Below are 57,671 nucleotides of genomic sequence, written 5' to 3'. Positions count from 1 at the left end.
ATCTAACTCAAGCACGTGAGTATTTATTTAATATCGATAGTTTTACTTTATCCAATCAGCGGCTAAACCATAACGCTCGTGGTGAGGCAACACCCTTTTTCGAAGAGCTAAAGCAGACCTTGGGGCTTAGCGAAGCAAGCACTAATTCAGCAAGGTAGGTTGCCTTTAGCGGCAACTACCTGCCCGTGCTCAAAGCCAAGCAATATAGCCGGCAAACTTGATCTAAAACAAAGTCACCGTTTTATTGCGCGATATAGTTATTTTACATTTTGTTAACTTTTCGCGGTAACTACGATGGCCATTGTTTATTTTTGGGGAGCGGCGCAAGAAGTGACTGGCTCTTGTCATTTAGTCGAGTCAGCAAGTTTTGGAAAGCTATTACTTGATTGTGGTATGCATCAAGGCGGAAATTCAATTGCGCGTATAGGCGATGGTCATTTTGCTTTTAACTCTGCCTCTATTGATGCGGTGATACTGTCTCATGCTCATCTTGATCACAGTGGCATGTTGCCCAAATTAGTACACGACGGTTTTACCGGACCGATTTATTGCTCTTTAGAAACCGCTGACTTGTTAGTGGTCATGTTGCGTGATTCAGTCAGTATTTATATGAGCGATCTGGAGCGGGAAAATCGCCGCCTCGCCCGAAAAGGCAAGCCCTTGCTCGAACCTGAATATAGCGAGCAAGATGTACTGCAAGCACTGAGTCAATGTGTCGCGCATCCTTATAAAAAACCATTTCACGTAGCCGATGATGCCTCAGTTTGTTTCCACGATGCAGGGCATATTCTAGGCTCAGCTATAGTCGAGTTAAAGTTTACTGAACGCGAAGAACAAAAAACCTTGGTTTTTTCCGGTGACTTAGGTAACAAAAGCGCGGTATTAATGAAAGATCCTAGCATTCTCACGCAGGCTGACGTAGTCCTGATGGAGGGAACTTATGGCGATCGCAACCACAAGTCAATCGATGATACCGTTAATCAATTAAAAACGATTTTGCGCGACACTGAGGCTAGGGGCGGCAATATTATGATCCCCGCATTTGCCGTAGGGCGCACTCAAGAGATCTTGTTTTACTTGGGTTGTTTACATCAAGAGGGCTTACTAGATAACTGGCAAGTGGTGTTAGATAGCCCCATGGCGATTGAAGTTACTCGTGTATATGACAAATGGTTTCATGCCCTTGATCGCAGCGAAATTGAACAAGCCAGCCCTCATGCTCACTCTATTTTAAGCGATTTTATTCCCCGTTTGTTTTTATCGGTTTCACCGGATGAATCCATGCTGGTGAATAAAATAAAAAAAGGCGCAATCATTATTGCGGGCAGTGGAATGTGCACAGGTGGCCGCATACGGCATCATTTTAAACAACGAATATGGGATGCCCGTAACACTGTTATTTTTTGTGGCTACCAAGCAAATGGTACGCTAGGGCGCTTATTAGTGGATGGGCTATCGCGCTTAAAACTGTTTGGCGATGATTACGTCGTTAAGGCTCAGATTGAAACACTGGGTGGTTTTTCTGCACATGCCGGTCAAAGCGAATTAATTGAATGGCTCAGTCATTTCGACACCTCACCTAAAGTAGTGTTAGTGCATGGCGAGCCACAGGCACTAGAAACACTGGCGCAAAAATTATGGACTGATAAAGGCATCAGAGCGCTCGTTCCAAGCCTCGGGCAAAGTATGGTCTTTTAGTTGGTTTGATCCAATCTTGTTGAGCTGGGGCTCAGTCACAGAGTTTCAGCTCTTTCTATGCAACTTATTATTTACGCTTCCCCCTTATTGCATCATTCAATTAAGTAAAATCGACTTAGCTGATTGAATTGGACGCAAGGCGCTGTCACTTTATCTTTTTTCGGCAGTAAAGCGACACTGGCAATGCTAAAGTCTTGGCGATCATCCAGCTTGTGTGTTTTGTGCTAGGGGGCCAAAAACGCAGAGCGGATAAACACCATTACAATAAAAACGATGAAAGGGCTTTTAAAATGAAAAAGATCAATACTTTGTTTCCCATGACCTTACTCGCACTATCTATGCTCGGTTGCAGTGAAAATAGCACATCAAATCAAAGCCATACAGCCAACGCTACCAGCGCAGTGAGCACCGTAGCTGAAAGCGAATCCACCCGTTTAGCGACGTATTTTGCAGATATGTTTGAACAAGATCTCAAACGCTCACCCCAGTCTCAAAGTTATCTCGGCTATAAGTGGAACTACGATAGTTGGGATCAAATCGATGAAGCAGCTAATGATCAAACCCAGAAAATTAGAATACAGCGTTTAGCCGAGTTACAAGGCTTTGATGAGACCAAACTCACAGAGTTAGAACAACTGAGTTTATCCATTGCTAAAATCGATTTAGAGCGCAAACTGGCAAACGATAAATTTCGTCATCACACCTATATTATGCATCAGTTCAGTGCTGTGCATACCATGGTACCCAGCTTCTTGATAAACATACATAAAGTCGAAACCCCAAAAGATGCACAAGACTATGTATCGCGTTTACGAGGCACAGAGCAGCTTTTTAAACAAACGATCGACCAATTAAAAATTCGTGAAGAGTTGGGCGTATTTCCGCCTCGCTGGTCTTATGATCAAATGATCCAAGCCTCACAAAATGTGATCAGTGGTAGCCCGTTTGATGATTCAGATAATACGTCAACCATTTGGCAAGATTTTCAAAGCAAAGTAGCTAAGCTTGATATCGCGCCAGCGCAAAAAGAGCAATTTTTACAACAAGCGAAAAGCGCCTTACTGGAGACAGTGCAACCGGCCTACTTATCTTTGATTGAAGCACTAAACACTCAAAGAGCACTCACGCCAGAAGGTGACGGCGTATGGCGATTACCCGATGGCGATAGTTGGTACGCTAATCGATTAGCATGGTTTACCACGACAGATTTAACCGCTGATGAGGTGCACAACATCGGTTTGCAAAATGTAGAGCGTATTCACAATGCCATGCGAGATATTATGCAAACCGTGAAGTTTGAAGGCAGCTTAACTGAATTCTTCGAATTCATGCGTAGTAGTGAGCAGTTTTACTATCCCAATACCGATGAGGGTAAGCAGGCCTATTTACTTGAAGCCAAAGCCTTGATTGATACCATGGAGTCTATGCTACCGGATTACTTTGGTTTGTTGCCAAAAGCCCGCATGGTCGTTAAACAAGTTGAACCCTTTAGAGAAAAATCCGCTGGTAAAGCCTTTTATCAAAGCCCCTCAAAAGACGGCTCTCGACCAGGCACCTATTACGCAAATTTGTACAATACTAAGGACATGCCAACCTACCAGATGGAAGCGCTGGCCTACCATGAAGGTATTCCCGGTCACCACATGCAACGAGCGATTGCGCAAGAGCTAGATGGGATCCCTGAATTCCAAAAATACGCTTCGTTCACTGCTTACACTGAAGGCTGGGGTTTGTATTCAGAAGAATTAGCCAAAGATATGGGCTTTTATAAAGACCCCTACTCTGACTTTGGTCGCTTAGCGATGGAGTTATGGCGCGCATGTCGCTTAGTGGTCGACACAGGTATCCATGCTAAAAAATGGAGTCGAGAACAAGCCATTGAATATTTGGTGGCCAATACCCCTAATCCAGAAAATGACTCGGTGAAAGCAATCGAAAGATATATTGCCATGCCCGGCCAAGCTACTGCCTATATGATCGGTAAGCTGAAAATCATGGAATTACGTGAATACGCCAAAAACAAATTGGGCGATAAATTCAATATCCGAGATTTTCATGACCAAGTGCTTAAAGATGGCCCAGTACCACTGAATTTACTTCAAACAAAAATAGAGTCATGGGTCGCTAAACAATTATAAAGCTAGCTTAAGTCAGTTTTAAAAATCCGGCATATGCCGGATTTTTTGTACTCAACATTTCACTCAACTTGACCCAGTTAAATTTGTTCAGGTTCCTGTTTGAGTTTGGCAATATGCTGATGAGCTGCTTGCAGCTGACGTTCAATATCACGCCGAGCGTCAATCATTTCATTAGCAATAGTCGCTAAATATTTAAACTCTGCAAAGCCCAGTTTGTTGCTGTCCATGTGCTGATACTCCCGTTTACAGCGATAAAAAAACATGACGAAGTTTAGAAACGCGCGCTGAAAAGTAAGATAACTTCTGAGTAATACCACCATGAGTATCAACGATGTCACAGCCATGATCAGCAAACTGTTTCGCTCAACTTGATACTCAGCTTCACTGATCAAAATTTCAAATTGATGGCTTACCTCATTCAGTTGAGCTTCTAGTTCATGCGCCTGCTGACGAAACTGACCTTGTAAACCCGAATTATGGTCTAAGCCCATTTCTTGATAAGCGGCAACTAATTGCATAAAGCCTTGCTGATAGGTATCTAAGTGACCTTGTAATAGGGCTTCGTCATTTGGCTCAAGTGAGTGCATTGCGGCTTGAAGTTGCTGATAAAGACGCTGTTCTTGCTCAACATATTGCCTATTTTTACGCAGTAAAAAGTCTTTTTCACTGCGGCGAATTTGCAGTAAGACGATGTGCATATTTACGCGCTTTTGCGCAATCAATTCTTGTTCCAGCGCATGGGTGGCCTGCCTAAATTGCCCTTGATAACCTTTATTTTCATCAAGTCCAATTTGCTGTTGCAATCTCGACAACGCGAGAAATTGACTGTGATACAACACAAAACTGGAGTGTAACTCGTTGAACGCCCTTTCACTTTGGGTAAATTCATCAAAGTATGATTTTATCTGCTCAATCTGCTCACTAAACTGCTCTGCTCGTTGTCGAAACATCTCGATGTAATGAGGATCTAATCTCAGCATAAAGTCTTTTTCGTGACGACGAAGTTGCAATAAACCCTGACTCAATTTTAGTAACTGTTTGTTTTGATTGTTTAATTTAACTAAGCGCTGTGTGTTATAAATTTGGTTTACAACCAAGATCAGCATGCCAAATAAACAGATTGAAATAATCAGAACTAAGCGAGTTTTAATGGAATTAAGTTTCATAGTGGTTGTTTGCCTTGGGCTAATTTTTCAACCATTAAGCATCGCATCTTTGTATGAACGTTTTATTTAAGCTTGAGCCTTCTCAATACATTCTGCTGCAATGAACTAAAACTGAGTTAAATTCGACAAACACGCGGTGATACTCTAGAAATACCTTTTTACCCTAAGAGAAAATAGAATATGGCGTCTAATCCACTGATCAGAAATCCCGTCTCATGGTTTGAAATATACGTACAAGACATGTCTAGAGCGAAACAGTTCTATGAAACTGTATTAGAAACTGAACTCAAGCCCATGGGGCCTGCAGAAATCAACATGTACGGCTTTGCCTCTAATATGGATATCTACGGTGCCAGTGGTGCTCTGGTATACATGCCGGGGTTCCCATCAGGCGGCAACAGCACCTTGGTGTATTTTAACGTTGATGATTGTGCCACTAATGCTGCACGGGTTGAAAAAGCCGGCGGTAAAATCCAGCGTGATAAGATGTCGATTGGTGAATACGGGTTTATTGTCTTAGCTGTCGACACCGAAGGAAATATGTTTGGCTTGCACTCACTAAGTTGAGCTTACTTACTGTGCGATACCAGTGAAAAAGTATCTGGGTTAGCATTGAATGCCTGCACACACGAGGCGCAGATACAGTGCGTATTTTGATGTTCTGCGGGCAACAGAGATATCATAGCAGCCGGAATGGTTTGTACCACACACCAACATTGTTCAATTTTATCAATGCCACATGCATTATGTAGTTGGCAGAATGGGCAAACTTGCACGCTACTCATAGGAAATTTGGGACACTCTAGTTACGACGATTTTGGCCCTCATCTGGTCTTAAATTGAAATATTATTCAGAATTTTACTACAGGTTTTTACTGTCCATGCAAAAAATGGCAGGGTTAAGGCCAACCCTAAACTCATCATAATTAGCCCAGAGTAGTGAATATTCATCACGTCAGGGAGTACGTTTCCCTTACCAAATTGCTGAGCTAAACCGAGAAATATCATTAACACACCCAAAATATCTAACAGAATATACAAAATGGGTTTCGCTGGCTCAAACCCATTTTTAGGTGCTGTGGAGTGGAGAGTTGAATTACTTAACGTTGCCATGACTTAGTTTCTTCAGTTAAAAGGGAAAGTTGCAAAGGCTTATTAACCTTATAGTTACATTTGATGCAAATGCACATAACTAGTTCAATAAAGAGAGAAAAAACTAAGCTTAAAACAAAAATATTAATGAATTGTACGAAACTAAAATCTGAACTAGAACCAAGGAGAGGCAAGGAAAAGGTGCACACAGACTAACGAAAACACCCCGGCCAATACATCATCAACCATGATACCAAAGCCCCCGTGTACATGTTTATCTAGGTAACTTATTGGCCACGGTTTGGCGATATCAAATAGTCTGAATAAGATAAAACCAAGCACGACATTTTGCCAAGTAAGCGGCACCGCAATCATGGTGATCATCATGCCAGCAACTTCATCCCATACGATAGACGAATCGTCATGCACTTGCATATCTTCGGCAGTGCGGCCACACAACCAAATTCCCGCAAGGCTAAACAACACACAAAGCGCGATATAAATAGGTAAGCTGGTAAATAAACCGAGCACTAGCACCAAGGGTAAGGCCGCGAGAGTACCAAAGGTACCAGGCGCCTTAGGCGCTAAACCACTACCAAACCCAAGTGCTAAAAAATGCACAGGATTTTTCAATGAGACTCTTTGACGCAGTTCAGCCTGCATATGCAGGCCAATTTGTTGTAAGAAAAACTGAAATACGACTAGAAGTGTTGATAGCCACTGGGCTGCTCTTCTAGTAAGGCATTGTTAAGACGCAGTTCAAGTTTATTAGCTAAACCATTCATTTGCCCAATACAAGTAATACCCACGTTAGTGCTTGCCATAGCCAGCTCTAACTTTCCTTTTTGTTCTTCACTTACGGTAAACAACAACTCGTAGTCATCACCCGCACTTAAGGCGTATTGTCTGGCTTTTTGCGGGTCAATACTCTCGCGCATTGCTTTAGACAAGGGCAGTTTATCAACGTGGATAGTGGCGCCACAATTTGAGGCTTTTAGGATATGGCGGATGTCAGAATTCAAACCGTCTGATAAATCGATACACGCGTTGGCTAATCTACGCAAACTTGTTCCGGCTAATAATCGCGGCGTTGGGTAATGCAAACGTGACAGTAAATAATCCGCGTTGTCTGGGTCATTCAGGGTCACTTTATCCAGCAAGATATCTAAGCCCGCTCCGGCATCACCTAAACAGCCGGTCACGTAAATAAAATCGCCCGGTTTTGCTTTACTGCGCAACAGAGCTTGCTCTGGTGGAACAAAACCCTGAGCAGTGATAGTAATGGCCAAAGGCCCTTGTACCGTATCGCCACCGATTAACTGAATGGAATAAAATTGCGTCATTTCAGCAATACCCTGCGAAAATGCTTTAAGCCACTCTTCGTTAGCAATGGGTAAACTGAGAGATAAACTGATCCACGCAGGCTCTGCTCCCATGGCGGCGAGATCACTTAAATTAACCGCAATGGCTTTTTGCGCAATAGCGTGGGGGTTGGCATTCGCTAAAAAATGCACACCCGCAATCAGGGTATCAGTGGTTGTCACCAATGCCTGGCCTTGAGGTATCGTAGTCAGAGCGGCGTCATCGCCAATACCCAAAATAACATCTTTGCGTTGGTGACTTTGCGCTTTGAAGAAGGAGTCTATGATCGAAAATTCTTTCACTTTTACAACTTTTTAGTGAGGAAATAAAACAAGAATGCGATGAGCCGCATTCTTGAGTTTGATGTTAGGCCAGCTCATCTTTACGTAAGGTTTTGATGGCTTTGTCTAACACACCATTAATGAACTTATGGCTTTCTTCGGCACCAAAGGTCTTCGCAAGTTCAATTGCTTCGTTAATAACCACTTTGTATGGCACATCAATACGGGCTACTAACTCGTAGGTTGATAAACGCAAAATAGCTTTTTCAACTGGATCAAGCTCTTCGGGAAGGCGCCCTAAAAAGGGCTTAATTTTTTTATCAAGTTCAGCGCAGTCTTTCACCACCGAACGTAATAATTCCAGAAAGTATTCCATATCGACTTTTTTCATGTCGTTACTCGTGACGATGCTCAATTCGATTTGCTCAACCGGATTATTCGACATCTGCCAAGAGTAAATGGCTTGCGTGGCAAGCTCTCTGGCGAGTTTACGGGCTTTAGGTTTCACCTAGTTGATCCCTTCGATATTCGCAAGCACATTGACCATTTCTAAGGCAGTGACAGCGGCTTCAGCGCCCTTATTACCTGCTTTAGTACCAGAACGTTCAATAGCTTGTTCAATGCTGTCAGTGGTAATCACACCAAAGGCTACGGGTATACCATACTGCAAAGATACTTGAGCCAAGCCTTTGTTACACTCACCAGCAACAAAATCAAAGTGCGGCGTACCACCACGAATTACTGCACCTAAGGCGATAATGGCGTCGTATTTTTTAGACTGAGCGAGCTTTTGTGCAGCGAGGGGTAATTCATATGCACCGGGTACACGCACCAAGGTGATATCTTGTTCGTTGACCTCGCCATGGCGCTCTAACGCATCCAATGCACCATCAACCAAACTTTCTACAACAAAGCTGTTAAAACGAGCAACAACTAGCGCAAATTTTTTGCCTGTTGCGCGGATATTACCTTCAATGATATTCATGTACTGTGCCTTACTTGAAAAAACGGCGCGCAGTTTAGCACAACCGTATTAAGATTTAATCGATTTTTTGCTCATTAATTGAGTTGCAAGCCACATTTGACACTTTTAGCGTGAAATTGTTACTCAACATATTCAACTACTTCTAAGCCATATCCTGATAATGCATGGTATTTTTTAGGTCGACTCAGTAAACGCATCTTTTTAACCCCTAAACTAGCCAGTATTTGACTGCCCACACCAACAGTACGCGATGTGCCTTGGCGAGGTGCGGCGGTGGGCAATTCACCTTTATCTTCAGCTTCAAACTGCTTGAGTTGCCCCAATACATCCTGCTCTTTGCCCAATAATACGAGCACACCACCTTGTTCACCAATTTGCTTAAGGGCCTGTGGCAAACTCATGCTGCGTTCTATGCCTCGGTTTGAACCGAGCAAATCGCTAAGATTGTTCTGTAAATGCACACGCACTAAGGTAGGCTTGTCGCCGTTAATTTCACCTTTGCACATCGCAAAATGTACTTGATTATCAATCACATCTTTAAAGGTGATTAAATCAAAATCACCGTATTCAGTGGGCAGTTTACATTTAGCCACTTGCTCAATGGTGGTTTCGTATAAGTTACGATACTCGATCAAGTCGGCAATTGTACCAATTTTGAGTTGGTGTTTTTTGGCAAACACCTCTAACTCTGGCCCGCGGGCCATACTGCCATCATCGTTTAAGATCTCAACAATAACAGATGCAGGTTCGCAACCCGCCAAACGGGGTAGATCAATGCCGGCTTCAGTATGACCAGCGCGATTTAGTACCCCCCCCTCTTTTGCAATAAGTGGAAAAATATGACCCGGTTGGACGATATCACTGGCTTTAGCATCCGCTGCTACCGCTGCTAATACTGTTCTAGCGCGGTCAGCGGCTGAAATACCCGTAGTGACACCTTCGGCCGCTTCAATAGACACGGTAAAATTAGTGGAAAACTGCGCACCATTATTATCAACCATTAGCGGTAAATTTAAACGCTTGGCACGTTCTGCGGTTATAGGCATACACACGAGGCCACGTGCGTGAGTCACCATAAAATTGATTGCCTCGGGCGTGACATGCTCAGCAGCCATGATCAGGTCGCCTTCGTTTTCTCGGTCTTCATCGTCCATCAAGATGACCATTTTGCCTTGACGGATATCTTCAATAATGTCTGCGGTGGTATTTAAGGGCATAGGATATTTTCTTATTGTGTTTCAATTAATGGTTGCGGTACTTAACGCAAATAACCGTTTTCAGCTAAAAACGCCATGCTGATGTCTTTTTTCTGATCGGGTTTACTGTGTTCGGCCGCTTTATCACCCAGCATCAGGCGTTCGAGATAGCGTGCAATAACGTCAACTTCTAAGTTGATTTTAGTACCCACTTTATACAAACCGATGATGGTTTCTTGCAAACTGTGGGGGATCAAGGTGATCAAAAAATGACTACCGTCTACTTTGTTGACCGTTAAACTCACGCCGTCCACGGTGATTGAGCCTTTTTCAGCCAAATATTTAGCTAATGATGCAGGGGCTTTTAACCAAATTTCGACATAGCGGCCCACATTATTAATCGATAATACTTCACCCACACCATCAACGTGACCACTGACAATGTGTCCGCCTAAACGGCCATTAGCTTGCAAGGCTTTTTCTAGGTTAACCTTGCTACCGGCTTGGTAGTGAGCAAAGCCCGTGCGTTTAATTGTTTCGTGAGACACATCAGCACTAAAGGTTGCATCGGTTAGGGCTGTCACTGTTAGGCACACGCCATTATTTGCAATACTGTCACCTAAGGCCACATCGCTTAAATCAAGTTTATGTGGCTTAATGGTGAGCCTTATATCTTCACCACTTGGCTGTAAACTTTGGATCACGCCTATATCTTCAATAATACCCGTAAACATAGTTTCTCTTTCTATAATGTTTTGCCACTATTCGTAAGCTATCGTTGCTGTTAACTTCAGATCAGTACCAATCTGACGAACATCTGACCACGACAAAGAATACGCTTGCTGCATGCTAGTTAAAGGCGCAATGTCAAATAAATCTTGCCCTTTGCTACCCATAAGTTTGGGCGCTTGATATAAAATCAACTCATCAATCAATTTACTTTGCAATAATGCCCCTGCTAACTTGCCGCCTGCTTCAACCCACAGGTTATTGATTTGCTGTGACCCCAAGTAATTAAAAACAGCATGTAAATCCAATTGATTGTTTACCGCAGGTGCTTGGTATTGCGTCACATTGGCAAAGAATGGCAAGGGATTAGGTCGACTATTTATCAGTAAGGTCGGGCTAGTAGACTGTAAACAGGTTAAATCCGGTGTAAGTTGATTGCGCCCATCTAATATTACTTTACGGGGCTGAATTAAGTTTGCTTCTGTTAGAACAGTTTCGTCTAAACCCAGTTCTGCATAACGAACATTGAGTGCAGGATTGTCAGCCAGTACCGTGCCCGAGCCCGACAAAATAGCGCAACTGCGAGCGCGATGTCGTTGAACATCTTGCCGCGCCATAGGCCCCGTTATCCATTTACTTTGGCCGTTTGCCAAGGCAGTTTTACCATCTAAGCTTGCCGCAAGTTTTACGGTTACCCAAGGTCGCCCAGTACGCATGCGTTTGATAAAGCCACGGTTTAATGATTCAGCTTGTGTTTGCATCAAGCCATGAGCCGTACTGATACCCGCTTGCGTTAATTTGGCCAAACCGCTGCCTGCCACTAAGGGATTAGGATCCACCATGGCCGCGACAACTCGACTCACTCCCGCTTCTATTAAAGCGTTAGCACAGGGTGGCGTTCGCCCAAAATGACTGCAAGGTTCCAATGTTACATAGGCTGTAGCCCCTTTTGCCCTGCTTCCTGCTTCTTTTAAGGCATGGACTTCAGCATGAGGAGTGCCGGCTTTTTGATGCCAGCCTTGCCCAACAATATTACCCTGAGAATTGACTAACACGCACCCAACATTTGGGTTTGGCGTGGTAGTATATTGACCCCGTTTGGCCAATTGAATAGCCAAGGCCATCATTCGGGCATCGACTGAATTAAATTGATTTAACATGTTGAGTCCAAAATGAACGGCTGGTACGCCTTCTTAGCCAACGTTAATCGCCTAAGCGCGCAATCTCTTCGCCAAATTCGCGAATATCTTCAAAGGAGCGATAGACAGAAGCGAAGCGTACGTAGGCCACTTTATCGATTTCTTTAAGCGCATCCATAATCAAGTTACCCAAAAACTGACTATCGACTTCACGTTCGCCAGTGGCGCGAAGTGAGGATTTCAAACGGCTGATGCACTCTTCAATTTGTTCGGTGCTCACAGGGCGTTTTTCAAGCGCCCGCTGTAAACCAGCTCGCAGCTTGTCTTCATTAAAGGGCTCTCTGGAACCACCCCGTTTTACAATGCGCGGCATCACCAGTTCAGCCATTTCAAATGTAGTAAAACGCTCTTTGCAAATCGTGCATTCACGACGACGACGGACTTGCGTTCCATCCGCGACTAATCGTGAGTCAATCACTTTGGTTTCTTGCACTGCGCAAAATGGACAAAACATAGCAATCTCTGAGGGCCTTAAAAAGTGAGGATAAACTAGCAAAAAAACGCTCAAAGTGACAGACCCCAAGTAATAAGTGGGCATTTTAATCGTGAAATTCAATTACGCTTCTCCACTTTGGCCTCCCTGTCAGGCCTCAAGCCAAATTTTAAGTGCTAAAAAGTGTGATAGCGCAGGGTCTATTGGAAGAATAATTTGCCAAATAACGACATGTATAAAAATTATAAATAGTGCCAAAAGATTACAATCTCAGTGCCTTCGAGTATGATTCGCGCCCCAAATATTTTAGTTTTTAACGCAGTATTTATCACACTCCTCAACTATTGGTATTCTAAAATGAAACACGTTAATAAAGCATTAGCCGCCATTTGTGTGCAAGCCGCCCTCTTTGGCCACGCTGCTCAAGCGCAAGAAACAAGCAAAAAAAATAATGATAATGCCCTTGAGCAAATTACGGTTACCGCACAAAAACGCACTCAAAGCATTCAAGAGGTGCCCATTTCAATCGCCACACTAAACGGTGAAAAGTTTGAGAGCATGTTCTCCGGCGGTGACGATATCTTAGCCTTAGCGGTACGCGTTCCAGGTTTGTATGCTGAAACATCGAATGGCCGCGTCGCCCCGCGTTTTTATATTCGTGGTTTGGGTAACACCGATTTCGATCTTGCGGCATCACAACCGGTTTCGATTGTGATGGACGATGTAGTAAAAGAAAACGTCATTTTAAAAAGTTTCCCGCTGTTTGATGTTGAACAAGTTGAAGTGATCCGTGGCCCACAGGGCACACTTTTTGGACGTAACACCACCGCTGGTATTATTAAATTTGACTCAGTCAAACCCACTGAAGATTTTGATGCATACGCAAAATTGGGCTTAGGTAATCTAGGTACAGTTAATTTTGAAGGGGCGGTAGGCGGTGGTTTAGCTGATAACCTATCTGGCCGAGTATCAGTATTGTCGCAAAACCGTGATGATTGGATTAACAACGCCTACACCGGTGAAAAAGACGCCTTTGGTGGCTTTGACGAAAAAGCGTGGCGGGCACAGTTGTTGTTCTCACCTTCTAGCGATTTTTCTGCTTTGTTGAATGTTCATGGTCGTGAACTCGATGGCACAGCATCCGTATTTCGTGCCAACGTTTTCACGAAAGGCAGTAACGACTTAAACGAAAACTACGTTAGAGACGTGGTGTATTATGATGCGGATATCGACGGTAATGGCCCAGACAATAATCCACAAAAATACGAAAATTATGGCGCATCGCTGAAGCTAGAATTTGGCCTTGAAAACATGACGTTGACTTCTATCACCGCGTATGAAGAAGCAGAAGGCTTGAGTCTTGGAGACATCGATGGTGGCGTGTCGTTATTTGCGCCTGCTGATATCAATGGTGATGGCACTGAAGAACTCACTTATCCTGGCTTTATCGCCTTTGGTGCGGTCACCCAAGATAACTTAGATGACTTAGAGCAGTTCACCCAAGAAATACGTTTTGCTAGCGATACTGATGATGCATTGAGCTGGCAAGCAGGCGCGTTTTACTATGACTCATCCTTCAATGTCACCAGTATCGACGGCTACTATGGCGCTACCACCGTGTTTCATGAAAACACTACATGGGCAGTATTTTCACAACTTTCTTACGCCGTAAATGAAAAATTAAATCTCACCGGTGGCCTTCGTTATACCTATGATGAAAAATCATTGCGTGTGGGCCAGCAAAACGTTAACGGCTTTGCTTTGGTCACCGGCGATGCCAGCATTCAAGACTACGCTGACATTAATGTTGATGACGACCAAATCAATTGGGAGCTCAGCGCAAACTATCGCGTAGATGATAAAACGTCGGTATTTGCCCGTGTAGCTAATGGTTTTAGAGCACAAACAATTCAGGGCCGTGACGTGGCTTTTGAGGGCGCACCTTCAGTGGCTGCACCTGAAACCATTAACTCAATCGAAGTGGGTTTTAAATCAGACTTGTTAGACAATTCACTGCGCTTAAACGTCGCTACTTTTTATTATGTGATTGATGATGTGCAGTTTTCAGCCATTGGTGGTGACGGCAACAATACCGCTTTGATTAACGCTGACAAGGGTACCGGCTACGGTTTTGAAATTGACTCTCAATATGTAGTCAGTGACAACCTAGTATTAACAGCGGGTTACAGTTACAACCACACTGAAATTCAAGATGATACATTAACGGTACTACCTTGCGGTGCGAACCCGGCATTTAACTCTACCGGTAATTGTACTGTGCTTGATCCGCGTCCTGACGGGTTTAAAGCCTCGATTGATGGTAATCCCTTCCCGCAAGCACCAGAAATGATTGTTAACGTTACAGCCCGTTACGCTATGCCTATGGGTGACGACGGTGAGGTTTACGTTTATACCGATTGGGCATACCAAGGTGAAACCAGTCTGTTCTTATATGATTCCGTTGAATTTAAAACAAATGGTAACGTAGAAGGCGGCTTACGTATCGGCTACGAAAACTTTACCAACAACTACAGTGTTGCTCTTTTTGGTCGAAATATTACCAACGAGCATAACGTGAAAGGCGCAATTGATTTCAACAACCTAACCGGTATTGTTAACTCTCCGCGCATTTTTGGTATTGAAGGTAAGATTAATTTTTATTAATCACTGGCACGTCACTCGTCCTTTGCAGGGCTGAGTGATAGTGCTACAAAAAAGCCCCGATAACGGGGCTTTCTACTATTAGCACATTGACTACGTCATGCTTAGCCGTATACAGGGAACGCTTCACATAAGGTAACCACTTCGGCTTTAACACGTTCAACAACCGAATCATCACCTAGGTTGTCAAGCACGTCAGCAATCCAATTTGCCACTTGTTTGGCTTGTTCTTCTTTAAAACCACGACGAGTAATAGCTGGCGAGCCTATACGTAAACCACTGGTGACAAAAGGAGAACGAGGATCATTAGGTACGGAGTTCTTGTTAACGGTGATGTGTGCACGACCTAAGGCCGCATCAGCGTCTTTACCAGTAATGTCTTTATCGATTAAATCTAATAAAAACAAATGGTTGTCAGTACCATCAGATACCACTTTGTAACCGCGTTCCTGCATTACCGCCACCATTGCTTTGGCGTTAAGCAACACTTGTTGTTGATACACTTTAAACTCTGGCTCTAAGGCTTCTTTAAAAGCGACCGCTTTCGCCGCGATAACATGACATAAAGGACCACCTTGGTTACCTGGGAATACTGAGCTATTTAATTTTTTATAGATGGTTTCGTCACCACAAGAAGACAAAATCAAACCACCACGGGGACCCGCAAGGGTTTTATGGGTTGTGGTAGCAACAACGTGGGCGTGAGGTAGTGGGTTAGGATATAAACCAGCCGCTACTAAACCTGCAACGTGAGCCATATCAACAAATAAATAGGCGCCTACTTTGTCTGCTATTACGCGGAAGTCTTGCCAATTGATAATGCCCGAATAAGCCGAGAAACCGGCAATAATCATCTTAGGTTTGTGTTCAAGGGCTAAAGCCTCAACTTGAGCCATATCGATTTCGCCCGTTACAGGGTGTAATCCATACTGTACTGCGTTGTAGGTTTTACCTGAAAAACTTACCGAAGCACCATGAGTTAAATGGCCGCCGTGGGCTAAGCTCATCCCTAAAACCGTATCCCCCGCATTTAACAGAGCCATAAAAATCGCAGAGTTGGCCTGTGAGCCAGAGTGAGGTTGAACGTTTGCATAGTCAGCCCCAAACAATAATTTTGCACGTTCGATGGCTAAGTCTTCAGCGATATCAACATACTCACAACCGCCATAATAACGTTTATGAGGATAACCTTCAGCGTACTTATTGGTTAACTGAGAGCCTTGGGCTTCAAGTACACGTGGGCTACAGTAGTTTTCTGAAGCAATCAACTCAATATGATGCTCTTGGCGTTGGTTTTCGTTTTGAATCGCTTGATATAATTCGGGATCGAAATCAGCAATATTCATGTTACGTGTCAGCATCGGCTATCCTCTAACTCATTTTGGCAAAAAAGACGGGGCGAAAAAAGAAGCGCATATTCTAGTCATTTTCATGGCTTTGTATAGTTGCAAAGCGCCATGAACCATAACCAAATGTTGTAACGCATTGTTGGCGCTTCTATCTAAGCGCGTAAACAGTTAACTTCACCAATAATAATTACTCGAAAACCGAGCCTTTGGTTTAATCGTTAAGCACTTTATTCATAAAATCTCCAACACCTTCCTCCGTCCGCTTAACTTCTTGGATCGTGCCATCTTCATTAAAGTATAAATACTCTGCCGCGCTGTGACGCTGTTTCTGCCTGTTTGCACATTGGGTATTGCGGCTTAACCATCGATGGTAAAACAAAACCCATTGACCTTGGTATTCAACGATAGAGTGATGATTGTTACCCCCCTCACTTTGCATGAATACCCCTTTGTACTGCCATGGGCCTGTGGGTGACGTAGCCGTATAATAGGCAAGCTCTCGGTTATTCTCAGGCATCGTAAAATAGTAGAGTCCTTGACGCTTAAATACCCAAGGCCCTTCCATTTTAGGCTCGTAGCCACCCATGTCCATTTTCACTAGATCACCTTCAACACTGCGCATATCATCGGCCATCTTAGCCACCTGATAATCGGCATTCTTACCGTGAAAATACAAATAGGCTTGGCCATCATCATCAATAAATAAACTAGGATCATTGGCATAAGGCTCTGTCCAAAGCGGTGCACCAATGGCATCTTTGAAAGGCCCAGTAGGTGAATCACTGACCGCGATGCCTATCCCCATCCACTTAGTACTGCGTTCAGGATTTACGCGATCTTTGTGGCCTGTCCCTGCAGGAAAAATTAAATAATATTTGCCATTTTTGTAGGCCGCATCGGGTGCCCAAGCATAGTTGTCAGCCCAGCTAAGATCATCCACTGTTAGTATAGGGCCGTGGTCAGTCCAATTAACCAAATCAGTGGACGAAAACGCGTACCAATCTTTCATCCAGAAATCTGCTTGGCATTCTTGATCGTGAGAGGTGTACAGATACATTCTGCCGTCTTGCCATACGTGGCCAGAGGGATCAGCGGTTTTAATACTACTGCCAAAATCTAATGGATTTTGCGCTAAAACCTGAGCGCATAAAAAAGCCATGGTGGTCACAAGCAACGGTTTGAGCGTTGCTCTACATAATGTGCTAATTGACATAAAAGACTATCGGTAGAGGATGAATAGCCCGACTTTACACCCAAGCAATGGTGACACACGCAGAAAAAGCATCCCTTGTTTCATATTTGAATGCTTCTTTTGCACGCTGGTTCTACGCAAGAAACCTTAGTCGATGACTTCAATAGCTGCATCAGATGAAATCAATAATGCCGCGGCTTTTTCAACAAACAAGGGTTTATAAAATAAATAGCCCTGAAATACGTCACAATTCATGCTTTTAAGCTGCTCAAGTTGGCCTTGTGTTTCCACACCTTCCGCTACAATATTTAGATCTAAGCTAGTGGCCAGACTAATAATCGTGGCACAAATTTTTCTGTCTTCCTCGGTGACGTCACATTCCTGCACAAAAGTTTGATCTATTTTAAGGACATCTAAAGGCAAGCGTTTTAAATAACTGAGTGATGAGTAGCCTGTGCCAAAATCATCAACGGAAATCCGAATATCCAATGATTTAATCTCTGCCATAACCTGGATACATCGTTCAATATCATGCACTAAAACGCCTTCGGTTATTTCTATTTCAAGGTAATGCCCTGCGATATCGAAATGTTCAAGCTGCTCGCGAATAAAGGGCACAAGCACTTCAGAAATCAGATGCTTACCCGATAAGTTGACTGATATTGGCACGATAATTAGGCCTTGGGCGCGCCACTGCGATAACTGCCTGAGCGTTTCACGGATAACTTTCTCACCTAGTTGAATAATTAAATTCGAATCTTCTGCAATTGAAATAAATTCGTTGGGTGGAATAAAGCCTTCCTCAGGATGCGCCCAGCGAATCAGCGCTTCAAAGCCCACAACGTTATCTTTTGTGTGAAAAATTTTCGGTTGGTACACCAAGTAGAATTGCTCAGAATCTAAATTTTCACGCATTTCACGTTCATAATTAAACTGCTTGCTGGCCAACTGCGCCATTTCAGGCTCGAATACTTGATAATTGTCGCGCCCTTTTTGCTTGGCGTGATACATCGCGATATCAGCATGTTGAATCATTTTATCTGCGGTAATTTCGGTCCCGACCGCCAAGGTGACGCCAATACTAGTAGGAATATTAAAGGACTTATTTTGCACGCTAACACTCTCGCGAAGTACCTCTAAAATACTAGCGGCTCTGGCATTAACGAGTGCTTGATCAATCGTACCACTCATCAGCACCACAAATTCATCACCGCCCCATCTGGCGATAATATCTGCCTCACGACAAACAAGATTGAGGCGCCGCGCCACCTCGCACAACAATTCATCTCCCGCCTTGTGGCCCATGGTATCGTTTATCTTTTTAAACTTATCTAAATCTAAAAAAAGTAAGGCAACGGATAATCCATTGAGCTGGGCTGTGTTCAGGGCCTCGTTTAATTTTTCCATCAAAAAAGTGCGGTTGTACAAACTGGTTAACGGGTCACGATAAGCTAAAAACTTCAGCCGAGACTGCAATTTTGTTTGCCGTGTAATATCCCTAATGTGCAGGGTATATTCCGTTATCAACCCATTATTAAGGGGGGTAGTTGTTATGGTGATTTCAGCAGGAAAACTATGCTCTGAAGAACGTTGCAACTGCATTGTATTCCGCCGATTTAACAGCAAACCTTGAGATAAGGTAAACATTTGCTCAAGGCTATCTAAGGCTTGCTGTTGATCTTTCTCAAGCAAGAACATAATAAAAAAATTACGTCCTTGCACATGATGTTTTAAACAGCCAAAAGTACGTTCTGCCGCAGGGTTAAATTCAAGAATATGCCCTTGATGATCAATAGACACAATGCAGTCCATTGATGAATCAAGAATGGCGCTTTTGCGTTTTTCACTCGATTGAAATTGATTAATTGCACTATCTCGTTCACCAATTTCAAGTTTAACGCGGTTGATTACTTGATTGTAGCGGCGGGCGATTTGCCCGACTTCAGTAAACGGCTCTTCCGGTACGGGCGTTGTAAAGTTGCCCTCTTTTTCCTGTTGATGCATGGAACTGAGCAAATCAATGAGTTCAGTATTAGCATTATGTTCACTGACATTTAACCCTCGCTCTTCGTCTTCATTAGAAACGCGCAGGGGCACATAATAATTGAGTAGCCGCATCAACAAGTAACTGATAACAAAACTATAAAAACCAATAACTCCGATGCCCAGTAATTGTGCCCCAATTTGCTGCCATACGCTTAGGTCAGTGCCCAACATACTTGGCGCACCGAAAAATGCCACGGCTAACGTTCCCCATACTCCCGTCATTAAATGAGCAGGAACCACACCTAAGGCATCATCTAATCCCAAACGCACCATCATCTCAGAGCCGTATATAACGATAATGCCTGAAATCATGCCGATTAGCGCGGCCTCAGCAGGGCTCACTGCGTGGCACGATGCCGTAATACCAACGAGCCCACCAATTATGCCGTTTAGCATCTCAGCCACATCGAAATAGCGGTGTTTTACATAATAAAATAATCCTGCAATTAAGCCGCCAAAAAGGGCAGATACCGTGGTATTCAATAATATAATGGGCACTTGCTCGTTCAGATCTAAGGTACTTCCACCATTAAAACCAAACCATCCGAGCCAAATAAGCAGAGTGCCCAACGCAGACATCGGTAGATTGCTCCCTTGTGGCAACCGCAACCCCCTTTGAAAGCGCCCTACTCTTGGGCCAATCACAATAATCGCCGCTAACGCCACCCAGCCCCCAACCGAATGCACGACTGTAGAACCGGCAAAATCGATAAAACCAATAGTTTGCAACCAGCCTGGTTGCCCCATATAGGCAGATGCCCAGGCCCAGTGGCCGGTCACAGGATAAATAACTAAACTTAAAATGAGAGTAATACCAAGATAACCATTGAAGGTCATTCGTTCAGCAACAGCCCCTGAGGCAAGAGTAGCTGCCGTGCCACAAAACATCATTTGAAATAAGAAAAAACAAATTTGCCTGACATTTTGTGTGTCACCAAAAAATAGCTCACTACTACCAACTAGCCCCAGCACGCTATCACCAAACATAAGACCAAAGCCCACGGCCCAAAAAACGGCGGCAGAGACTAAGAAATCGGCGATGTTTTTTGCAGCAACATTGATACTATTTTTACTGCGAGTGCGCCCTGTTTCTAAGCACAAAAAGCCCGCTTGCATTAAGAAAACCAGCATAGTCGACAGCAAAAGCCATAAATTTTGTTCCATATAACCTCTCAAAAACCAAGCGGGAGATGGTATGCACCAGAACAAACCAAGCTTTGGTAAAACAGCAGATATCCGCACTTTAGGAGTGCAGATTACGCAGAAATAGCGCTCACTATTGAATAATTAGGCTCTTATTCAATAGTTAGGCCACAAACGGCATAATCAATTAAGCGTTTGTTATTAAGAGGAAATTCGCTGACTAAATAGGCTTATTGGCGCCTTTTTTTATATATTTTCAATATCGTCGTGGTAGCGTAAATTAATTTGTTTACGTACTTCATCCATCACGCGCATAACATCTAAACTGTCGGCGTGAGGCATCAAGTCACTGCATACCTTACCCTGAAAGATGCACTGCATGGCCGCTTCAATCTGATATTCAAAGCCGTTAACAGGGTGAGTGAAGCGCGCACACTCAACTAATTCACCGTCTTGAAATAATTGCGCTTCTTGTCCTACCCAAAAGTGCTCAGGTAAATGAATTCGGCCTTGCTCTCCCACAAGGGTCATGGTGTTAGTGCATTTTGCCGTAATTGAGCAGCTAAATTGTGACAACTGACCTTGAGCAAAACGCATATTAACTTGGGTGGTTTTATCGATCCCGTTGGCCGCAAGTTGACTGGTGGCTTGCACTTGAATAGGGGTTTGTTCTAATAAAAACTGACTAATACTGATGCTATAGACGCCAAGATCTAACAGAGCACCACCAGCTAATAGCGGGTCATTTAATCGATGTTGGGGTTTGTCAGCAAAGGCAAAACCGATATCGGATTGAATATATTGTAAGGCCCCAATTTTACCTGCTTTCAGCCAGTCTTTTACTTTGGCAAAACAAGGCATAAAACGGCTCCACAAGGCCTCTTGAAATACGAGGCCTTTGGACTGTGACAACTCAATTAAAACCTGAGTTTGGCTTGCATTTATCGTTAGCGGTTTTTCTAACAGTATATGTTTACCGGCTTCAAGACAGGCTTTGGCAATCTGATAATGATGACTATGAGGTGTGGCGATGTAGAGTATATCGACCTCAGGATCAGTAATTAAGTCACTGTATTGATGGTAAATTTTAGAAACCGCAAAACGTTGAGAAAAGGCGGTTGCGCGCTCAGCTGAGCGGCTAGCAATGCCATAGAGCTGTCCTTGTTTCGATTGCTCAAGTGCAGTAGCAAAGGTAGTAGCGATACTACCGGGGCCAATGATGCCCCATTTAATACGTGTCATTGAGGTGCCTTAGTTATTGTTGTTGTGTACTTAAACGATATAACAGCACAGTGGTCTTTTGAATATTCTGTGCAAAGCTTGTCATATCGGCCGTTTCATCTTTTGTGTGACCACCGGTGCCCATTAAACCCAAACCATCAATGGCCATGGTGACATGATCAGACACAAAAGAAATATCGGCAGCGCCAGCATTGCGCGGATTAACCGCAGTCACTTTTGCAAAACCAAGATCAGTGCTTACCTGACTGTACATCTCTAACAAATCCACATTGCCTTGGGTTTGCTGCATCGGAGGATAACCATCATCGAATACCAAGCTGGCATCAGTTTGGGGTAAATGCTCTGCCACAATGGCTTGCATTTTTTCTTTTGTTTCAGTTAATTGGTTTGGAGAAACGGCGCGCAATCCCCCTTTGACCATAGCAGTTTGGGCAACCACATTACTTTTGCCAAAGCTTTCAAATGTAGAGGCAGCCGTTTCTTTAAGGCGGGTTCCCCCTGCCATCACGCCAGGATTAAAACTCAGTAAGGGAATGTCTGACAACTGTTCACGAAAAGCATTCAGAATTCTAGCTAATTCAAAATTGGCACCAAAACCAACCTTTTCGGTAAAAATTTGTGACGAGTGTGCTGCTTGGCCTGTTGTCGTTAAGGTCCAAGCTACCGAACCTCTTCTCGCGGTAACAGCAGTATTAATATCACCGTCAGCATCTTCAAACCCCAGCGCAATATCAGCCCATATTCCCGCGTCAATTAATGCCTGTTTAGATTGAGCCAAAGGCTGGCCACTGGCTTCTTCATCACCGGTTAAGACCACTTTAATATTCATCGCTGACAGCAAGCCATGTTGTTGCAAAACTTGTAACGCAGCCAACATAATGACATTACCGCCTTTCATGTCGGTAATACCGGGGCCAGCAATCGTATTTTGATTGATAATGGTGGCTTGCTGAAAGCTATCGTCCTTGGCAAAGACCGTATCCAAATGCCCTATTAACATTATTTTGGCTGCTGAAGGATGCGTCGCCGATTCGTAGGTAGCCACTAAGTGTCCGGCGCGCTCAAACTCGCTACCGTCAAGCCATTCAGTGGTAAAGCCTAGGGCATCATATTGCTGTTTAAACAGCATGCCAACCTGTTTAACCCCGGCAAAATTTTGTGTACCGCTATTAATATTAACCGCTTCGATTAATAGCGCTTGCGATTGACTAAGCTGCTGGTTTACCGACTCAACTAATTGTTTTTCTACACTGGATTGTGCGTGCGCAATACAGCAAGTAAAGCAACAGTAAAGCATTGCCAAGGAGGCTTTTTTTATCATTATAGGGCGCTCTTATCGGGGACTAAACCTAAATACTACGCTAGCCCTTACCAAGATGCATCCCCACTATTTGGCTAAATTTAATCTGCTAGATGCAAAACAACCGGACAATGATCCGATCCAAAAACATCGTTATAGATTTCTGCATCTTGAATTTTATTGGCCAAACTGGATGAGGTAAGAAAGTAGTCTATGCGCCACCCAACGTTTTTCTCGCGGGCACCCGCACGGTAACTCCACCAACTGAATTTTTGTTGCTCAGGGTAGACGTGGCGGAAGCTATCGATAAATCCAGCCTTCACCAGATTATCTAACCCATCGATTTCTTGTTGAGTAAAACCCGCACTTTTATTGTAATTGGCTTTGGGCCGCGCTAAATCAATGGCTTTATGCGCTACGTTTAAATCACCGCATACTACCACCGGCTTTTGACTCTCTAGCGCTTGCAAATAGCTTAAAAAATCTGCGTCCCATTGTTGGCGATATGCCAAACGTTTTAACTCACTGCCTGAATTAGGGGTGTACACCGTGACCAAGTAAAAATCACTGAACTCGGCACACAGAACTCGGCCCTCTTGGTCGTGCTCTTCAATGCCCATATCCATAGTGACACTCAAAGGTGCCACGCGGGTAATAATACTGGTGCCAGAGTAACCTTTTTTTACCGCAGAATTAGTGAATATTTGATACCCATCGATTTCGGCAAGTGCCACTTGTACCTGCTCGTCTTGCGCTTTTGTTTCCTGTAAACACAACACATCGCAATTCATGTTGGCAAAAGACTCAGCAAACTCCTTGTTCATTGCGGCTCTAATACCATTTACGTTCCACGAAACCAACTTCATTCAAATCTCCAACCAGCTCATCATAATTTAGGCAGGCATTGTAGCGGCAAGAAAATTAAAACCAAGTTGATTAGCTCAAACTCACACTATCGACATGCATTTTTGTGGGGTGATAAATACCAAGGGAGACCTTATCCGGCTTCAACATAGGCCGCTTTAATTAGGGCAAATAACTCTGAGTCAACTTGCGTGATGTCGGTGAGCTGAACTCGGTGGCTGCACATTGTACCAAACGGACCTGAACCTTCTAAGCGCCCAGATATCGCTCTATCATTAAATTTAAGCCCTAAGTCGATCCGTGTTTTGGTGCTTGGCTGAACAAGCGCGAACTGGCGTTTGCGCCTAAAAGACACCGCCGACTTTTTAGCTGAAACATCAACATCATCGGCAAGTTGACTGATGTATTGATGCAATTTTTGATAAATAGGCATCAACGTTTCTTTGCCTTGGTATTGCTGAGCAATTAATTCATCAGCATTCGTACTGGCGGCATCGGCACCTCTAAATTTAAGGGCAATAAAATTTGCATAGCCGTGAGTTAAACCGCACTCACCTTTTAAAAAAGCCATTATCTCACCGTGTTTGCTAACAGGCTGAGCAGCTAATATGGTTTTCCATTGCTGCAGCGTTTTTCCGGTTTTTTCTAATAAACCTTGCTCCATTAATTACTCCTCAATCAATTTATGTAAAAAATATGCGTAATGCTGAACACGCCTTCTGACACATCAGTAAAAATTCACTGTTCGCTTGTCGACCTTGCTTAAGAAAATCGCATAAAACATGCTTTGTTACGTAAAATTAGCGTAAAAACAGCATAAAAACACTACTAATAATTTTAATTTTCGGTAGGATGCCGCGCTATTTTTTCATCCCCATATTCAACTAAAATCAGTAAGAGAGTGAGTTAATGTTTCGTTATTCTTTAATCGCAGTGGCTTTATCGGCCTTTGCTACGCAGTCATATTCTGCCGCATTCCAATTAGCAGAACACAGTGCCTCTGGTCTTGGTCGCGCATTTGCAGGTGAAGCAGCCATTGCTGAAAATGCATCAGTCATCGCTCGCAATCCTGCTTTGATGTCGCAATTTAGCACAAAGCAAGTTTCTATTGCCGCCACTTACGTTATTCCAGATGTCAGCTTAACAGGCGAAAGCGCCCCCGCTTATTCAACGCCAAGCGCCATGAACGATGACAGCATTGCCCCTTCTGCACTTGTGCCTGCGGCTTATTTTGTGATGCCCATTGATAACCAATTCGCCTTTGGCTTGGGTTTGTTTTCTAATTTTGGTTTGGCCACTGAATTTGAAAATGACTACGCGGCTGGCCAGCTCGCCGGTAAAACAGAAATTACCACGGTAAATTTAAATGCAGCACTTTCTTATAAAGTTACTGAACAATTCACTGTCGCCGCTGGCGTGAGCTACGTATATGCTGATGCTCAGATTACTCGTCATGCCGGAGCCGGGTTGCCTGCTTATTTGCAATCGGCTTATGGTTCGACCTTAGGTGTATCAACCAGTGACGAAGCGGTAAATCTAGAAGGTGATGATTATGGTTATGGCTGGAACATTGGCTTTGCCTATGAGCTTGCTCCTGGCCATCGCTTAGGATTGCACTACCGCGCAGCAACCGATATCACCTTCGAGGGGAACTATTCAAATGAATTGCCCAGCGTCATCGGTGGTTTAGCTGGAAGCAGTATTCCAGGTACAGTTGATATTGAACTACCAGCAAGCGCTGAATTCTCAGGTTCACACCAACTAAATGAAGAATTAGCGCTTCACTACAGTGTGTTATGGACGCAGTGGAGCAGCTTTGAATCGCTTGAGGCTTATTCAAACGGTACGCAAGTTTTTGCCAAAGAAGAAGGCTTTAAAAACGCCATGCGTTATGCCCTTGGTGCTGACTATCGCCTAAACAAAGACGTCACCTTACGTGCGGGTATCGCCTATGACAAAAGCCCTGCTGATAAACACATGTCTATCTCTATACCCGACACGAACCGTTTATGGCTCAGTACTGGTGCAAACTACGCGCTAGCTAACGACGCATCGATTGATGTAGGCATTGCGTATTTAAAGGGTGAAAAACAACACTTTACCGAAATGGACAATTTAGGCGGTCAGTGGCAGTTTAAATCTGAAGGCAATGCTGTTCTACTAAGTGCTCAGTACAATATGTCGTTTTAATCGTTAGCATTAAACATTACTACGCCCCGCAAGGTCTTACCTTGCGGGGCTTTTTTATGGCCATAGCCTGATGTTGAACTAAAAATTTGTTTACCCTGCCAATGTCATTGCCCCATCCCCCCTTCGCTTGCAGCGCGTAAGGTAGACGAATTAGTCTACTCAGCCGATTTATTGGTTCTGAAGAAACCTTATAAAAGCTGACACTCGCAACATTTAGTGAATTTTACACCCTAAGTGTTTAAAATTAGTGGATTTTTAAAAGCGACTCGCGCTACTATTTCAGAGCAAAAACCGCTCTCATTGTAACAACAGGAGCCCCAAGGCTCGCAAAATAACGTGGCCTGCAAAGGCTCGATACACGAACACTTATAAAAATAAACATGGAGAGTAAACTGTGACCAAACTCACATCTAGCATAGTACCTTTAACCACCAAAACCCTACTCAGTGTCAGTATAATTATGGCACTCAACGGTAATGCTTTTGCGCAAGAAACCCCAAATCAAGAAGCAGATAACGCAATAGAAGCGATTACCGTTACAGCAACCAAGCGAGCACAAGTCATTTATGAAGTCCCCATCGCTATTAGCGCCTTTAGTGGCGACGCATTGGCAGCTCAGGGTATTACCGACCTAACTGACGTAGGTAAATTCGTTCCTAATCTTAACGTCACTGGTTTTTCTGCTGGCCACACGTCTTCAGCCAACCCCTTTATTCGGGGTATTGGTTTACAAGATCATTTGATTACCACCGATCCTGGCGTAAGCGTTTATGTGGATGGTGTGTATCTGGGACGTCAAGTGGGACAGAACTGGAACCTAAACAATATCGAGCGTATTGAGGTGTTACGTGGGCCACAGGGTACACTCTACGGTCGTAACTCTATCGGTGGTGCCATTAATATCATCACCAAACAACCCGATGCCAAGCCTGTGGCAAAAGTAGTGACCCAACTTGGCACGCGCGGTCGCATGAAAGCCGATGTATTTGTAAATCGTGCCATGAATGATGACTTCTCATTCAATCTGAACGCAGGCTACAACGCGCGAGATGGATTAGGCGAATTCATCAATGTACCTGATGCCGAATATGACGTAGGTGAAACTAAAGACCTCTATGGTCGCCTGTCGGTCAAATACGCGCCAAGCAGCGATTTTAGTTTAGTGTTTACCGCTGATGCCAATGATGGTGAAGGTGGCTTAAGGCCCTACACTACATTAATAGATGAAGTCCCCACTGGGGCCTATTATACAGGTGTTCGATTTGGCGCACCTTTGCCCTCTGGACCTTTACGTAATACCGATGTGGCGGCAGATCCCTACGACAACGCCACCGGCACCAAAGCCATTACAACCGTGAGCAACAAGGCCAGTGGCTTATCACTTACGGCAGATTGGAATTGGTCTGATACGCTAGCGTCAAAAGTTGTGGTCAGTAGCAGAAGCTCTGAGTACAAAGCAGGTCTGGATGATGACGGCACTATCTATGCTCTTGATCATTACCCTGAGCAGGGTGAAGCTGATCAAACCTCTATCGAATTTCAGCTCAATGGTTACGTAGGTGATGTGGACTTTGTTTCTGGTTTGTATTGGTTTAACGAAGAAGGTAGCAACTTACAGGGTGAGGATTCGAGTTTCAATGCCGGTGGCAACTTATTGGATATGAGACAAGAAACCACCAGCAAAGCGGTATTTGTCAACGTGGGATACGATGCAACGGATAGCCTACGAGTATCAGCAGGTTTGCGGTATACCCAAGATGAAAAAGAAGCCAGTGCCAATGTCGGTATTGGCCCCACGTTGGCTAAAGATGATTGGAATGAAGTGAGTTACGATCTTTCGGCTAACTATACCTTAGAAAACGGATTAAACGTTTACGGCACCGTACAAAGTGGTTATCAGTCTGGTCAATTCCCTGCCCGTCCTTATTGTTTATTTGGTGATCCCGCTTGCTTTATCGCCTCTGAAAACATCACGGCGGTAAACTATGAAATGGGTCTAAAGGGCAACGTAACAGAATCTTTTAGCATGAGTATTGCGGTATTTAACACTGAGTTTGACGATTTACCTTATCAAGTCAGCACGACTTCAGAAGGCGGTTTTAATACGACTAACTTAGTGGTTGAACAAACCTCTCGTGGTATTGAATTTGAAAGCACCGCGTATTTCACTGACAACTTCAAACTGCATACCAGTGTTGGCTATATCGACGTGGATGTGAAAGAACAAGACGGTATTAAGCCCGTTGCGCCGCTTTCACCTAAATACACGGCCTCAATTAGCCCCTCTTACGAGTTTGAACTCAGTAACGGTGCCAGCGTAAATATGCGCTTAGACTATTCTTTTCGCGACAAAATGTACGGTGAGCCAAGTTCAGACCCCGGCCGTTTAACGCAAATCGATAGCCGTGAATTAGTCAACGTTGATATTTCATATACCCCTGCAGAGGGTGATTGGAAAGCGTCATTGTATGGAGCTAACATTTTTGACGAACGCTATGACAATGCTCGTTTAAATACAGGCGACTACATCTTAGTGGTGATGAGTAATGACGCCAGCGAGTTTGGTGCACGATTTACCTATAACTTCTAAATATTCCTCTATTAAGGCGACAATCAGTCGCCTTTTTTATTCCACGTTACTTTCGCCCCTGACGATTTTATGTGTTTAGCATTGCCATAAATACGACGCTCGCCCCGTGTTTAAATACGCATTTTGCCCTATACTAGCGCTCCTCAAATTGCCTTTGTTTCTATGGTAATGACTCGTCATTTGAGGTGATTTGAGTATACAATGGCGAAAAATCTACGGAGTTGTTTTAAACATGGCGCAATACGTCTATAGCATGCACCGTGTGGGTAAAGTTGTCCCACCCGGCAAACATATTCTTAAAAATATTTCTTTGAGCTTTTTCCACGGTGCCAAAATTGGTGTCTTGGGTTTAAACGGTTCAGGTAAATCTACCCTGCTGCGCATCATGGCGGGCATCGATAAAGACATTGAAGGCGAGGCGAATCCTCAAGCGGGTTTAAAAATTGGTTACTTACCGCAAGAGCCCAAGCTTGACGAAACAAAAACGGTACGTGGCAACATTGAAGAAGCCGTCGCTGATGTAGCCCATGCCTTAAAACGCATAGACGAAGTGTACGCCGCTTATGCCGAGGAAAATGCTGACTTTGATGCCCTTGCCAAAGAACAAGGTGAATTAGAAGCGATCATTCAATCCAAAGATGGCCATAACTTAGAAAATGCCTTAGAACGTGCCGCCGATGCCCTGCGTTTACCCCCTTGGGATGCAGACGTTAGCAAATTATCAGGTGGTGAACGCCGCCGTGTTGCCTTGTGCCGCTTGTTACTTGAAAAGCCCGACATGTTGCTACTTGACGAGCCCACCAACCACTTGGATGCTGAATCCGTAGCTTGGTTGGAGCGTTTCTTACATGATTACGAAGGTACTGTGGTAGCCATTACTCACGACCGTTATTTCTTAGATAATGTAGCCGGATGGATACTCGAACTTGACCGTGGACAAGGTATTCCGTGGGAAGGTAACTATTCTTCTTGGTTAGAACAAAAAGATGCCCGTTTACAGCAAGAAGAAAAAACCGAAAGCGCCCGTCAAAAATCAATCAAAACCGAATTAGAGTGGGTACGCTCTAATGCTAAAGGTCGTCAATCAAAAAGCAAGGCTCGTATGGCGCGCTTTGAAGAGCTTAACACTGGCGATTACCAAAAACGTAATGAAACCAACGAGTTATTCATTCCACCCGGTGAGCGATTAGGTGAAAAAGTGTTTGAAGTCACAGGTCTTAAAAAATCTTATGGCGACAGACTATTAATTGATGACTTAAATTTCAAAATGCCCAAAGGCGCTATTGTGGGTATTATTGGTCCTAACGGTGCGGGTAAATCAACGCTATTTAGAATGCTCACTGGCATTGAAAAACCTGATGCAGGCACTATCGATGTGGGTAGCACTGTGCAGCTCGCCAGTGTGGATCAGTTCCGCGATCATATGGACGGCAACAACACCGTTTATAAAGAAATATCAGACGATTCCGATATTATCCGCATTGGTAATTTTGAGTTAAATAGCCGTGCTTACTGTGGCCGATTTAACTTCAAAGGGGTGGACCAACAAAAGTTTGTGAAAGACTTATCCGGTGGTGAGCGTAACCGTGTTCACTTAGCCAAGCTACTAAAAGCCGGTGGCAACGTATTGCTTCTGGATGAGCCTACCAATGACTTAGACGTTGAAACCTTGCGTGCGTTGGAAAACGCGATATTAGAATTTCCTGGCTGTGCCATGGTTATCTCGCACGATCGTTGGTTTTTAGATCGTATCGCCACCCATATAATGGACTACCGCGACGAAGGCAAAATTAACTTCTATGAAGGTAATTACACCGAATATGCGGCGTGGTTGAAAGAGACGTACGGTAAAGACGTGGTTGAACCGCACCGTTTGAAATACAAGAAAATCAGCAAATAAGCGGCAGCTACTATGCCAAACAAAAAACGCAAGCTTAGGCTTGCGTTTTTTTTTATATAGGCTCTACACTGAGGGTGAGCGCTACTAAAATTTTCTTTGCTAGGATGAAATGATGTTTTTTAAACGTAAGAAAAATACCGAACAATCAAATGCTAAAGTCACAAATTCCGCGTCATTAATCATTTCGAGTAAAGAAATAAGCCCCGAAAAACTAAGCAGCCTTAGTTTCGCCGAAGGCACAAGTTTGGTTCTTGCATATGTCTCGCCTCATTGTAATTTTGAGCAGGTCTCACGAAGTCTCAAACAAGCGATGCCGTTTGCTAAACACCTAATTAGTATTATGACGGCCGGTGAATTAGGTGGCAAAACGAGTCTTTATCACGATACCCCTGATCGTTGGGATACCATTTTACTGCAAAGTTTTTCAAAAGGGATGTTGTCTCAGGTTTCAGTTCATTCGGTAGATTTGCATAGCGCCGATATTAAAGCGGGTCATCCCACATTTAGCGTCAAACAACGAATTGAAAAAATCCAACAGCAACTTAGGCAAATACGCTTGCCATTTGATATTCACAGTGACGATACACTTGCGCTTACTTATTTTGATGGCGTAACGGCCAGCGAAGATTTTTTTACTCAAGCCCTGTATCAAAGCAAAAGCTTCCCCTGTTTTTTTGTTGGTGGTAGCGCCGGCGGAAAATTAGATTTTAAAGTGGCCGATTTAAGCTTAGACGGCCAATTACAAACCAACAAAGTGGTTTTGTGTTTTTGTAAATTATCAGCAGAGTACCGTTTTGGCTTAATGAAAAGCCATAACTTCGAGCCGACCGGCCTGAGTTATACCGTGGTTGATTTTGACCCCTTGACTCGAACCTTGCATTCTGTGCTTGACCACAACATGGAAATTAAACCGCCCGCTGAATTTCTCAGTCAGCATTTCAAATGCTCCATCGGCCAACTCGAAGAAAAATTAGTCAACTACTCCTTCGGTATTGATATTGAAAAAAGTATTTACATACGCTCTGTTTCAAAAGTGAATGAAGACGGTAGCATTCATTTTTTCAGTGATCTTAGCTTTGGTGAAAACCTGCTGTTGGTTAAAGCAAAAGACTTTGCTGAGTCAACCCAGCGAGATTACAAAAAATTCATGGAAGGAAAACCGTCGCAAGCCGAAACCATCATTGCCAACGATTGTATTTTACGACGGGTAAACAATCCTAATGCACTGAATAAAGTGAAAACGTTCGATGGCGTTGGCGTGTGTGGTTTTTCTACCTTTGGAGAATTCCTCGGCACTCACCAAAATCAAACGTTAACTGCCGTCGCCTTTTTTAAAGTCAAACCTAATGAAACGTTTTATGACAACTACGTCACCAACTTTCCATTTCATTTGGCATCGTTCTCCAGTTATCACCTGAGCACTCAACTGGTCAGTAGCCAAAAAATTGGTGAACTGCAATCCAAACTTATTCACCAAAGTGAAAAATTTCGTCCCTTATTAGAACAATCCACAGAAGAGCTGAGATTCGTTGCATCACAAGCAAGTATTTCAGGCAGTAAACAATTAGAAATCGGTAAACAGTTTGTCGACTTTATGACTCGTATCAGCCAACAAGAGGGACAACGTGCCTCTTTAACAGCAGGTATGGAGCAGCTCAAACTCAGCGCAGAAAAAATTGTTAACATTATTCAATCAATTGGCGGCATCGCTGAACAAACTAATTTACTGGCACTTAACGCGGCAATTGAAGCCGCTCGAGCAGGTGAAGCGGGCCGGGGGTTTGCAGTGGTTGCTGACGAAGTAAGGGCCTTGTCGAAGCGTACCCAGTCAAGCCTTAAAGAAACCGGAGAAACCATTGATGGCGTATCGGTCTCCATCAAAGGGATCTCACAGGCTATCGATAACATTAACAATTTATTGGTTGAAATTGAAACCAGTTCAAAATCCCTAAACCAAGATCTCAATGACTTGTCTGTTTTATCTAAAGAATCAACACAAAGAGCCAACCAAGGAATAACCAGAGCCGACGATGCCAATGTGCAAATGAACACCATTGAGCATGAGATCCAAGTTATTCAAAGTTTGAACAAAATTGCCAATAAACGAAAAGAATAAAACACACCGCTATGCAGCAAATTTAATGATTCACGCGGCGCTGAATTTGCTGTGCCATCCCCCTTTTTTAACTACAGCCCTGCAGCAGCCAGCCACCGTACTAATTTGTGTAAAGCCTACGTAATTTTGCTGTAAAGTTTACACTCAAACATCCAATCTCAACGCACCATGGCTCTGCAAGCCTTTAAAAATAAGCCTCTACCTCTGGTCTACTATTTGCAATCAAATAGGTGTGATTAAAGACTACCGTAAACAGTAGAGTAAAAACACTTAAACAAGAGGCACACTTATCATGAAATTATTAAATGCAAACTTTTTAAAAACCCTAGCACTTGGTCTGGTTATGCTTGTTGGCTTGGCAGGCTGCGCAACAATGGAAGGTGCAGGTGAAGATATCGAAAGTGCGGGTGAAGCAGTGCAAGATGCCGCTAACTAAGTTTCAGTTCGTATTGATTTAAGGCCAATTATTGGCCTTTTTTTATGTCCCTTTGGAAAAAGGAAGTCAACCAACATGTTGTAAGGTTTAGGTCTGACATACTGTGTTACAAAGCTTGTGGGTCTTTGGTTGCCCCCAATTCAGGCCCGCCTGCTGCTGGTAAATCTATCCTTTTCTCCAATAATCAATAGTTTAATTAACAGCTAATGAGGCGTTGTCTGCACTGCGGCTTGTAAACCTTTGCGCTTTTAAGGGGGCGTGCTAGCTCGGGCTATTTTCGGTAATTGAGCACTTCACCAACGCGTGCTAGAGTGCCGCTCCGTAAAAATAATTAAACCGTAAACGAAATAAAACGGTGCTTATGCGATGGAGTAACTATGCGTAAAGCTCTTCTAACCACGGCGATCAGTGCCGCTTTGACAATCTCAGCCTGTTCCCCTTCAGCTTCCACCGATGCTGTTAATCAGCCACAACAAGCAGGCGCTATGCAAAACAAAAACACGAATATTTTTATGAGCCCAAGTCCGCTATTTGACCAAGCTCCTCAGTTTGACAAAATTACGATGGCGGATTATTTGCCGGCTTTCACTGAAGGCATGGCACAACAACAATCTGAAATAACCCGCATCGCGAATAATCCCGAAGCCGCGACGTTTGACAATACCCTAGTAGCGATGGAGCGTTCTGATACCTTGCTTAAGCGTGTTTCTCAGGTATTTTTTCCTTTATCAGGTGTCATCTCTACCCCTGAATATCAAAAAATTGAAGCAGAATTAGCCCCCAAGTTATCGGCGCATTCAGATAATATTTATTTAAACCCGAATCTGTTTGAGCGAGTTGCAGCGATTTACGCCGAAAAAGCCGCCTTAAATGCAGAAGATCAACACTTGGTTGAATTTTATTACAATGAATTTTTGCGGGCTGGCGCTAAATTAACTGACGCAGAAAAAAACCAAATGCGCGCCATTAACGAACAGATTTCTACGCTGCAAACGGAATTTTCACAAAACCTCATGGCCTCTTTTAAAAATGATGTGATCATCGTTGAAGACAGAGCCTTGCTCGCAGGTTTATCAGACGCTGATATCAATGGTTTAGCCGAAGCGGCCCAAGCCGTTGGTAAAGAGGGCTATTTGATCACTCTGGTTAATACGACTCGCCAACCCATTTTATCCAGTTTATCTAATCGTGAAATGCGTCAAAAAGTTTGGCAAACCTCAGCTAATCGCGCCATGGACAGTAATGGTCCGGTATTATTAGCGTTAGTTAAATTACGCGCGCAAAAAGCCAGTTTATTGGGTTATCCCAATTGGGCGAGCTATGCCACGGCCGATCAAATGGCCAAAGAGCCAAACGCTATTTTCGCTATTCTTGACGACCTCGCCCCTCAAGCACTCGCAAAAGCTAAAATTGAAGCGGCTGATATTGAAGTACAGATGAAAGCGGATGGAATTGATGGGCCAGTGCAAGCGTGGGATTGGGCTTACTATGCGGAAAAAGTCAGAAAGGCCAAGTTTGACCTGGATGATAGCCAAGTCAAACCATACTTCGAGCTCAATTCCGTACTAGAAAATGGTTTGTTTTTCGCGATGGAAAAGTTTTACGGCATTCACTTTAAAGAACGCACGGACTTACCGGTTTACCATGAAGATGTGCGCCTTTTTGAAGTCTTCAATGAAGATAACAGCAGCATAGGTTTATTTTATTTTGACCCCTATGCTCGTGAAGGAAAGGGCGGTGGTGCATGGATGGATGCCTTTGTGAGTCAGAGTTATTTACTTGATGAAAAACCAGTGGTGTTCAATGTACTCAATATTGTTAAACCGACCAGTGGTCAACCTACTCTGCTGTCTTTTGATGAGGCCACCACACTGTTTCATGAGTTTGGTCATGCTGCCCATGGTTTGTTTTCAGAGGTGAAATACCCCAGCTTAGCGGGTACTTCGACTGCCCGTGACTTTGTTGAGTTTCCTTCACAATTCAATGAAGATTGGGATATCGAGCCAAGCGTTATTGCTAACTATGCCCTACACGATAAAACGGGCGAAACCATTCCACCAGAGTTGCTCGAGCGGGTGCTCGACTCAGTAAAATTTGGCCAAGGTTACGACACAGTTGAATATTTAGCCGCCGCTCTACTTGATATGGAATGGCACATGCTCAGCGCTGATACAAACATAAGTGATGTCGCTAGTTTTGAGCATCAAGCCCTTGCCAAACATGGCTTAGATTACGCCCCTATCCCGCCACGCTATAAATCGGCTTATTTTAGTCATACTTTTGCAGGGGGCTACTCTGCTGGCTACTACGCCTATTTATGGACTGAAGTATTTGCCGCAGATGCGTTTGCCCACATTCAAAACAAAGGTGGTATGACACGAGAGAACGGCGATGATTTCCGTCAGAAAATTTTGTCTATCGGTAACAGTAAAGACTTAATGCAAAGCTATACCGAATTCAGAGGTAAACAACCCAGTACCGATGCTTTATTAAAACGCCGTGGTTTGATTCATTAAGCCCTGTTCGCGCTAAGTTTTACAAAATACAGCCCCACATCATTGGGGCTTTTTTCTGCCGTTTATGACTCGGATGCAAGCCTGTCAGACGAGCCACAATATATCATCGACACACTTTCAAATTATCGGCACTATAGGTGTTTTAATCAGTAATATCAGATCGATAATGACAGATCACCTTTCACGATTAACCGAAGTCTTCAACGATGAAGAAGACGCACGAGTCTGTAAAGACATTAGCGAAGATGCCTGCAAGGTAGTTCGCGGTAATTTTACCTTGATTTTGTGTAGTCAGTTTTTTAGTAAATTAGCGGATGCCTTGGCGAGTGCTAAGGTTGTTTTGCCGTGGTTGATGACCAGTATCGGTGCGCCGGTGTTTCTGAGTGGCTTGTTGGTTCCGATACGAGAGTCAGGCTCACTTATTCCACAACTGTTTATCGGTGGTGTTATCCGTCGTTTCGCTCAACGCAAGACCTTTTATGTGTTAGGTGCCTGTATTCAAGCTCTTAGTATCGCGGGAATGGCGTGGGTAGTATTGAACCTACGGGACTTAACCGGTGGTTTAGCTATTATTGCATTGTTGTCTGTTTTCAGTCTGGCCAGGGGCCTATGCTCAATTGCGTCTAAAGATGTATTAGGCAAAACCATTGCTAAACAAAAACGAGGTAGCCTGTCAGGGTATGCAGCCACAGCGGCGGGCGCTATTGGCATGGTCGTAGGTTTTGTCTTGCTTTTTGATCTTAATATGCAAGAAAATTTACCGTGGTTATTGGTAGGCGCCGCAGCCTGTTGGTTTATATCCGCTGCGCTTTATCAGCTGGTTAGGGAATTTGATGGTGAAACCGAAGGCAGTGACAACGGTTTTTTACATGCCCTAAAAAGCCTTAATATAGTCAAAGACGATAAGGAATTTAGGCAATTTGTCATTACCCGCTGTTTACTAATGAGTTCTGGCTTAAGTGCTCCCTATTTCATTATTTTAGCGCAGTCCAATCAGCAAGATAACCACTACACAAATTTGGGCTTATTTATCGTAATCAGCGGCTTAGCCAGTTTTGTTAGTGCATCTGTGTGGGGTAAGTTAGCCGACAATTCTAGTCGCTGCGTTATTGTGATTACTGCACTACTTGTCACTTTATTGTGCCTAAGTGGTGGTGTTATAGATGCATTAGGTCTATCAAATAATAGCTGGTTGGTGATGTCTTTATTTTTTCTATTGTCCGTGACTCATCAAGGCGTCAGATTAGGCCGCAAAACCTATTTGGTTAATATGGCTAACGGTAATCAACGTACCCGCTATGTGGCGGTGAGCAATACCATCATCGGATTTTTACTTCTGCTCCTGGGTTTACTCAGTGCGCTATTGGCGCAATTTTCACTGACGGCAGTGTTTGCAATATTTGCATTATCTAGTGCTTCAGCGTTGTGTATTAGTTTGCAAATGAAAGACGTTTAAGCGACAACAATGTGAAGGCATAAAACAATACAAAACGGTCAAAAACCGTTATGCTCATAGTATTCAATTTGATAGGTGCTCACAAAATGGAACGTAGACATTTTAACAGAGTCCCCTTTTGTACTGAGGCAACTCTCTTCACTGCAGGTATACAATGGCAGACGGAGATCATTGATCTTTCATTTAAAGGCGCCCTACTTAACGTGCCTGCGGGTGCCCAATTAAAACCGGGTGACGAAATGACATTATCCTTTACCTTGCAAGATTCAAGTACATCTATCGTTATGCAGGGTCACATTAGCCACATCGATAAAGAACAAATAGGCTTTCACTGCACCTTGTTAGATATCGATAGTGCCACTACCCTGCGCAGCCTTATCGCGCTTAATCTCAGTGACGAGCATCTGTTGCAACGGGATCTTGCCGCTTTACTCCGGGGCTAAAAACTGATTTAGCCTCTCTGCAATTCTTATTGTCGACAAATAAGGGGGTAAAACGGTAGATATGCTAACGCTTGGATTTGCCTATTTTCCTATCCTTTTGCTGATTTATTTAATGAGCAAAAAGAATAACTTACCCGCCAATTACGCTTTGCCACTATGCGCGGTGGTTGCCTATTTTGTTGTATTGCTGATGTTTGGCCAAGACTTCACTTTGGTGAACGCCAACGTAGTCGCTGGATTATTAAAAGCATGGACACCCATTCTTATCATCGCGGGGGCGATTTTTCTGTTTCGCTGTATGGAAGAGACGGGTGCCTTAGATATTATTCGGCAATGGCTAAATCAAATTAGTAGCAACCCTGTTGCGCAATTGATGATCGTTGCTTGGGCCTTTGCATTTTTAATTGAAGGGGCCAGTGGTTTTGGCACCCCCGCGGCCATTGCCGCACCAATATTAGTTAGTCTAGGCTTTCCAGCCTTACGGGTAGCAATATGCTGCCTTATTTTGAATTCTATTCCGGTGACATTCGGCGCCGTTGGAACCCCGATTTGGTTTGGTCTTTCTCTTGTCGACCTCCTTCCACAACAACTTGCTGATGTTGGCTGGAAGTCAGCACTTATCAACACCAGCGTTGCCCCGTTTATTGTGCTGATTGCCTTATCGTTGGTACTGAAGCAAAAACGTCTCCTATGGCAAAACGTAGGTTTTATTTTACTTTCAACCTTTGCTTGTACCTTACCCTACTTAGCATTGAGCCGAATAAGCGTTGAATTTCCTTCCTTGCTCGGCGGCTTACTTGGCTTAGTAATCACCTTACTATTAGCAAAGTATAAAATCGGCTTGTCTAAAGGGCCTGAAGCCATTGAGGTGCAACCACAAAGTAACATATCGTTTTACGTATTGTTCAAGGCTAGCTTTCCTCTATGGGGAACGATATTGGTTTTGGTGCTGACCCGCATTCCCCAGTTAGGGCTAAAACCTTTGTTACAACTTACCGAACCGGCCTGGCATATTAATTTAGGCATTATGGGAGATTTCAGTATTAGCGCGGCCTTAGTGCTTAATCTGCAACATATTTTAGGCACTGCAGTCACATGGCAGCATAGCGTTTTGTACGTACCATCCTTTATTCCTTTTTTAGTTGTCGGCACGCTGAGCCTTGTGTGGTTTAGAAAAAAGGCTTTTCTTAGGGTTATTCAACAAACCCAAACAAGTATGTTAAAACCGGTCATTGCCTTGATGGGCGCTCTGGTGTTTGTCAATTTAATGATGCTGGGTGAGCAAGCGTCTGCGGTTAATCAAATTGGTCGACACTTGGCGAGTTTGGGTGGACAACATTGGCCTTGGTTCGCTCCATTTTTAGGCGCCTTAGGGTCCTTTTTTTCAGGCTCAGCCACCGTTTCTAACCTGACATTTGCTACAGTGCAACAAATCATTGCTACCGAGCAAGGCCTTGATGTCAGCACTATTTTAGCAATGCAATCGGTAGGGGCAGCAATGGGCAACATGATTTGCATAAACAACATTGTAGCGGTCGCCTCTGTTTTATCCCTCACTCATCAAGAAGGATATATCTTAAAACGGACTGCTTTGGTGGTGCTCATCTATGGCCTATTCGCTGGTGTGGTAGGACTTTTTTTAACTTGCCCGGTGCTTTAACCCCCATCATATAAGCGTTGCAACACAACTGGCTTCGCAGACAATCACCTTATAGAGCTTCTAAGGCCTCACTTAAACGTGATACACCGACTATTTCAATCCCAGCTATTTTTTGTTTTGGCACATTGGCTTTAGGCACAATAGCACGTTTAAAACCGTGCTTGGCCGCCTCACTTATGCGTTCTGAGCCGTTCGGAACAGGGCGAATTTCCCCTGCCAACCCCACTTCGCCAAAGGCGATTAACTCTTTATCTAGGGGTTTATTCCGAAAACTCGATACAATAGATAATAGAAGCGCCAAATCTGCACTGGTTTCTGCCACTTTAACGCCACCTACCACATTGGCAAATACATCTTGATCATTCATTTGGACGTTGCCATGACGATGCAAGACAGCGAGTAACATGGCCAAGCGATTTTGCTCCAAACCCACCGCGACTCTTCGAGGATTTGCCATCTGTGAATAATCCACCAGCGCCTGAATTTCCACTAATAATGGACGCGTCCCTTCCCACACCACCATCACGATGCTTCCGGGAGACTGCTCTTCGCCGCGACTCAGAAATATCGCCGAAGGGTTGCTGACTTCCCGTAAACCGCGCTCCGTCATGGCAAAAACGCCTAACTCATTCACCGCACCAAAGCGATTTTTTTGACTGCGTAAAGTGCGATAGCGACTATCACTCTCTCCTTCGAGCATCATTGAACAGTCAATACAATGCTCCAAAACTTTCGGACCGGCTAAGCTACCGTCTTTGGTTACATGCCCTACCAAAAACATCGCAATATGATGTTGTTTGGCAAAACGGGTTAAATAAGCGGCACTTTCACGCACTTGCGACACACTGCCCGGCGCTGATTGGACCTCAGCCACTTGCATGACTTGAATTGAGTCAATCACCATGATGTCAGGTTTGTGCTGCAGCGCTAATTCGCAAATAGTGTCGATATTCGTTTCGGCCAGTAGCTTTAACTTATCTTTTGCTAAGCCCAATCGCTCTGCCCGCATCGCAACTTGTTGCAAAGATTCTTCACCTGTTACGTATAGTGCGCTTCGCCCTGCCGCCATTAAACACATGACTTGCAGCAAGAGGGTACTTTTGCCCGCACCCGGCGAACCGCCTATCAACATGGCAGAGCCAGGCACAATGCCCCCCCCTAGAACCCGATCAAGCTCTTTAAAACCAGAAGAAATCCGTGGCAACGCTTGTAAATCAATGTCTTGTAAATTTTCGACTTGCGCCAGAGTTTGCCCCGAATAACCGCCACCTTGCCTCACGGCAGAACTTTTAGCGGATGAGACCACAAACTCAGTGATAGTATTCCATGCCTGACAATCATTGCATTGCCCCTGCCAGCGGGGAAATTCTGCTCCGCAGTCAGAACATACAAAGGAAGTCTTACGTTTTGCCATGATAATAAGTACTCAATACAGGTTGATTATCATCTATAGGTTGGCGTATTTTAGATTGCTAAAGGACGCAAATTAAATGGACGATTTACAAGGTTTTTCAACTATTTAGTTTACTGGCCGATAAACACATTTAAAGCACATTCTAATGCATTAACCCTACGTCAAGATGATATGAGCCAAGACCTAGAAGAATATCACGAAATTATTGAAGCACTGAAGCCAATGATCAATGAACCTGAATTTAATCAGGTGTTGTTGCAAGTTGCAGCGAATGTGCCACCACAAAAGCGTTTTTTACTCAAGATGGAGCTAAAACGTTTAGCCAGACCGTGTATTCGATTAATTGACTTACGGGGTTTAGTTGACGGGAAGTGCCAGTTGTACACGCATGAAGGTCGAGACCATTACCTCGATGAAATCGCCATAGAAACCTTAGAGAGGCAGGTGAGAATATTTGGCGAATACACCATTGGGGTATACGAAGCGGTCACCAATACTGAAAATAACTTCAGGGTGATGCATAGAAAAGAACAACAATTAGCCAAGCAAAAAAAAGCGCAAACTGCGCCTCAGGCCATCAAAAAAGAGTTTTATTTAGCGCCACTCATTGAATTTGGCAATATTCCTCAACGTGCTGAAGAGCGCATGAATTTTTCTGTCAATATCGAAATATTTAATGATGCCAACAAAAGCATGCAGGCAACCACGATTGATATTTCAGTCAGTGGCTTAAAAGTAAAAGTAGGGAAAGAGCATTTAGTTAAAGTAGGTGAAAAACTCACTGTGCAATTCAGAGGGCTTGAAAAAGAGTACTCCCTTGATAAGCGCCAAGGCATTGCGTATACCGTTGGCAGTATTGAACGAGCCAAAGATGATCAACGCTTAAACTTACAAAGGGTACAAGATGCACCTAACCCCACATTTGATAAGTTTTTTGAGAGTTTTATTCACGGCAATAAACGCCGTTATAAGGTGAATTTAGACAACACCTTTCAGGCAATTCAAAACAAAACCTACGAGCAATATTATATTCCTAACTTTACCTCTATTCCGGTATTTATCGAAAAGAGTGAAAAGGGCTATCATCCCAAATACGCCTTAGCCAATGACTGTAATCGCGAAGAAATTCAATATTGGGCAAACGAAATTCAAGATCTTAAGATTGGCTACTTATTATCAGATGCGCGTATCAAACACTGCTTATCTTTACCCAAAGGTCAACAAGAGACCTTTATTTATGTGTTTAATCATGTCAAAGGCGACAAAATTTATTTCTATTCGGCCACAATACAAGAGCTTGATGCTGCCCCCCATCTTAAACATCTCTTTTTTGCCTATGGTTCGCGTAAAGTCAGTTGGCGTATTTATAAATTACAACTGACCGATATTTCGCCCGAGCAAAGCTATCAACCTTTGTCTATTGCCAATACCATTAACGAGTCAGTAAAAAGGCAAAATCAAAAACCCGCACCGCGTTTGATGTCACGTTTAAAAAATATAAGTCATGTCGCCTTATTAACGAATATCACTGACGACACCAGCACCGAATATTATCAACGTTTAAAAATAAGTCGTGACCAACTTCCTCAGTTAAAAATGTTTGGCCACCCTCGCAATCGCTTACCCGACACAGTGACGGTGTATCGTTTTAAATATTTTAACCAACGACGAGAAACGCGATTTTTGTTGCGCACTCCCATCACAGTGAATATTGATGGACATAATTACGAAGGAAACACCGAAGATTTTTCTACCCAGGGCCTGCGTATCGAGTTAGATACTCCCTTTAAATCCAAAGAAAATAGCTTAATCAAAATCACGTTTCCAAACTTACAGAAAGTCACCACAAAATATGCATTAGCAGATTTGCCTTACTATGTTCGTCAGCTGTCTAGAGATAACAGCGTGCTGCACCTACAGGCCTTAGTGAACGAACACAACACTACCGCTAAACACTTTTTTGATGCGCTTATAAAAGCTAACCGCTCTAAATTACGGGCTTATCGTGACGAAGAAGAAGTACCTGGCATTGGTGAAGCGCTGCGCAACATTTACGCCCGAAATGTGATGAACGTAGCGTATTTTTTACGTAAAGAAGATATAGATTTTGTGCCCGACGCTACCGCAACTTGGGCCACTACCAATCGCCTAACGAATTTGTTGCACTATAAGTCAGAAAGCGGTTTTTTAAATCTTTATCCCTTATATCGCAACACCATGAGTAAACACGATTTTATTCCCAGCGCCATGCATAACTTAAAGCCCAACGAAAAACCCATTATGCGTGAGGTGTTTGTCGCCTTTGATCCAAGTAAAGAGCAGTTAAGTGATGCCATAAAAAGCTTGGTATCAGAGCAATTTATTAAACATGAAAAACGCCGCGAATTTATTTCCCAAGCCTTGTTACACGGGCAATTTATCGCCTTAAAAGTATTTGTTGCAAAAACGGGGCGCCCAGATATTGAAAAAATGCAGTCAGAATTAAATTACGTCGGCGTTTATGCCCTGCATAAAGCCAAACAACTGGAAGAAAAGCTGTGGAGTGTGACCGGTGTTGGCGATTTAGTCGATGTAACGGATGAAGTAATGCGACGTTACGAATTTAGCGAAGAAAAAATTGCCGATAATCATAAATTTCCAGTCACCCACAAAATTCAGAAAGTCGGCATTGAGCAATTGTTAAGAAGTTAAAAAACAGGCTTTACAACCTACTCGCGCCAAACCAGTTTGACGTAATTAGGCTTAGAGAGATGTAGGCCTTAAAACGTATCGCTGACTGAAAGTGCGGCGCTACCCAAGAGTTCTCTAGCCCGTTTGTTTTGGTCATCATTTTTGGTTTGTACTATAACCGTCCATTGATGATTGTTGGTCGCTTGGCGGGTTTTATTGATAACACCATCATGGTCAGGGCGTAAGGTCATTAAACCCGCAAGCATTAAGCCAAGAAATGTGCCTCCCATCGCCAGGGCAATAAAAACCATCACTGGACTGGAGGTGGTGAGCGCTGGACCATATTGACTCAAAATAGCCGCGACAATCAATCCAAGTGCTAAGCCAACCGCGCCGAATCTTAAATGAGATGTTATGAGCGTACGACCAATACCTTTGTCGTCGGGTTCAACCTTTTGCGCAAAACTCTCATCCTTGGGTACGACTAAAGCGACTTCTTCTGCAGTAAAATCCCCCTTACTTTTAAGCAGGTTGACTGCCGCCTGAGCACTCGACTCTTGTTCAAATACCCCAGCCACTTTACCTGGGTGTTTTTCATCATTTACCGTTAATACCATGACTGTTCTCCTTAAATTAGATTTATTTGATGGCATTTAGCCACACATTCAAATCTGTTGAACAAGACAGTTTGCAAGGTAGATGCCAGAGTACTACCACACGCCTAGTTAACCTTATAGGCTGGATAAGCGATAACAGTTGGTGCTATTAGCCCTAGGTTAAGGTCCGGTTTACAACGAGTAAAGGGTCAAGGTGATTGATCATCAAAGTTGAAATTTCGACAAAAGATAGGATGAAAAAGTGAAAAGTTTGCTGCGATAGGTAAAAATTACACTGCACATTTAGCAGCCCACTGCCTTTTACATTTATAAGGCAGTCGCTGCTAAAGCTAAAACAGGATTACGCCCCGAGAATCCACAGAAGCGTATCTAAACCACCACGGCGAATCGCTATGTCTGCTTTTTCTCTTACAATAGGTTTGGCGTGCAAAGCAACACCTAAGGCAGCGGCATCCATCATGACTAAATCATTTGCGCCATCGCCCATTGCAATGGTTTGACTGTGGGGAATTGACCATTTGTCTGCTAACGCGAGTAAGGTGTGCGCTTTTACTTGGGCATCAACGATATCGCCGTCCACTTTCCCCGTTAATTTACCGTCGATGATTTCAAGCTTGTTGGCCATTGCGGCGTCAAGCTCTAGGCGCTCTGCCAAATAATCAGCAAAATAAGTAAAGCCACCGGATGCAATAGCAACCTTCCAATTATAGTGTTTTAGCACCTTAACTAAATTAGCAACGCCAGGCATTAAAGGCAGGGCATCACGCACTGTTTGTAAGATGCTTTCATCGGCATCGGTTAAACACGCTACACGGGTACGCAAACTTTGGGCAAAATCTAACTTTCCTTGCATAGCTTGTGCTGTCACCGCTGAAACTTGTTCACCTACACCAGCCAGCATTGCAATATCGTCGATACACTCGCAAGCAATAACCGTACTATCCATGTCCATAAGCAACAAACCCGCCGCGTCTAAACTTGGCTTTTGCTTTACCAAGCACAGTTCCACACTAAAACGGTTTGCGATGCGTTCACATTGCTGTTTAAGCTCATCGTCATTCACTACAGCCACTTTGGCCGCGAGTGCAAAATCTTGTTTGCCGTCCACTTTTACCACATACCAATAGGCAATATTGAGTTGGGCGTTTAACTGCTCGCTGAGCTGCGTTATTAATTGTAGATTCAAACCTTCGGTAAATACCACTAAGGTTTGCTCATCAGGCTTTGTTTTAAATACCGTGTTACTGCCCTCTTGCTCAATGCTGCCAGCTACAGCGGCAGAACTAATGAGCTGCAAATTTGTCAGTGTAAACTGAGCTAAGCCCTGCTCCACTAGCTGCGTTAAAAATGCGGATGACACTAACTGCGAGGGTGTTAACGAAAGTACAAACACAAATACACGATCCTTAAAAAGTAGCTCAGCTTACGAGCCAATAAATACGCTAGCGACTTACAGCTAGGTGTGATGCTGAGCATGTTAACCAAAGGGCTGAGGATTTTCTATCTACCTTTTAGTTCAGTTATGAGTTACCTATGCTTTTTAATATTGAAGGTTAAGCACTGGCCTGTGCTGAGATGCTCGCTATTTAAGTTGAATTCCCACTCAACGTGCGCAACCATAGGCGCATAAACAATAATATAAACTAAGCAGTTTTCCATAAGTTGTCCCTATGAGCCTCGCCTTGCAACCCATCGCTGTTATTCGTACACCCTACAAACAAAAGTTTGCCATCCCTCGACAGCCTGGCCTAGCCAAACATACCGAAGGATTTATCGAGTTTTTAGCTGAATATGCCGATCCTAATTGTTTAAGGGGAATTGAGCAGTTCAGTCATTTATGGCTTATTTTTCAATTTCATCAAACAGCAGAGCAAGGTTGGTCGCCCATGGTTCGCCCGCCTCGCTTAGGTGGGAATAAAAAACTTGGCGTATTTGCCACCCGCAGCACGTTTAGACCCAACAATATGGGCTTGTCGGTAGTGGAATTTGTCAGAGTAGAACACCACCAAGGGAAGTTAACATTGGTGGTCAGTGGCATGGATTTACTCGATGGCACCCCTATATTAGACATAAAGCCTTATGTGCCTTACGCTGACGCCTTACCCCATGCCACTGGGGGATTTGCCCAAAGCCAGCCTGAACTAGTGCAAGTCGACTTTAGCACTAAAGCGGCAGCGCAATTAGCCCATTGGCAGAACCTCTATCCCAACTTAAAGGCTACGATCAACGATGTATTAGGGCAAGATCCCAGACCGGCCTACCACGGTAAATCACAGCAACATAAGGTGTATGGCATGAGTTTGTATGACTTAAATATTCAATGGCACGTCATAGACGACAAGTGCCAAGTCATTGATATTCAGCAAAACCCATAATTAGGCTATTTTTGCCTTTAGCCCTTGGGTTGCTGCTGATAGAATAGCCGCCGTTTTTTCAATCCTTTATGTGAGATACAGAACCGCATGCGCACAAGCCAATATTTATTAGCAACTCAAAAAGAAACCCCCGCTGATGCAGAAGTCATTAGTCATCAGTTAATGTTAAGGGCAGGTATGGTGCGCAAGGTCGCAGCGGGTTTATATAACTGGCTTCCTACGGGCTTACGAGTGTTGAACAAAGTGGCAGAGATTGTGCGTGATGAAATGAACAAAGCCGGCTCTATCGAAATTCTAATGCCAGTAGTGCAACCTGCTGATCTATGGCAAGAATCAGGACGCTGGGAGCAATATGGTCCAGAGTTATTGCGTATAAAAGATCGTAATAGCCGTGATTTTGTTTTGGGCCCGACTCATGAGGAAGTGGTAACCGCCTTAATTAAAAACGAAGTAAGCAGCTATAAACAGCTTCCCTTAAATGTGTATCAAATTCAAACGAAGTTTCGTGATGAAGTGCGCCCCCGTTTTGGCATTATGCGCGGTCGTGAATTCACCATGAAAGATGCGTATTCATTTCACATGGACCAAAACAGTTTAGAGCTCACCTATCAAGATATGTATCAAGCCTACTGCAACATATTTGAGCGGATCGGCCTTGATTATCGTCCTGTTATTGCAGACACCGGTTCAATCGGTGGGACGGGCTCACACGAATTTCATGTACTGGCAGAATCAGGTGAAGATGATATCGCCTTTAGCACGGTTTCAACTTATGCTGCCAATATTGAAATGGCTGAAGCACTTGCCCCTGCTGGTGAGCGCCCTGATGCACAACAAGAACTCAGCAAGGTCGCTACCCCAAAACAGCGCACTATCGAAGAAGTGTGTGCCTATTTAGATGTTAGTGCGGCTCAAACAGTGAAAACCCTTATTGTACTCGGTACACCAGATGAGCAAGGTAAACAAGGTTTAGTCGCTTTGGTCGTGCGTGGTGATCATCAATTAAATGAAATCAAGGCAGAAAAACAGGCGGGCGTTTTTAGCCCTTTGACCATGGCAAACGAAGCACTAATCGAAGCAAGTTTAAATTGTACCATTGGTTCTATCGGTCCTGTCGGTTTAACTATTCCGGTGATTGTGGATCGCAGTGCGGCACATCTGGCTGATTTTGTGTGTGGCGCAAATGACACCGATTATCATTATAGCGGTGCAAATTGGGGCCGTGATGTAGCCTCATTTACTGTGGCAGATATTCGCAACGTACAAGTTGGCGACCCATCACCTGATGGTCAAGGCACACTAGATATTAAACGGGGTATTGAAGTAGGCCACATTTTCCAACTGGGAAATAAATATTCGCAAGCCATGAACTGTGGCGTGTTAGACGAAAATGGCAAATTTCAAGTATTGACCATGGGGTGTTACGGTATTGGCGTGTCTCGTATCGTTGCAGCAGCCATTGAGCAAAACCACGACAAATATGGCATCATTTGGCCAGACGCTATCGCCCCTTTTAAACTTGCCATCATTCCAATGAATATGCATAAGTCACCGCGTATCCAAGAAGTGGCAGAAAAGATGTATGCTGATTTAAAAGCGGCCGGTATCGACGTATTGCTAGACGATAGAAAAGAACGTCCTGGTGTAATGTTTAATGATATGGAGCTAATCGGTATTCCCCATACTATTGTTATTGGTGAGCGGAACTTAGACGAGCAAAAGGTTGAATATAAGAATCGCCGCAGCGGCGAAAAACAAATGTTAGACCTAAGTGCCGTTAACGAATTTGTTAGCCAACTGTAACACTGTTGATAAAATAAGACCGTCGTCAACATACGGCGGTTTTGTTCAACTAAAATACCCATGATAGGTAAAATATACTTATACTGTTGATCTCAGGTGTTATTGTTTATCACATCTTAAGCTGACTTAACGCTAACCTAACGTACCAAGTTGAGAGAACTACCTATGCAAGTGACCTTTTATGGCGTTCGCGGCTCTTGTCCCTCACCGGGTGCGAATTTCATTAAGTATGGCGGTAATACAGCCTGTGTACATGTTGAACTTGAGGATGGCTCTGACATTATCCTTGATGCTGGCACCGGCATTAAAAATCTAGGTCAAAAACTCATTAACAAGAGTGGTGATATCAATCTATTACTGTCTCATAATCACTGGGACCATATTCAAGGCTTTCCCTTTTTCTCGCCTATTTATCAGCCTAAACGCAATATATTTATCACACCGGGGCAAACGTCACTGGCTGAACATGACGCAATCCTTAAACAAATGAGCGGCAGCTATTTTCCTGTAGACTACACCACGCTGGCCTCCAACATTCAGATTGTAGTCAAACCCGAAGGTACCGACACATGGCAAATTGGCTCAGCTAAAATTAGTCGATTGCAAATGAATCATCCTGGCAGTGGTAGCTCTTTTTCAATTGAAGAGAATGGCAAAAAGATGGTTTACATTACCGACAACGAATTGTATCCCCCTTACAAAAAAGCCACCGATTTTCTCGATTGGGTTGAGTTTGCCAGAGACGCAGAATTAATTATTCACGACGCCCAATACATGATCGCGGATATGCCACAAAAAGCAGGCTGGGGGCATTCGGTAGCAGAAGAAGCAGTAAAACTCGCTCTCGCTAGTCGAGCGAAACGCATGGCACTATACAGCCATGACCACATTCGTACCGATACTGAAATTCAAGCCATTGAAGAACATTGCCAAGACGTGATAGCGTTAGCCGAAGCAGACCTTTCTTTATTCGCCGCAGCAGAAGGACAGTGTGTAAGTTTGTGAGTACAGAAACCACTTTAAAACGTAATGAATACGCCTTATTACTCTCTGGCGGTGGCGCAAGAGCCGCATATCAACTGGGTGTGCTTAAATCGATATCCACCTATTTAGCACGCAACCATGGCCTGCCCTTCCCTATACTATGTGGCAACTCGGCTGGCGCATTTAATGCCACAGGCCTTGCTTGTTATGCATCTTGCTACCATTTAGGGGTAAAAAAACTCGAATCTGTTTGGAAAAACTTTAACACTCGTCATGTATATGACAGTGGTATTCGAGATGTATTTTTTCATCTTTCTCGTAACTTTTTACGCAGTTTTCAATCCGAACAGCATCAGAAAAAAGCGGCCAGTTTATTAAATAACCAACCTTTGCGCCGACTGATCAGACACTATTTAGACTTTCATCGCATCGACCGAAACATCGCCTCAGAACATTTACGTGCCATATGTGTGAATGCATCCAGTTATACCACCCACGATTCTATTAGCTTTTTCCAAGGTCATCACGATTTACAAGCTTGGTACAGAGAGCAGCGCAGAGGAATGGCGTGCACCATTAACTCAGAACACTTAATGGCGTCATCAGCCATACCTTTACTGTTTCCGCCTGTAAAGATGGGCGGAGAATATTTAGGTGATGGCTCGGTGCACCAACTCTCTCCCTTAAGTCCAGCTATTCATTTAGGGGCGAGAAAAATAATGGTCGTGGGCGTTGAACAACCTCAAAGAATGTCTCGATTCACTGATATGAAACGTTTTCCCAGCAGTATTGCTATTGCCGGTCATTTACTTGATACGATCTTTGCCGATACCTTGCGCTCAGATTTAGAGCGCATGGAACGCATTAATCAAACAATCGCCCACATGACCTATCAGCAGCGCCAACAAACCTCTTTGAAAACCATAGAGTGTTTAGTGATTAATCCCAGCATTAGCTTTAATGAAATGGCCGCGCGACATTTTACTACCATGCCCTCAGGCATAAAATTACTACTACGTATGTTAGGTTTACACGACAAAGCGGACTCTAGCTTGTTGAGTTATTTATTATTTGAAAAAGAATTTTGCCGCGAGTTAATTGAACTTGGATATCAGGATGGTTTAGCCAGAAAAGATGAAATACGCAGTTTTTTAAATATTTAGACAAAGATTCAATCATTCAATAACCTCAAATTTACTCATTAATATGCATGCTTAATTTTATAGACAAGAAGATATTTCTGAGATCATGACTTCATTTTATATGACCTTATCTCAGGGTAATAACACATGAAATCCAGCATATTTAAACATCCGCCTTTTCTTCATTTCTTGCTGGGCAGAGCCTCATTTAGCTTTATCGACTCTGTGATGTCGGTGGCACTAGCATGGCATTTATATCAAGCGACCAAAGATCCTTTTGATTTGGCCCTAGTCGGACTGTTTCAAATTACCCCTGTTCTTGCATTATTTTTAGTCACTGGCTGGGTGGTCGATCATGTTTCTCGTAAGAAAATCTTAATCTGTGGGGCCTTGGTGCAACTTGCAGTGGTAATAAGCATTGCAGTCATCATGCAAGACCCCACATTCAATAAATGGCACTTACTGTTATTAATCAGTGTTTATGGCACTGGCAAAGCATTTATGTCGCCCGCTTTACAAGCAATACTGCCCAATTTAGTCACTAAAAATCAACTCAATCAATCATTAGCTATTACTAGTACAGTATGGAATATTGCCCTGACTGTCGGTCCCTTTGTGGCAGGATTAATGATCGCCTGGGTTGACCTTCTTGTGTATTGGTTGCTAGTGGTCATGTCGTTTGTTGCATTCATCAGTTTTCTAAGGCTGCCCGCCATAGGTCCAGCCAATCATTCGCAGGCAGGGCGTAAAGATTTACTGGGTGGATTTCGGTTCTTAAAAATTAATCCAATTGTATTAGGTAGCCTCAGCCTTGATTTATGTATTGTACTACTTGGCAGTGTTGTGGCCTTATTGCCAATATATGCAGCAGACATACTGCATGTAGGCCCTACTGGCTTAGGTATGCTTAGGGCCATGCCAGCGATAGGCGCCGTATTAATTGGCTTGTATCTATCGCATTTTAAAAGTGAATTTGCCCATACGGGCCACACGCTATTTATTGCCTTAGGCATTTTTGCGTTATCCGTCATAACCTTTGCCTTTTCAACTACTCTGTGGCTTTCGGCGGTTGCCCTGTTTGTTTATGGTGCCTCAGATATGTTTAGTGTTGTTATTCGCAGTGCGGTGGTCCAACACAATACACCAGACAAACTTCGTGGCCGTGTCAGCGCGGTCAATTCAATCTTTATTGCCTGTTCAAACCAGTTAGGTGATTTTCGTGCAGGCTCTGCGGCGGCGGCGTTAGGGCCAGTCAATGCTGCGATGTTGGGGGGAGTGTGTTCTTTGATTATCGCCCTTGGTGGAGCGTTAACCTTCCGAGATTTACGTCGACTGAAATCTACCATTGAAGATAAGAATCATCAGGCGACTTGAGTCGCCTGCGTAATAAAGTAACCTACATTAAGATTACTTTAATTATTATTCTTCGCCGTTGCCGCGCATTTTGATTTGTAAACCTTTCAAAAAGTTACGTAAAATTTGATCTTTACATAAACGATATTGGCGGTTTTCAGGCTTTCTGAATAATGCGCTCAGCTCTGGTTTGCTAATTTTAAAGCCACTTAAGGCCATCATTTCGAGTACTTCTTCCGCCTGTAAATTAAAGGCTATTTTCAATTTCATAAAAATAATATTATTGGTTAAACGACGTTCAACAGGCGCTTCAACACCTTCACGTTTGCCCCGTTTTAAATTAATTAAACCATTTAAAAACAAAGAAAACTGTAAATCGCTAATGGCCACAAAAGCAGGATCATCGTCCTTGCGCAACCACCCATGCAGTTGCTCGACCGTTGCCGGATAATCTGCTTGACCGAAGACCTCAATCATTTGCTTATCGTTAAAATCGAGTATGTAACGAACGCGTCGCATCACATCATTATTAATCATAATTTTCCTAAAAATAGGTCGCCACATGCGACCGTCAATAATTAGCTGTAGTTTACGTTCTTTGCAGAAAATTACTCTACTATCTTATTTAAAATAGTACTTTCGCGCCACTTAGTACTTATGCACTCTCGGTAGGATAACGATCGACAACACGTTCGCTATCAAAACCCAAAAGTTTAATAGATTTTTAATATAGACCTTAGAAAATCCGATTATGAAAAACACTCCCTTTGCCGCAAAAAAGCAGAAAAAAGCCGATTTTTTAACAGCCTTTACGCAAATTAGTAACGCCTTACCTAAGCTTTTTTGACTTACTATTAACGAAGTGGAAAAAGAGGCTCCTTAGTATTTTGACTCCCCTATCTACTGCTTATTCAGATCTATACAATAGCGGCCTAATTTGGAGGGTATATGAATCGTCGCACCGCTACATCTGTCATTTTTATTGGTTTTTTCCTTTTAGGTATGGTGTTTATCCTATGGGGGATAATGCTGCCTGACCTAGCCAAAACGTTGGCCATGAATGAGTTGGTCAGTGGCGCGTTTTTTACGCTTATTTCTATCGGTGCAATTGCTGGTGCCTTTGTCGGCGGAAAATACATTCAAAAATTTGACTTTATGTCGCTGTTTGCCTGTTTATCGCTCTCTGTGGCAGGTTTATTATTATTTATGGCGAGTGTGAGTCACTGGCATTGGCTGCTAGTCGGTGCATTTTTATTGGGATTTATTAGCTCCAGTTTGTTCACCATCGGCCACACCATGATTGCACGTCTGCATGCTAGCCGTCGTTCCACTATGATGGGCTTAATGGACTTTATGTTTAGTCTGGGCACGCTGGCAGCGCCATTTTATATCTCAGCCCTATACTTACTCGAACATGATTGGCGATGGCCCTTGCGATGGCTAGCAATTGCCATGGTGGGTTTAGCGGCATACGCTTGGTATGCTGCACGACGCGGTAAAAAGTTCGCCATTCCCACCCAACCACAACTGCGAAAAAGCTTGTCTTATGGCGAAGTTATTAAACGCCCCATTTTCTTTTTCTTGGCATTAGCGGCGGTAGGCTATGGTGCAGTTGAATTTGGTAATGCAAATTGGTTTGTCAGTTACGCTCAACAAGGTCGAGGCTTTACCGGTGAAGAGGCGCGTATGGTGTTCGCCTTTTTTACCGCGGGTATGGTTATCAGCCGTTTGGGTTTTTCTACTTTACTGCGCTGGTTGTCACCTCATCGCTTGATGTTGATATTGGCAGGTATTATGGCACTAGGCGCCTTTATTATTAAATTAGCGGTTGAGCCTCAACTTATGTCTTTGGGTAACCTATTGGTTGGCCTAGGGTTAGGGGCATTATTTCCTTTGATGTTATCAAGTGCAATGGATATCGATAGTGACAAAGGGCCAATATTGTCGGGGATGTGTGTTATCGGCTCGTCAGTGGGCGTGCAACTGGCCTCATTTGGTACGGGTTTTTGGGCGAGCTTCTCTTCAATCAACACGGCTTTTTGGACTGTACCTATTGGAGCAATCTGGTTGTTAGTGATGGTCTGGGCCTATAGCCGCTATTTAAAAAAACAGCTTCATCAACTCAACAACACCGTGGAGTAGTTGTCAGTAGAAGCGTTTGTTATTCGATAGGCAAGTAAATATCAATAATCGATTGTTGCTCGGCCACATCTGGAAATAAATTGACGCGCTCAATAAAACAAGGAAAGTCACGCAGGGTTTCACCACTTGCGGCTAACCATTGACTATAGAGATACTGAATTTTTTGGCCTAACAAAATCTCAGGGCCGTTGTGACGATAAACAGCGCAGCGGCCAGCAGGAATAATCTTAGCAACAACACCTTGCGGGTTTTCAGCAATTTCTATCTCCGTCGCTGCACAGATATCCAGCCGATAGTCTTGCGGTTTCACTAGCGCAGGATCATCGTAAAAAATATTGTACGTTGCACTTTTATTTGGCAAAACACCATGGGCCTTTCGCCATTCGATAAAACTCGCCACTGAATCCATAACGTGATGCTGGGCACCAAGATGTTCTTTAACTGCAACGGCGGTTTGCGGAAAATTAACTATTTTAACTTCTTTGAAGGTTTGAATAGAGCGCATATCGTTCTCATCTTTTTGCATTAAATAGGTTTTGATTGGCCCATACATCGGATCAAAAATGTGTTGCCAGTGCTCCCAATTAGGCTGGTTTCGAAAGGACGAAGGACTGCAACCTAAGATTTTTTTAAATTCTCTAGAAAAACTGGCTGTGCTTGCGTATCCGACATCCAAGGCAATAGCGGTGATACTGATATGAGAGCGAAAAACAAGTTGATAAGACGCATATTTAAAGCGTTTTATCTGTAAATACTTACCGACACTCACGCCCAGATTGGCAAAAAACCACCGGTGAAAATGAAACTTAGAAAAATTAGCCAAGACACTGAGTTCTGCAACACCGATTGTATGGCCTAAATTAGCATCAATATACCCTAAGACATGATCAAGCCTTCTTTGATAATACGCCTTCAACACCGTCGCCCCTATACATCATAAAACTACATTAAGACACGAAGTGTGCCGTAATACGCTGCAAAAAACTTAGCTAATATTGCGCAATTCATTTAAAGGTAAAACTGAATTGCTGACGTTCAGAGGGGCTTTGACTTTTCTGCTGCAATCTTGCCAGTGCTCGCAATTTGTCCATGCGAGCCAAAATATCATCATAAACTTTGCCTGATTCATGAGCAATAAAAGAAGGGCTCGCTACATTGAACCTTGGCACAGGGACGGTATCCAAAAGGTGATACGATTTGTTTTGATTAGATTGAGTGTAAGGCATATTAACTCCAATACATAACAACTGTTTTTTTATACAGTATATAGTTGTATAAAAATCAGTCAAGCCTGCCTCTCTTTTTTTTACCAATCCAACATCTTGAAGCAATTAGTTCGAATTAATCGAACAAATAATCTCAAAATTAGCCGTTTATTTATGGCAATAATATGAATATAGTAATAATTCACATTTGCAATCGCATGGAGGTCACATTGTTTAAAAATTCACACCTAAGCTATGGTTGGTTGGCAATCGCCCTGCATTGGTTGAGTGCCATCGTTATTATTGGCATGTTTATTTTAGGCTTATGGATGGTGGATTTAGACTTTTATAATGCTTGGTATAAAGACGCGCCTCATTACCATAAAAGTGTAGGAATATTATTAGCGCTGCTTATTGCTATTCGCTTAGTAGCAAAGCTGATGCAAATATCACCACAAGGCGTAGGTAAACGTTGGGAACAAAAAACCGCCAAGCTTGTCCATTTGTTATTGTACCTTGGTTTATTCAGCCTATTTATCAGTGGGTATCTCATTTCAACTGCTGATGACCGGGGAATTGATATTTTTAATTGGGCTACTGTGCCCTCCTTGGGCGAGCTTTTTGCCAATCAAGAAGATTTAGCCGGAGAGATTCACGAATGGGTAGCCTATTCACTTATTGCTCTTGTTTCACTGCATGCCCTAGCGGCTTTAAAACATCATTTTATAGATAAAGATTTAACGCTCAAACGAATGATAAAACCCATTAATCAAAAAAAGGATCTCTCATGAAAAAAACACTCATTGCTGCCAGTTTACTCAGCCTTTTAAGCTTTGGTGCCCTTGCTGCCGACTACGTCATTGATACAAAAGGGGCGCATGCCTCGATCAATTTTAAGATAAAGCACTTGGGCTATTCTTGGTTAACCGGTGGGTTCAACAAGTTTGATGGCACCTTTAGCTATGATGCGGCCCAACCCGAAGCATCCAAAGTGGCAGTGACTATTGATACAGAAAGCTTTGATTCTAATCACGCTGATCGTGATAAACACATTAAAGGAGACGACTTCTTGCATGTAAGTAAGTTTCCTCAAGCAAAGTTTGTTAGCACCAAAGTAGAAGACTTGGGCGATGGCAACCTTAAAATTATGGGTGATTTTACCTTACACGGTGTAACCAATTCGATTGTGATAGATACCCAAAAAATCGGTGAAGGTAAAGATCCATGGGGTGGTTACCGTGCCGGTTTTGAAGGAACCACTCGTATCGCTTTGGCTGACTACGGTATTACGTATAATTTAGGGCCTGCTTCAACATATGTTGACCTTATTTTGAACGTTGAAGGTATCAAACAGTAGAAGAATATCTTTTTCTTAATATTATTCGAAGCCCGTTCTTGAGACGGGCTTTTTTATGTGCTCAAATCAGCGCTTAATAAGCGAGTTGCTTGATAATATCAAAAGGAAATACATGTGCCACACGTTAAAATAACAGGCTTGTTGTTGCTTATAGTGGCGGCATTTCTGCTGTATTTTGGATTTAATCAGGCCGATTCAGCAGTGGAAAAAATTTCAGAAACCCTAACTGGTAAGTACAGTGATGAAACAATGAGTTATTTAATTGGTGGTGTTGTCGCTGCTTGTATTGGCTTATATTTGGTAATTAAACGTAAATGAAGACCATAGGTTTAATCGGTGGAATGAGCTGGGAATCTACCGTAAGTTATTACCAGCAGATTAATCGCGACATTAAAAATACGCTGGGCGGGTTTCATTCAGCAAAAATTATCTTGTTCAGTCTGGATTTTGCCGAAATTGAACAAATGCAAAAACAAGGTGATTGGGAACAATCCGCAAAAGTGTTGATTGAGGCCGCGACCACTCTTGAAAAAGCAGGCGCTGACTGTTTGGTGATCTGTACTAATACCATGCATAAAGTAGCCGATGACATTAGCGCTGCAGTAGACATTCCACTTATCCACATTGCCGACTCAACAGCCATTGAACTGCAACAACACAATATTACCAAAGTTGGTCTTTTGGGTACGCGCTTTACCATGCAAGAAACATTTTACAAAAACCGCTTAGTCGATAAGTTTGGCATAGAGGTCGTTGTACCCTCTGAACGCCAACAATCGTTAGTGCATTCTATTATTTACCAAGAGCTGTGTTTAGGGATTATCCAACCTGTGTCAAAAGACATTTTTTTAACGGCCATTGATGACTTGGTAAACGATGGGGCGCAAGCAATCATACTGGGCTGTACTGAAATAGGTTTGTTAGTACAGCAAAACATGACACCTGCTCGTCTGTTTGACACGGCGGCAATTCACGCCAGTAAAGCCGCTGAGTTTGCCTTAATTACGCCCTAAATTGGCAGTTGGTTTTTATCATAAATTACCTTTGATAAAAACCAGCTCAGGACAACACACATCTCCTTACGTTTTTACTCGAACTTTTTAAGCACTACAGTAGACAAATTACTAGCCCTGCATACCAATTTCAAACCAGTCTAAGTGTGTTACGTTGTGCAGCATATAGCCTCAACTACTGAATTAAAAAGGAAGATAAATTGAAGAAACTAG

At 43.4% G+C, this 57,671-nt stretch carries 49 protein-coding genes (1 of these 49 running past the window's edge); 25 read left to right on the top strand and 24 right to left on the bottom strand.

Going from position 1 to position 57,671, the window contains the following annotated elements; genetic code table 11:
• From NWQ57_RS06100 to NWQ57_RS06090, 3 genes are all read left to right on the top strand, one after another.
• A protein-coding gene (locus NWQ57_RS06100) for a hypothetical protein (protein WP_306021248.1) crosses the window boundary here: on the top strand, positions 1 to 158 show its final stretch. Its footprint begins 514 nt before the window's first position; 158 of the gene's 672 nt are visible here — the last part of the coding sequence; its start codon lies beyond the left edge, outside the window; its stop codon occupies positions 156 to 158.
• Positions 159 to 294: 136 nt separating this feature from the next.
• Positions 295 to 1,698, top strand: coding sequence for an MBL fold metallo-hydrolase RNA specificity domain-containing protein (locus NWQ57_RS06095; RefSeq protein WP_306021247.1), 1,404 nt, complete (start codon positions 295 to 297; stop codon positions 1,696 to 1,698).
• A 290-nt stretch (positions 1,699 to 1,988) separates the two neighbouring features.
• A complete protein-coding gene (locus NWQ57_RS06090) occupies positions 1,989 to 3,836 on the top strand; it encodes a DUF885 family protein (protein ID WP_306021246.1) in 1,848 nt (615 codons plus the stop codon).
• Between the two features lie 77 nt (positions 3,837 to 3,913).
• On the opposite strand, the gene NWQ57_RS06085 is transcribed toward NWQ57_RS06090, so the two are convergent.
• Positions 3,914 to 5,002 carry a hypothetical protein gene (locus NWQ57_RS06085; protein WP_306021245.1) on the bottom strand — a complete coding sequence of 363 codons (1,089 nt, stop codon included), beginning with the start codon at positions 5,000 to 5,002 and terminating at the stop codon, positions 3,914 to 3,916.
• A gap of 180 nt (positions 5,003 to 5,182) precedes the next feature.
• Here NWQ57_RS06085 and NWQ57_RS06080 point away from each other — a divergent pair, with 180 nt between their 5' ends.
• Complete coding sequence (locus NWQ57_RS06080; protein ID WP_372340894.1) at positions 5,183 to 5,569, top strand: VOC family protein; 387 nt, start codon at positions 5,183 to 5,185, stop codon at positions 5,567 to 5,569.
• Between the two features lie 2 nt (positions 5,570 to 5,571).
• Here the strand turns inward: NWQ57_RS06080 and NWQ57_RS22640 are convergent, their stop codons facing one another.
• The 10 genes from NWQ57_RS22640 to nrdR all read right to left on the bottom strand — a co-directional run bounded on the left by NWQ57_RS22640 (position 5,572) and on the right by nrdR (position 12,300).
• A complete protein-coding gene (locus NWQ57_RS22640; protein WP_372340893.1) occupies positions 5,572 to 5,787 on the bottom strand; it encodes a cysteine-rich CWC family protein in 216 nt (71 codons plus the stop codon).
• A gap of 49 nt (positions 5,788 to 5,836) precedes the next feature.
• Positions 5,837 to 6,115, bottom strand: coding sequence for a hypothetical protein (locus tag NWQ57_RS06075; RefSeq protein ID WP_306021244.1), 279 nt, complete (start codon positions 6,113 to 6,115; stop codon positions 5,837 to 5,839).
• A 153-nt stretch (positions 6,116 to 6,268) separates the two neighbouring features.
• A complete protein-coding gene (locus NWQ57_RS06070) occupies positions 6,269 to 6,757 on the bottom strand; it encodes a phosphatidylglycerophosphatase A (protein WP_306021243.1) in 489 nt (162 codons plus the stop codon).
• Positions 6,758 to 6,795: 38 nt separating this feature from the next.
• Positions 6,796 to 7,758 carry a thiamine-phosphate kinase gene (gene thiL / locus NWQ57_RS06065; RefSeq protein WP_306021242.1) on the bottom strand — a complete coding sequence of 321 codons (963 nt, stop codon included), beginning with the start codon at positions 7,756 to 7,758 and terminating at the stop codon, positions 6,796 to 6,798.
• A 64-nt stretch (positions 7,759 to 7,822) separates the two neighbouring features.
• On the bottom strand, positions 7,823 to 8,245 hold the full coding sequence (nusB, locus tag NWQ57_RS06060; RefSeq protein ID WP_306021241.1) for a transcription antitermination factor NusB: 423 nt from the start codon (positions 8,243 to 8,245) through the stop codon (positions 7,823 to 7,825).
• Positions 8,246 to 8,722, bottom strand: coding sequence for a 6,7-dimethyl-8-ribityllumazine synthase (ribE, locus tag NWQ57_RS06055; RefSeq protein ID WP_306021240.1), 477 nt, complete (start codon positions 8,720 to 8,722; stop codon positions 8,246 to 8,248).
• 119 nt (positions 8,723 to 8,841) lie between these two features.
• Positions 8,842 to 9,939, bottom strand: a complete 1,098-nt coding sequence (ribBA, locus tag NWQ57_RS06050; RefSeq protein WP_306021239.1) for a bifunctional 3,4-dihydroxy-2-butanone-4-phosphate synthase/GTP cyclohydrolase II — start codon at positions 9,937 to 9,939, stop codon at positions 8,842 to 8,844.
• Between the two features lie 41 nt (positions 9,940 to 9,980).
• Entirely contained in the window at positions 9,981 to 10,652 is a 672-nt protein-coding gene (locus tag NWQ57_RS06045; RefSeq protein WP_306021238.1) for a riboflavin synthase, read from the bottom strand.
• A gap of 27 nt (positions 10,653 to 10,679) precedes the next feature.
• Positions 10,680 to 11,807: a bifunctional diaminohydroxyphosphoribosylaminopyrimidine deaminase/5-amino-6-(5-phosphoribosylamino)uracil reductase RibD gene (gene ribD / locus NWQ57_RS06040; RefSeq protein WP_306021237.1), complete on the bottom strand. Its 1,128-nt coding sequence runs from the start codon at positions 11,805 to 11,807 to the stop codon at positions 10,680 to 10,682.
• A gap of 43 nt (positions 11,808 to 11,850) precedes the next feature.
• Complete coding sequence (gene nrdR / locus NWQ57_RS06035) at positions 11,851 to 12,300, bottom strand: transcriptional regulator NrdR (RefSeq protein ID WP_306021236.1); 450 nt, start codon at positions 12,298 to 12,300, stop codon at positions 11,851 to 11,853.
• Between the two features lie 336 nt (positions 12,301 to 12,636).
• Between nrdR and NWQ57_RS06030 the strand changes: the two genes are divergently transcribed.
• On the top strand, positions 12,637 to 14,943 hold the full coding sequence (locus NWQ57_RS06030; RefSeq protein WP_306021235.1) for a TonB-dependent receptor: 2,307 nt from the start codon (positions 12,637 to 12,639) through the stop codon (positions 14,941 to 14,943).
• Between the two features lie 101 nt (positions 14,944 to 15,044).
• On the opposite strand, the gene glyA is transcribed toward NWQ57_RS06030, so the two are convergent.
• The 7 genes from glyA to NWQ57_RS05995 form a co-directional block, all read right to left on the bottom strand.
• Positions 15,045 to 16,301, bottom strand: a complete 1,257-nt coding sequence (gene glyA, locus NWQ57_RS06025) for a serine hydroxymethyltransferase (protein WP_306021234.1) — start codon at positions 16,299 to 16,301, stop codon at positions 15,045 to 15,047.
• Positions 16,302 to 16,500: 199 nt separating this feature from the next.
• Positions 16,501 to 17,502, bottom strand: coding sequence for a family 43 glycosylhydrolase (locus tag NWQ57_RS06020; protein ID WP_306021233.1), 1,002 nt, complete (start codon positions 17,500 to 17,502; stop codon positions 16,501 to 16,503).
• A gap of 126 nt (positions 17,503 to 17,628) precedes the next feature.
• Positions 17,629 to 20,691: an ammonium transporter gene (amt, locus tag NWQ57_RS06015; RefSeq protein ID WP_306021232.1), complete on the bottom strand. Its 3,063-nt coding sequence runs from the start codon at positions 20,689 to 20,691 to the stop codon at positions 17,629 to 17,631.
• A gap of 225 nt (positions 20,692 to 20,916) precedes the next feature.
• Positions 20,917 to 21,912, bottom strand: a complete 996-nt coding sequence (locus NWQ57_RS06010) for a Gfo/Idh/MocA family protein (protein ID WP_306021231.1) — start codon at positions 21,910 to 21,912, stop codon at positions 20,917 to 20,919.
• Between the two features lie 13 nt (positions 21,913 to 21,925).
• A complete protein-coding gene (locus tag NWQ57_RS06005) occupies positions 21,926 to 23,233 on the bottom strand; it encodes a M20/M25/M40 family metallo-hydrolase (RefSeq protein ID WP_306021230.1) in 1,308 nt (435 codons plus the stop codon).
• A gap of 80 nt (positions 23,234 to 23,313) precedes the next feature.
• The gene (locus tag NWQ57_RS06000) at positions 23,314 to 24,078 is read right to left on the bottom strand and encodes an exodeoxyribonuclease III (protein ID WP_306021229.1); all 765 of its coding nucleotides are present in this window, start codon (positions 24,076 to 24,078) and stop codon (positions 23,314 to 23,316) included.
• Positions 24,079 to 24,209: 131 nt separating this feature from the next.
• Complete coding sequence (locus NWQ57_RS05995) at positions 24,210 to 24,740, bottom strand: DUF5655 domain-containing protein (protein WP_306021228.1); 531 nt, start codon at positions 24,738 to 24,740, stop codon at positions 24,210 to 24,212.
• Between the two features lie 245 nt (positions 24,741 to 24,985).
• Between NWQ57_RS05995 and NWQ57_RS05990 the strand changes: the two genes are divergently transcribed.
• From NWQ57_RS05990 to NWQ57_RS05950, 9 genes are all read left to right on the top strand, one after another.
• Positions 24,986 to 26,266: an outer membrane protein transport protein gene (locus NWQ57_RS05990; RefSeq protein ID WP_306021227.1), complete on the top strand. Its 1,281-nt coding sequence runs from the start codon at positions 24,986 to 24,988 to the stop codon at positions 26,264 to 26,266.
• 460 nt (positions 26,267 to 26,726) lie between these two features.
• Positions 26,727 to 28,856, top strand: a complete 2,130-nt coding sequence (locus NWQ57_RS05985) for a TonB-dependent receptor (RefSeq protein ID WP_306021250.1) — start codon at positions 26,727 to 26,729, stop codon at positions 28,854 to 28,856.
• 232 nt (positions 28,857 to 29,088) lie between these two features.
• A complete protein-coding gene (gene ettA, locus NWQ57_RS05980) occupies positions 29,089 to 30,756 on the top strand; it encodes an energy-dependent translational throttle protein EttA (protein ID WP_306021226.1) in 1,668 nt (555 codons plus the stop codon).
• A gap of 109 nt (positions 30,757 to 30,865) precedes the next feature.
• Positions 30,866 to 32,872: a methyl-accepting chemotaxis protein gene (locus NWQ57_RS05975; RefSeq protein WP_306021225.1), complete on the top strand. Its 2,007-nt coding sequence runs from the start codon at positions 30,866 to 30,868 to the stop codon at positions 32,870 to 32,872.
• A gap of 292 nt (positions 32,873 to 33,164) precedes the next feature.
• The gene (locus NWQ57_RS05970) at positions 33,165 to 33,308 is read left to right on the top strand and encodes an entericidin A/B family lipoprotein (RefSeq protein ID WP_306021224.1); all 144 of its coding nucleotides are present in this window, start codon (positions 33,165 to 33,167) and stop codon (positions 33,306 to 33,308) included.
• Positions 33,309 to 33,685: 377 nt separating this feature from the next.
• Positions 33,686 to 35,824 (top strand): M3 family metallopeptidase, encoded by a 2,139-nt coding sequence (locus tag NWQ57_RS05965; RefSeq protein WP_306021223.1) that lies wholly within the window; start codon positions 33,686 to 33,688, stop codon positions 35,822 to 35,824.
• A gap of 166 nt (positions 35,825 to 35,990) precedes the next feature.
• Positions 35,991 to 37,280: an MFS transporter gene (locus NWQ57_RS05960; protein WP_306021222.1), complete on the top strand. Its 1,290-nt coding sequence runs from the start codon at positions 35,991 to 35,993 to the stop codon at positions 37,278 to 37,280.
• A gap of 86 nt (positions 37,281 to 37,366) precedes the next feature.
• Positions 37,367 to 37,723 (top strand): PilZ domain-containing protein, encoded by a 357-nt coding sequence (locus NWQ57_RS05955; RefSeq protein WP_306021221.1) that lies wholly within the window; start codon positions 37,367 to 37,369, stop codon positions 37,721 to 37,723.
• A 61-nt stretch (positions 37,724 to 37,784) separates the two neighbouring features.
• On the top strand, positions 37,785 to 39,383 hold the full coding sequence (locus tag NWQ57_RS05950) for an L-lactate permease (protein WP_306021220.1): 1,599 nt from the start codon (positions 37,785 to 37,787) through the stop codon (positions 39,381 to 39,383).
• A 49-nt stretch (positions 39,384 to 39,432) separates the two neighbouring features.
• On the opposite strand, the gene radA is transcribed toward NWQ57_RS05950, so the two are convergent.
• Complete coding sequence (gene radA, locus NWQ57_RS05945) at positions 39,433 to 40,797, bottom strand: DNA repair protein RadA (RefSeq protein ID WP_306021219.1); 1,365 nt, start codon at positions 40,795 to 40,797, stop codon at positions 39,433 to 39,435.
• 171 nt (positions 40,798 to 40,968) lie between these two features.
• Here radA and NWQ57_RS05940 point away from each other — a divergent pair, with 171 nt between their 5' ends.
• On the top strand, positions 40,969 to 43,488 hold the full coding sequence (locus tag NWQ57_RS05940; RefSeq protein ID WP_306021218.1) for a PilZ domain-containing protein: 2,520 nt from the start codon (positions 40,969 to 40,971) through the stop codon (positions 43,486 to 43,488).
• A gap of 68 nt (positions 43,489 to 43,556) precedes the next feature.
• Here NWQ57_RS05940 and NWQ57_RS05935 read toward each other — a convergent pair whose 3' ends face one another.
• Both NWQ57_RS05935 and serB read right to left on the bottom strand, forming a co-directional pair.
• Positions 43,557 to 44,084 carry a hypothetical protein gene (locus NWQ57_RS05935; protein WP_306021217.1) on the bottom strand — a complete coding sequence of 176 codons (528 nt, stop codon included), beginning with the start codon at positions 44,082 to 44,084 and terminating at the stop codon, positions 43,557 to 43,559.
• Positions 44,085 to 44,424: 340 nt separating this feature from the next.
• Positions 44,425 to 45,477, bottom strand: a complete 1,053-nt coding sequence (gene serB, locus NWQ57_RS05930) for a phosphoserine phosphatase SerB (protein WP_306021216.1) — start codon at positions 45,475 to 45,477, stop codon at positions 44,425 to 44,427.
• A gap of 277 nt (positions 45,478 to 45,754) precedes the next feature.
• Here serB and tsaA point away from each other — a divergent pair, with 277 nt between their 5' ends.
• The 5 genes from tsaA to NWQ57_RS05905 all read left to right on the top strand — a co-directional run bounded on the left by tsaA (position 45,755) and on the right by NWQ57_RS05905 (position 51,762).
• Entirely contained in the window at positions 45,755 to 46,459 is a 705-nt protein-coding gene (tsaA, locus tag NWQ57_RS05925) for a tRNA (N6-threonylcarbamoyladenosine(37)-N6)-methyltransferase TrmO (RefSeq protein ID WP_306021215.1), read from the top strand.
• An 87-nt stretch (positions 46,460 to 46,546) separates the two neighbouring features.
• Positions 46,547 to 48,262 (top strand): proline--tRNA ligase, encoded by a 1,716-nt coding sequence (locus tag NWQ57_RS05920; protein ID WP_306021214.1) that lies wholly within the window; start codon positions 46,547 to 46,549, stop codon positions 48,260 to 48,262.
• Between the two features lie 165 nt (positions 48,263 to 48,427).
• A complete protein-coding gene (locus NWQ57_RS05915; protein ID WP_306021213.1) occupies positions 48,428 to 49,267 on the top strand; it encodes an MBL fold metallo-hydrolase in 840 nt (279 codons plus the stop codon).
• Positions 49,264 to 50,409 carry a patatin-like phospholipase family protein gene (locus NWQ57_RS05910; RefSeq protein WP_306021212.1) on the top strand — a complete coding sequence of 382 codons (1,146 nt, stop codon included), beginning with the start codon at positions 49,264 to 49,266 and terminating at the stop codon, positions 50,407 to 50,409. Before NWQ57_RS05915 ends, NWQ57_RS05910 begins: the two co-directional genes overlap by 4 nt.
• A 126-nt stretch (positions 50,410 to 50,535) precedes the next feature.
• A complete protein-coding gene (locus NWQ57_RS05905; RefSeq protein ID WP_306021211.1) occupies positions 50,536 to 51,762 on the top strand; it encodes an MFS transporter in 1,227 nt (408 codons plus the stop codon).
• Positions 51,763 to 51,807: 45 nt separating this feature from the next.
• Here the strand turns inward: NWQ57_RS05905 and NWQ57_RS05900 are convergent, their stop codons facing one another.
• Positions 51,808 to 52,278: a DUF1456 family protein gene (locus NWQ57_RS05900; protein ID WP_306021210.1), complete on the bottom strand. Its 471-nt coding sequence runs from the start codon at positions 52,276 to 52,278 to the stop codon at positions 51,808 to 51,810.
• 411 nt (positions 52,279 to 52,689) lie between these two features.
• Here NWQ57_RS05900 and NWQ57_RS05895 point away from each other — a divergent pair, with 411 nt between their 5' ends.
• On the top strand, positions 52,690 to 53,883 hold the full coding sequence (locus tag NWQ57_RS05895) for a sugar MFS transporter (protein WP_306021209.1): 1,194 nt from the start codon (positions 52,690 to 52,692) through the stop codon (positions 53,881 to 53,883).
• Positions 53,884 to 53,902: 19 nt separating this feature from the next.
• Here NWQ57_RS05895 and NWQ57_RS05890 read toward each other — a convergent pair whose 3' ends face one another.
• Positions 53,903 to 54,802 (bottom strand): GyrI-like domain-containing protein, encoded by a 900-nt coding sequence (locus NWQ57_RS05890; protein WP_306021208.1) that lies wholly within the window; start codon positions 54,800 to 54,802, stop codon positions 53,903 to 53,905.
• An 85-nt stretch (positions 54,803 to 54,887) separates the two neighbouring features.
• Positions 54,888 to 55,109 carry a hypothetical protein gene (locus tag NWQ57_RS05885; RefSeq protein WP_306021207.1) on the bottom strand — a complete coding sequence of 74 codons (222 nt, stop codon included), beginning with the start codon at positions 55,107 to 55,109 and terminating at the stop codon, positions 54,888 to 54,890.
• A 209-nt stretch (positions 55,110 to 55,318) separates the two neighbouring features.
• Here NWQ57_RS05885 and NWQ57_RS05880 point away from each other — a divergent pair, with 209 nt between their 5' ends.
• From NWQ57_RS05880 to NWQ57_RS05865, 4 genes are all read left to right on the top strand, one after another.
• Positions 55,319 to 55,879 (top strand): cytochrome b, encoded by a 561-nt coding sequence (locus tag NWQ57_RS05880; RefSeq protein ID WP_306021206.1) that lies wholly within the window; start codon positions 55,319 to 55,321, stop codon positions 55,877 to 55,879.
• A complete protein-coding gene (locus tag NWQ57_RS05875) occupies positions 55,876 to 56,445 on the top strand; it encodes a YceI family protein (RefSeq protein ID WP_306021205.1) in 570 nt (189 codons plus the stop codon). The genes NWQ57_RS05880 and NWQ57_RS05875 overlap by 4 nt, the downstream gene beginning before the upstream one ends.
• Before the next feature lie 114 nt (positions 56,446 to 56,559).
• Positions 56,560 to 56,763 (top strand): DUF3185 family protein, encoded by a 204-nt coding sequence (locus tag NWQ57_RS05870; RefSeq protein ID WP_306021204.1) that lies wholly within the window; start codon positions 56,560 to 56,562, stop codon positions 56,761 to 56,763.
• Positions 56,760 to 57,458: an aspartate/glutamate racemase family protein gene (locus NWQ57_RS05865; protein WP_306021203.1), complete on the top strand. Its 699-nt coding sequence runs from the start codon at positions 56,760 to 56,762 to the stop codon at positions 57,456 to 57,458. The genes NWQ57_RS05870 and NWQ57_RS05865 overlap by 4 nt, the downstream gene beginning before the upstream one ends.
• Positions 57,459 to 57,671: the final 213 nt, after the last annotated feature.

Source organism: Paraglaciecola sp. (genome assembly GCF_030730205.1).
Classification (GTDB): Bacteria; Pseudomonadota; Gammaproteobacteria; order Enterobacterales; family Alteromonadaceae; genus Paraglaciecola.
Note: the sequence above shows the minus strand (reverse complement) of the source record. Positions and strands in the feature narration are given on the sequence as shown.

Excerpts from the sequence above, each read along its gene's own strand:
- NWQ57_RS06095 (WP_306021247.1), top strand. The coding sequence starts at position 295 with ATGGCCATTGTTTATTTTTGGGGAGCGGCGCAAGAAGTGACTGGCTCT.
- NWQ57_RS06090 (WP_306021246.1), top strand. The coding sequence starts at position 1,989 with ATGAAAAAGATCAATACTTTGTTTCCCATGACCTTACTCGCACTATCT.
- NWQ57_RS06085 (WP_306021245.1), bottom strand. The coding sequence starts at position 5,002 with ATGAAACTTAATTCCATTAAAACTCGCTTAGTTCTGATTATTTCAATC.
- NWQ57_RS06080 (WP_372340894.1), top strand. The coding sequence starts at position 5,183 with ATGGCGTCTAATCCACTGATCAGAAATCCCGTCTCATGGTTTGAAATA.
- NWQ57_RS22640 (WP_372340893.1), bottom strand. The coding sequence starts at position 5,787 with ATGAGTAGCGTGCAAGTTTGCCCATTCTGCCAACTACATAATGCATGT.
- NWQ57_RS06075 (WP_306021244.1), bottom strand. The coding sequence starts at position 6,115 with ATGGCAACGTTAAGTAATTCAACTCTCCACTCCACAGCACCTAAAAAT.
- NWQ57_RS06070 (WP_306021243.1), bottom strand. The coding sequence starts at position 6,757 with ATGCAGGCTGAACTGCGTCAAAGAGTCTCATTGAAAAATCCTGTGCAT.
- ribE (WP_306021240.1), bottom strand. The coding sequence starts at position 8,722 with ATGAATATCATTGAAGGTAATATCCGCGCAACAGGCAAAAAATTTGCG.
- ribBA (WP_306021239.1), bottom strand. The coding sequence starts at position 9,939 with ATGCCCTTAAATACCACCGCAGACATTATTGAAGATATCCGTCAAGGC.
- NWQ57_RS06045 (WP_306021238.1), bottom strand. The coding sequence starts at position 10,652 with ATGTTTACGGGTATTATTGAAGATATAGGCGTGATCCAAAGTTTACAG.
- ribD (WP_306021237.1), bottom strand. The coding sequence starts at position 11,807 with ATGTTAAATCAATTTAATTCAGTCGATGCCCGAATGATGGCCTTGGCT.
- nrdR (WP_306021236.1), bottom strand. The coding sequence starts at position 12,300 with ATGTTTTGTCCATTTTGCGCAGTGCAAGAAACCAAAGTGATTGACTCA.
- NWQ57_RS06030 (WP_306021235.1), top strand. The coding sequence starts at position 12,637 with ATGAAACACGTTAATAAAGCATTAGCCGCCATTTGTGTGCAAGCCGCC.
- glyA (WP_306021234.1), bottom strand. The coding sequence starts at position 16,301 with ATGCTGACACGTAACATGAATATTGCTGATTTCGATCCCGAATTATAT.
- NWQ57_RS06020 (WP_306021233.1), bottom strand. The coding sequence starts at position 17,502 with ATGTCAATTAGCACATTATGTAGAGCAACGCTCAAACCGTTGCTTGTG.
- amt (WP_306021232.1), bottom strand. The coding sequence starts at position 20,691 with ATGGAACAAAATTTATGGCTTTTGCTGTCGACTATGCTGGTTTTCTTA.
- NWQ57_RS06010 (WP_306021231.1), bottom strand. The coding sequence starts at position 21,912 with ATGACACGTATTAAATGGGGCATCATTGGCCCCGGTAGTATCGCTACT.
- NWQ57_RS06005 (WP_306021230.1), bottom strand. The coding sequence starts at position 23,233 with ATGATAAAAAAAGCCTCCTTGGCAATGCTTTACTGTTGCTTTACTTGC.
- NWQ57_RS06000 (WP_306021229.1), bottom strand. The coding sequence starts at position 24,078 with ATGAAGTTGGTTTCGTGGAACGTAAATGGTATTAGAGCCGCAATGAAC.
- NWQ57_RS05995 (WP_306021228.1), bottom strand. The coding sequence starts at position 24,740 with ATGGAGCAAGGTTTATTAGAAAAAACCGGAAAAACGCTGCAGCAATGG.
- NWQ57_RS05990 (WP_306021227.1), top strand. The coding sequence starts at position 24,986 with ATGTTTCGTTATTCTTTAATCGCAGTGGCTTTATCGGCCTTTGCTACG.
- NWQ57_RS05985 (WP_306021250.1), top strand. The coding sequence starts at position 26,727 with ATGGCACTCAACGGTAATGCTTTTGCGCAAGAAACCCCAAATCAAGAA.
- ettA (WP_306021226.1), top strand. The coding sequence starts at position 29,089 with ATGGCGCAATACGTCTATAGCATGCACCGTGTGGGTAAAGTTGTCCCA.
- NWQ57_RS05975 (WP_306021225.1), top strand. The coding sequence starts at position 30,866 with ATGATGTTTTTTAAACGTAAGAAAAATACCGAACAATCAAATGCTAAA.
- NWQ57_RS05970 (WP_306021224.1), top strand. The coding sequence starts at position 33,165 with ATGAAATTATTAAATGCAAACTTTTTAAAAACCCTAGCACTTGGTCTG.
- NWQ57_RS05965 (WP_306021223.1), top strand. The coding sequence starts at position 33,686 with ATGCGTAAAGCTCTTCTAACCACGGCGATCAGTGCCGCTTTGACAATC.
- NWQ57_RS05960 (WP_306021222.1), top strand. The coding sequence starts at position 35,991 with ATGACAGATCACCTTTCACGATTAACCGAAGTCTTCAACGATGAAGAA.
- NWQ57_RS05955 (WP_306021221.1), top strand. The coding sequence starts at position 37,367 with ATGGAACGTAGACATTTTAACAGAGTCCCCTTTTGTACTGAGGCAACT.
- NWQ57_RS05950 (WP_306021220.1), top strand. The coding sequence starts at position 37,785 with ATGCTAACGCTTGGATTTGCCTATTTTCCTATCCTTTTGCTGATTTAT.
- radA (WP_306021219.1), bottom strand. The coding sequence starts at position 40,797 with ATGGCAAAACGTAAGACTTCCTTTGTATGTTCTGACTGCGGAGCAGAA.
- NWQ57_RS05940 (WP_306021218.1), top strand. The coding sequence starts at position 40,969 with ATGAGCCAAGACCTAGAAGAATATCACGAAATTATTGAAGCACTGAAG.
- NWQ57_RS05935 (WP_306021217.1), bottom strand. The coding sequence starts at position 44,084 with ATGGTATTAACGGTAAATGATGAAAAACACCCAGGTAAAGTGGCTGGG.
- tsaA (WP_306021215.1), top strand. The coding sequence starts at position 45,755 with ATGAGCCTCGCCTTGCAACCCATCGCTGTTATTCGTACACCCTACAAA.
- NWQ57_RS05920 (WP_306021214.1), top strand. The coding sequence starts at position 46,547 with ATGCGCACAAGCCAATATTTATTAGCAACTCAAAAAGAAACCCCCGCT.
- NWQ57_RS05915 (WP_306021213.1), top strand. The coding sequence starts at position 48,428 with ATGCAAGTGACCTTTTATGGCGTTCGCGGCTCTTGTCCCTCACCGGGT.
- NWQ57_RS05905 (WP_306021211.1), top strand. The coding sequence starts at position 50,536 with ATGAAATCCAGCATATTTAAACATCCGCCTTTTCTTCATTTCTTGCTG.
- NWQ57_RS05900 (WP_306021210.1), bottom strand. The coding sequence starts at position 52,278 with ATGATTAATAATGATGTGATGCGACGCGTTCGTTACATACTCGATTTT.
- NWQ57_RS05895 (WP_306021209.1), top strand. The coding sequence starts at position 52,690 with ATGAATCGTCGCACCGCTACATCTGTCATTTTTATTGGTTTTTTCCTT.
- NWQ57_RS05885 (WP_306021207.1), bottom strand. The coding sequence starts at position 55,109 with ATGCCTTACACTCAATCTAATCAAAACAAATCGTATCACCTTTTGGAT.
- NWQ57_RS05875 (WP_306021205.1), top strand. The coding sequence starts at position 55,876 with ATGAAAAAAACACTCATTGCTGCCAGTTTACTCAGCCTTTTAAGCTTT.
- NWQ57_RS05865 (WP_306021203.1), top strand. The coding sequence starts at position 56,760 with ATGAAGACCATAGGTTTAATCGGTGGAATGAGCTGGGAATCTACCGTA.